Genomic DNA, 56,796 nt, shown 5'->3' on the forward strand with positions numbered 1-56,796 from the left:
TGCTCGCTGGAGCCGGACGCGGTCGTACCTGGTCAGCCCCCGCTGGGCGGGGCCCAGTGCCTTCCTCATCGGCACACCGTAGGCCCCGCCGCGCTATTGTGTCAGGAACTTTTGCCTACCTACTTAGTACTCCGGAAGGCTCACGGGTGCAGGTGCATCCGGAGCTCCGGACGAGGCCGCTGGAGGTGTTCGGCGCTCTGGCGCGGACTCAGCGGCCCCGAGGAGATGGCCGCACGGGTCACCGAGTCCGGCAGGTGAGATTCGAGCCGGGGCTCCGCATAGAGCTCACGACGGGTGAGAATCATTCCCTCCTGGAGTGGCGGGCAGCGCAGTTGTCGCCCTCCTCGAGCAGCTCGGGCGGGCCTTTCTCGCCCAGGTCGACCTTCTTCCCGGCCCAGGGGCCATGAGGCTGGGTCAGGTGGGTGAGAAAAGACGAAGGGCCTGGAATCTTCGAGGTTTCCCTCTCGATTCCAGGCCCTTCTATTGGCGAGGAGTACGGGACTTGAACCGGTGGGCAGGGCGATAGCAAACCCCAAGCAGGACGCGCTGTTACCCGCTATCGCCCTGATTCTCCTCGGGTTCTTTCTCCCGCCCCGTCCCGCGTTGTTCCCCAGTGTGCCGCCTCGAACCACGCTGGAGGGGCACACTGGCGGCACATGCGGCCCAACAGGGTAAAGCCGCTCACGGACGCGAGCGGCCCGAGTTCCCCGGTCTCGCAGGGCTCACGAGGAGCCCCTGGGAGGCTGACGGTAGCGTGTGCCCTGGCGAGGTGTGGCTGGGGAGGGACAGGTGGGAGAGCGCGGGTGGGAGTACCGGCGGAGGCAGCCGGAGAGGACGGTGCTTGTACGAGGCGGTGAGGGACCACTTGGCCACGCTGCTGGCGGAGGCGAGCGAAGTGGGGCGCGGCCTGCCCCGGTATGTGGAGCGGGACTTCGCCCGGTATCTGGAGTGCGGAGTGCTGGCGCACGGCTTCGCGCGGGTGCGCTGCGGGAGTTGCTGTTGCCGCGCACCTTTGTTGACGGCCGGGTGAGCCGACTGGATGATGGACGCCGGGAAGCCGAGTCGGTTCAAGGCCCTACGACCGTCTGGCGGCGGTGCCCTTCGGGCAGCCTTGAGCCTCCTCAGGTCCCGGCTATGAGGCAACTGTCGATTCTCCGAGGGGAATCTGGTGAGCAGAAGCTCATCATCAGCGGTGACACCTGGCCGAGCACGGTCGTGATGCTTTCCAGTGGTTCCGCGGGCTTCCTGAAGGCGCCCATCAACGAGCTGGTCCGTGGAACGCCGTGGAACCATCAAAGATCGTGCTCGGCAACACTGGAGGACCTGGCTCATGCCTTCCGGAGAAAGGTGGACGACTTCATCGCGCGGTTGCGGGGCTACAAGGCCAGGAGGCTGAACCGATACGAGGCCACCATCCGCAAGGTGCACGCCGAGTCCATTTCGAAGGCGACCACCTTCCTAGCGAAGCTGGATGCGGCCCTCCTCAACAACGAGATGAGCCTTGCCGAGCTTGAGCGCCGACCCTGAGATGCTCGAAGGGCCACTGGTCCTCGTCGGTCACAGCCTTGGTGGTGTGATTATCAAGTCGGCCTTGAATAAAGGCATCCAGCACAGCAATGCATCGCATCACGGGCTCCTGTCCGCCGACACGAAACGCCACGTGCTGGCGTGTGCGCACTCGAAGCACTGCAATGCCAGATCGACTAATCGCCTGCGGTGCTCGTGGAGCTCGAACTCGCTGTCGCGTCATCGCCGCGGGCTATTCGCTCACACGTGTCGCTTCGAACAACTGCCATATGCGCCGCTCCGATTCGTCGAGCAATCTCTCGGTCAGGTTCGCGCTTGCGACGTCGCCATGCTCTTCGCACACGTCATGCGTCTCGCGAAGGTAGGCAGCCAATTGCTGATTGTCATTTCTCAGCTCGGTCAGCATGGCCGAAGGCGTCACGTAGTCCGCGTCGTTGTCGAGCAGCCGCTGCCGCCTCGAGATGTCGCCGATGGAATGCAGCGTACTGGCCCCGATGGCCCTGACGCGCTCGGCGATGCTGGCAGTGGAGGCATGGAGTTGCAGGGCGTGGTCCTGCAACATTGCCTGGTAGTCGCGGAAGTGCGGCCCCGACATGTGCCACCGGAAGTTCATAATCTTGATATGCAGCGCATACACGTCGGCCAGCAGCGCATTCATCGCTGCGGAGATGTCCCGAGTAGCGTCAGCTCCCAGATCGGTAGGCGTATTGAGCGCGGGGCTGTTTCTCATGCCCTGATCTTTGTCAACGTGGTGCGCGCCGTATATCTCGATCAGGCCTCATTTTGTCGAAACAGGACACGACTTCACTGGGCCCGACTCGCGTTCGAGGCGCGCGGTCTACTATGCTTTTGCTCCACAGGAGACAGTGCGATGGCTTCGCGACCTGAATACGACCATGCGCTGGCGACAGCGTTTCGCCTTCCTGATGCACCCCGGTTGGTGACCCGGTCGCTTCACAAGTCAACCATGGCGCTCGCAGAACTGCAGGGTGCGCCTAACCATGGCATGACCTCGGCGGTAATGTATGATGAAGCGGTCCTTGTTCAACTGCGATTGCGAGACTGCCTGCGGTGCGATTACTTCTCCGAAGGACGGCATCTCGAAGGCGTGGATCGGCGAGCCGGTGTGATCCAGATTCATGACCTGCGACGCGATCCTCGCGTCGACTTGCGGGATCCCTTCCACATCATCCATCTGCATCTGCCGTTCAAGGTCCTCAATGGGGTGGCCGAGGAGTTCGGGGCGTCCCCCGTGGACGACCTTCTTGTACAACCCGGCGAATGCTTGCGAGACCCCACCCTGGAACACCTGTTCCAGGCGATCCGCCCCTCGCTCGCAAGGCCGGAAGAGGCAAGTGCGGTTTATGTCGACCATGTCGCTCTCGCGATCAGTGCCCACGTGGTGCAGGCCTACGGCGGTGTGTGCACCGTTAGACGCCCCCCTCGGGGCGGCTTGGCGCCGTGGCAAGAACGGCTCAGCAAAGAGTTGCTCGATGCCAACCTGAACGGAAACATACCCCTGAGCTTTCTGGCGCTGCAATGCGGCCTATCGGTGCGGCATTTCACCCGTGCATTCCGACAGTCCACCGGGGTGCCGCCCCATCGCTATCTGCTCAAGCGTCGCGTGGAACGCGCGCAGCAACTGCTCAAGGATCCCGATCTGTCATTGTCCGATATTGCGCTCGCATGCGGGTTCGCCGATCAGAGCCACTTCACGCGCGTCTTCAGTGCGTCCGTGTCGATGAGCCCCGGGGCGTGGCGCCGAACCTACGTGTCGAAGGCGACAGCGTAAGAGTGCCGTCGGGCGAGACCGAGCACGACCGACGGCATAGCTCGAGTCTACTTCGCTGCGTTCCCTGCCGCTTCCTTGGCGGCGCGTTCGATCAGGGCTGCCACCTCCTTCGGCTTGGACACGTAGATGGCGTGGCTTCCCGATGCCTCGACGACGGTTGAGCCCGCACGTTTGGACATGGCGCGCTGAGCCGGCACTGGAATCATCTTGTCGTCCGTGGCCACCAGGTACCAGCTCGGCTTCACCTTCCATGCAGGAGCGGTGATCGTGCCGTTGAGTGCATCAACACCCCACGGCACCTGCGAGTCGGCCATGAACGCGGCCTTCGCCTTGCCCACATCGGCTGCGAACGAAGCGGCGAACTTGGCCTTGTCCAGCGCCAGATAGCCGTCCTGCGGAGGCAGGATCGGCGGCACTGGAGCGCCGGGTGCCGGGTTCGCGATCAGCGAGTTGACGGACTCGCCCTTGTCTGGCGCGAAAGCCGCGATGTAGACCAGCCCTGCGACGTTGGGATGCGTGCCGGCCTCAGTGATAACGACGCCACCATACGAGTGTCCCACGAGGATGACCGGGCTCTTCTGCGCGTCGAGTACACGCTTGGTGAACGCGACGTCCTCGGCGAGCGATTTGGTTGGGTTCTGCACGACAGTGACCGAATAGCCGTCCTTCGTGAGGAACTGGTGAACTCCTTCCCAGCCGGATCCGTCAACAAACCCCCCGTGGACGAGAACGATCGAAAACAAGGCTCCTGAGATGCCTGCCATTTCAGACTCCTAGTTGGATGGTGATGCGTAGCGCGGCGTCGGTCAGAAGCTCTTGGCGCTCTTCTGAAATGCACGCTCTACAGAGAGAAATACTCGGCGAGCGCGCAGAGCACGTCATGAAAGCTGCGGCCATGAATTGAACGATCGAGCCACTGATTACGCCCACGGGGCCGCTCTCGGCCGCCACCATGCCTACAGCAGACGCTCCTGCACCGTGTGGATGTCTGATAGCGGATTTCAGTTGAATGTGAGCCTGCCCCGGTTTTGTGGACACACCTCATAAGTCGGCTACACGGGAGGTAGTGTTCATGGAGCGAAGGAAGAGGCGGAGTTTCACCCCGGAGTTCAGGGCCGATGCGGTCCGGCTGGTGCGTGAGGGCGGCAAGAGCTTGCCCCAGGTGGCCAAGGACCTGGACCTGACCGAGTCGGCCCTGCGCAACTGGGTACGCGAGACCGACGGCGACAAGGGCAAGGAGCTGGCAGGCGCGCTCTCCACGGCCGAGCGGGAGGAGCTGGTCAGGCTGCGCAAGGAAGTGCGCCATCTGGAGATGGAGCGTGACTTCTTAAAAAAAGCGGCGGCCTTCTTCGCGAAGGAGACCTCGAAGTGAAATTCGAGTTCATCGAGGCGGAGAAGGCTCATTTTCCCGTGGATTTCATGTGCCAGCAGTTGGGCGTCTCGCGCTCGGGCTACTATGCCTGGAAGGAGCGCCCGGAGTCCGAGCGGCACAAGGAGGACCGGGCCCTGGCCGAGGTAGTGACGGAGGAGCATAAGGAGAGCCGCGGCACGTACGGTAGCCCCCGCGTGCATGCCGAGCTGCGTGCCCGTGGGCAGCGCGTGAGCCGCAAGCGCGTGGCCCGCCTCATGCGCCAGCAAGAGCTGGCGGCTCGGGCTTGGCCCCGGGTGATGGAGTGGGTTTGGTTCCGAGGTTGGCTGAGCCACACCCGGCGAGGAGCACCATCAGTACGGCCGTCCAGCCCAGCTTCATGGGAATTCCCCGTGGCGATGGCCACCCCCCTGATAGGAAACCGAATCGGGGGAATACCCAATGGGGCTGACAACTCCAGGTGCTCGCATGCTCGCCGCTCTCAGCGGTGAAAGACGCGGCCATCGGCCTGCTCGACGCGGCGGGCGCCCCGCTTTCTGGAGACATCCTGGAGACGGGCTCCGCGACGAAGGGAAAGGCAGGTGGGGAGAAAGACGAAGGGCCCGGAACCTTGCGATTCCAGGCCCTTCTATTGGCGAGGAGTACGGGACTTGAACCCGTGGCCTCCGGCGTGACAGGCCGGCGTTCTAACCAACTGAACTAACTCCCCACGACACTGCTCTTGCCACTACCACGACTGCTGCTTGGGCGGAACAGGGATTGAACCTGTGACCCTCGCCTTGTAAGGGCGACGCTCTACCGCTGAGCTATCCGCCCCTCGCTTGCGTCACCGCGTTGCGACGGGGCGGCCTTGTATCGGCCACCATCGTCACTGTCAAGCATACGTTTTCGAGGGACGGATCATTCCGCCAGCTCCTGACTGGAACGTTGACCCTGGCGACTGCACCTGACAACACCCTCTCACCGCCCGCTCCCCGAGGGAGAGGGGGCAGACATGGAGCCCACCCCTTGAACGACCGCCTCCTCCGCGCCGCTCGCCGCCAGCCCACGGACACCACGCCCGTATGGCTCATGCGCCAGGCCGGCCGCTACCTCCCCGAGTACCGCGCGGTGCGCGGCACCATCGGCTTCCTGGACCTCTGCAAGAACCCGGACCTCGCCGCGGAGGTGACGGTCCAGCCCATCACACGGCTGGGGGTGGATGCCGCCATCATCTTCTCGGACATCCTCATCCCCGTGGAGGCCATGGGCATCGAGCTGGAGCTCGGGGACAAGGGGCCGCACTTCCCCAACCCCGTCCGCACCGCCGCGGACATCGAGCGGCTCGGCGTTCCCGATCCCGTCCAGGGCACTGGCTTCGTCGCCGAGGCCATCCGCCGCACCCGGCGTGCGCTCAACGACTCGGTGCCCGTCATCGGCTTCTCCGGAGCGCCCTTCACGCTCGCCGCGTACATGGTCGAGGGCGGCGGCTCCAAGAGCTACATCCTCATCAAGCGGCTGCTCTTCGAGCAGCCGAAGCTGGCGCACACGCTCTTCCAGAAGCTGACCGACACGCTCATCCCGTACCTGCAGATGCAGGTGGAGGCGGGCGCGAGCATCGTGCAGATCTTCGACTCGTGGGGTGGTGAGCTCTCTCCCTGGGACTACGAGCGCTTCTGTATTCCGTACCTCACACGCATGGTGAAGGAGGTGCAGGCCAAGGGGGTGCCCGTCATCGTCTTCGGCACGGGCATGTCCAACCACCTGCCGCTGCTCAAGCGCACGGGCGCGGACGTGATCGGGCAGGACTGGCGCACCCCGATCGACGAGGCCCGGCGCGTGCTCGGGCCGGACGTGGCCGTGCAGGGCAACCTGGATCCGTTGCACCTCTTCCTGCCGCGCGAGGAGCTGGAGCAGCGCGTGGTGGACATCCTCCGGCGCGCGGGGCCCGTGGGGCACATCTTCAACCTGGGCCACGGCATCCTCCCGCCCACGGATCCGGACGCCGCGAAGTTCCTGGTGGACGCCGTGCACAAGCACGGCGCCGCACTCCGCCAGGGCACCTGATGGCATGACCCCGTGAGTCAACCGGGGATGTCAGGGTCCTCCGGTAGGGTGGCGTGAGAGGGGTTGGGGAAGGGGACGGGGCCGTGACGGACGAGGGCAGGAGCGGCGAGTACCAGCGCAGGGTGCTCGCGCTCGATCATTCAGGGTTGCTGGCGTTGTGGGGGCATCTTCGGGCGGGCGTCTCGCCTCCCGATTGGCCCGGCGGTGTGCTGCTGGAGTTCCTCATCCTCCGGGCCTTCCAGTTGGAAGGAGCCGAGGTGACCTGGCCGTACCGGGTCTACCAGGCGGGGGTCCTCCTGGAGCAGATCGATGGAATCATCTATTTCGATGGGGTGTCCTGTCTGGTAGAGTCAAAGGACGTGACCAGACCGGTAGATGCCATTGCCATCGTCAAACTGAAGTCGCAGCTTCTGCGCCGCCCACGAACGACCATGGGGGCGGTGTTCAACACGGGCAGGTTCTCGGCGACGGCGCTGTCGTTGGCTCGGATGCTGCCGCCGCCGGATGTGTTCCTGTGGGAGGGCGCGGAGATCGATTTTGCCCTCCAGGGTCAACGGCTCCTCGAGGGGATGAGGAGAAAGCTGCGGCACGCGGTGGAAACGGGGTTCGCGGATTTGAATCTGGTGGAAGGGAGGAACGCCCGATGAGTGCGGTCATCGTGACCACGGGGGCTGTGGCTGGGGGACTTTTCGAACGCATGGTGGCCTGTCATCCCCGTTTGCGTGATCGAGGAGTCCGGGTTCGGACGGTCATGGGGGGTGGGGGCGCTCTCTCTTCGGCGCGGACCATCCTCGTGCTCCGGCGCGAGCCAGTGGCCGTGGTGTGCGATGCGGACACGCTCGCGCCAGACGTGATGGCGGAGCAGCGCGGCTTGATGGAATACATGCTGGGGGAGGCAGGGCCTCTGAGTGAATGGCGGGTCCTGCTGATCGCTCCCGAGGTCGCGATGCTCCTCTTCCGGGACGAGCAACTGCTGCGTTCCCTGGTGCCGGTGAGTCCCTCGTTCGAGCAGCTCATCCGAGGCCGCTACGAGCCCAACCGGGTGCTCGCCGAGCTCTTCGCGCAAGCGGGCGAGCAGCCCTTTCCCGACGTCCTCGTGCGCCGCCTCGAGCAGGCAGACTTGTCCTCGCTGTGGGCCGCCCCGGAGCTCCGGCCCTTGGAGGCATTCCTGCTCGAAAAGTCGGCTGCTCAACACCCGGGCGCCGCGCCCTGAGCCTGCTCTCCGAGGAGGCGAGGGACATCGGTTCCGCTCCATTGACTCTAGAGTCAATCTCCCGTTGACGCGATGCGCCACGGGCCATTAGATGCGCCTCACCACGCAGGGAAGGTGAGGAGCACATGGCACGCGAGAAGCAGCGCAACGGTCACCGGCGAGTGGCCATCGTCCGCGGATTGCGGACGCCGTTCGTGAAGGCGGGAAGCGAGTTCGCGAAGCTCACCGCGCTGGACCTGGGCCGTATGGTGGTCCAAGAGCTGGTGCAGCGCGCGGAGATCGATCCCAACGACATCGACCAGGTGGTGTTCGGCCAGGTCATCCCCACGCTGACCGCGCCGTCCATCGCGCGCGAGGTGGTGCTGGCCGCGGGGCTGCCGCGCAAGATTGAAGCATTCACCGTGGCGCGCGCCTGTGCCACGTCCATCCAGGCGATGACAACCGCGGCCAACGCCATCGCGGTGGGCGAGGCGGACGTGGTCATCGCTGGCGGCACCGAGTCCATGTCGGATGCGCCCATCTTCACCAGCCGTCCGCTGGCCCAGGCGCTCGTGGCGGCCTCCAAGGCGCGCAGCCTCGCGGAGAAGCTCAAGGCCTTCCAGACGCTCAAGCCGCGCGACCTGGTGCCGGTGCCCCCGGCCATCGCCGAGTACTCCACCGGCCTCACCATGGGCGAGAGCGCGGAGAAGATGGCCAAGGAGAACGGCATCTCCCGCGAGGAGCAGGATCGCATCGCGCTCGCCTCGCACCACAACGCCGCGCGCGCCTGGAAGGAGGGCTTCTTCGACGCCCAGGTGATGCACGTGGTGGTGCCGCCGAAGTACGAGAAGGTGTCGCAGAAGGACAACATCGTCCGCGAGGACACGAGCCTGGAGGCGCTCTCCCAGCTCAAGCCCGTGTTCGACCGCAAGTACGGTTCCATCACCGCGGGCAACTCCTCTCCGCTCACCGACGGCGCCGGTGCGCTGCTGCTGATGAGCGAGGAGCGGGCGCGGGCGCTCGGCCTGGAGCCGCTCGGCTACCTGCGCGCCCATGCCTATGCCGCCACGGATCCGGGAGGTCAGCTTCTCCAGGGGCCGGCGTACGCGGCCCCCATCGCGCTGCAGCGCGCGGGCATGAAGCTCTCCGACATCGACCTGGTGGAGATGCACGAGGCGTTCGCCGCCCAGGTGGCCAGCAACATCCAGGCGCTGGCCTCCAAGGACTTCGCCCAGAAGGCCGGCTGGAGCGCGCCGGTGGGCGAGGTGGATCGCACGCGGCTCAACCTGTCGGGTGGCTCCATCTCCATCGGCCATCCCTTTGGGGCCACGGGGGCGCGCATCGTCACCCAGGCCCTGCATGAGCTGAAGCGTCAGAACAAGAACACGGTGCTGTGCACCGTCTGCGCCGCCGGTGGCCTTGGGGCCGCGGTGGTCCTGGAGCGTGCGTGATGGCTGCGATGATTGCTCAGGAGCTCGAGGCGAAGCAGGGCTTCACCTACCACGTCGAGGATGGTGTCGCGCTCGTCGTGATCGATCAGCCGGGCGAGCCGGTGAATACGCTCTCCCCCGAGACGGGTGAGGTGTTCGCGTCGCTGCTCAACCGCGCGGAGAAGGATCCGGCGGTGAAGGCGGTCGTCTTCACCTCCGGCAAGAAGGACAACTTCGTGGCCGGAGCGAAGATCGACTTCCTCCAGACCATCAAGTCGGCCGCCGAGGCCACTGCCGTCTCGCGCCAGGGACAGCAGGGCTTCGATCGGCTGGATGCGTTCCCCAAGCCGGTGGTGGCGGCCATCCACGGCGCGTGCCTGGGCGGAGGCCTGGAGTGGGCGCTCGCCTGTGACTACCGCATCGCGACCGACAGTCCGAAGACGACGCTCGGGTTGCCCGAGACGCAGCTCGGTCTCATTCCCGGCGCGGGTGGCACCCAGCGGCTGTCGGCCCTCATCGGCGTGCAGGCCGCGTTGGATCTCATCCTCACCGGCAAGAACGTGAAGCCGTCCAAGGCGAAGAAGCTGGGCCTGGTGGATGAGGTGGTACCCGCGCCCATCCTCCGCGCCGTGGCCGTGCGCCGGGCCCGCGAGCTGGCCGAGGGCATGCTGAAGGTGGAGCGTTCTCGGGGCCAGGGCCTCAAGGCCGTGGCGCAGCAGGGCAAGAAGGGCCTGGGCGGTCTGCTGTTGGGGCTGACCAACAAGGAGATGTGGACCGAGGTCGCGCTCGAGGACAACCCGGTGGGCCGGAAGATCCTCTTCGACCAGGCGCGCAAGCAGCTGCGCAAGAAGACGCGCGGCAAGTACCCGGCGCCGGAGAAGGCGCTCGAGGCCATCCGCATCGGCGTGGAGTCCGGCCGCGCGGCGGGTCTGGAGGCCGAGGCGAAGTTCTTCGGCGAGCTGGTGGTGTCCGATGTCTCCAAGCAGTTGGTGGAGATCTTCTTCGCCACCACGGCGCTCAAGAAGGAGAACGGCACGGCCAACGCGGACGTGAAGCCGCGCGAGGTGAAGAAGGTGGGCGTGCTCGGCGGCGGGCTGATGGGCGGAGGCATCGCCTATGTCAGCTCGGCGTTGCAGGGCGTGCCGGTGCGCGTGAAGGACAAGGACGATGCCGGCGTGGGCCGCGCCCTCAAGCAGGTGCAGAGCATCTACGACGAGCGGGTGAAGAAGCGCTCGCTCACGTGGCGCGAGGCGGCCGCGAAGATGGCGCTCGTCACCGGCGGCACCGGCTACGAGGGCTTCAAGAACGTGGACGTGGTCATCGAGGCCGTCTTCGAGGACCTGGCCCTCAAGCACCGCATCATCGGCGAGGTGGAGGCCGTCACCCGCGAGGACTGCATCTTCGCCTCCAACACCTCCAGCATCCCCATCACCGAGCTGGCCAAGGGCTCCAAGCGGCCCGCGCAGGTGATTGGCATGCATTACTTCAGCCCGGTGAACAAGATGCCGCTGCTGGAGATCATCACCCACAAGGGCACCGCCGATTGGGTGACGGCCACCTGCGTGGAGGTGGGCAAGAAGCAGGGCAAGACGGTCATCGTCGTCAATGACGGGCCGGGCTTCTACACCTCGCGCATCCTCGCGCCGTACATGAACGAGGCCGCGCACCTGCTGGCAGATGGTGCCGACATCGCCGAGCTGGACAAGGCGCTCGTCGAGTTCGGCTTCCCCGTGGGCCCCATCACCCTGCTGGACGAGGTGGGCATCGACGTGGCGCAGAAGGTGGGCCCCATCATGGAGGCCGCCTTCGGCAAGCGCATGTCCGCGCCCAGGGCCCTGGAGAAGGTGGTGGCCGATGGCCGCCTGGGCCGCAAGAACAAGAAGGGTTTCTATACCTACGACGGCAAGAAGAAGAAGGAGGTGGATGCCTCCGTCTACGAACTGCTGCCGCACGGGAAGAACCGCAAGAACATCGACGCGCGCGAGATGGCCGAGCGGTGCGCCCTGCAGATGGTGAATGAGGCCGTGCGCTGCCTGGGCGAGGGGATTCTGCGCAGCGCGCGCGACGGCGACGTGGGGGCCATCTTCGGCCTCGGCTTCCCGCCGTTCCTCGGAGGCCCCTTCCGCTACGCGGACAGCATTGGCCCCGCGGAGCTGCTGCGGCGCCTGGAGCACTACCAGGACAAGTACGGCGAGCGCTTCACCCCCGCGCCGTCCCTGGTGGAGATGGTGAAGGCGGGCAAGACGTTCTACCCGCGCTAGTCGCTCGCGCCGGGAGGGCAGGGGGCCGTGCGACCCCTCCTTCCGGTTTTGGTACGGCGGGAGGCTCCGCGCCAGGGGAGCCTCCCGCTTCTGCTTCGCGTCAGTCGTCGAGCGCAGGCAGCACGCTCACCTTGAGCGAGCTCGGGTGCGCCGCCGAGCGGTACACGCGGTGGAAGGCGCGCACGAAGTCCTCGTCCTTCGCCTCGAAGATGTTGGGCACGAACGTCTGCGGGTTCCGGTCGATGAAGGGGAACCAACTCGACTGCACCTGGATCATCACCCGGTGCCCGCGCTTGAAGGTGTGGAAGACGTCGTTGATGGTGAAGCGCACCTTCGTCACCTCGCCCGGCTTGAAGGGCTTGGGCTCGCTGTAGCTGTCGCGGAAGCGGCCGCGGAACGGCTCGCCGCGCACCAGCGTCTGCTGGTGGCCCCGGTCTCGCTTGCCTTCGTCGTCATCACCCCTCGAGCCGCCCGGCATCTTGCCGGGGTTCTCGTCGATGAGCTTCACCACCCAGTCCGCGTCGGTGCCGGTGGTGGAGACCCACAGCTCCGCTTCCAGCGGGCCCGCCAGCGTGAGGTCCTTCGTCAGCGGCTCCGTCTGGTAGACGAGCACGTCCGGGCGGCGCGCCGCGAAGCGCTGGTCCTCGGTCATGTAGCCCTTGGCCCAACCCGTCGTGAGCTCCATCGTGTAGGGCACCGGCTTGTTCGGATCGCTCACGTACTCGTCGAAGGACTCCTCGGCGGCCGTGGGCTCCTTGAAGGCGAGGGCGCCCTTCGGCTGGAAGTAGAGCCGTTGCTCGCGCACCTGCTTGGGCGGCCACGTGTCGAAGCGCCGCCAGCGGTTGGCGCCCGTCTCGAACACCAGGGCCTCGGGCAGGTCGGGTTTGTCGCCTCCCTTGAGGTGGTGCTTGAAGAAGGAGAACTCCAACTCCTGGTAGACAGCGTTCGTCTGGAAGCCGAACTCGGCGTCGCCCAGCGCGGTGCCGTCCGTGCGGTTCCAGCCGCCATGCGGCCAGGGTCCCATGACGAGCGTGTTGGAGATGCCCGGGTTCTGCTTCTCGATGGCGCCGTAGGTCCGCAGGGGGCCGTAGAGGTCCTCGGTGTCGTACCAGCCGCCCACCACCATCACCGCCGCCTTGATGTTCTTGAGGTGCGGCAGGAGATTGCGCGACTGCCAGAAGGCGTCGTAGTTGGGGTGCGCGGACAGGTCCTTCCAGAACGAGACGTCCCCCTTGAAGTAGCGCGAGTCCGCGTTGCCCAGCGGGCCCAGGTCCAGGAAGAACTGGTAGCCGTCCGGCGTGCCGTGATCGAAGCGCCTCCAGTCCTCGCTGTCGGTCGGCTGCGGCCGGGGCCTGCCGAAGCCCGCGAAGAAGTCGAACGCGAGCACTAGGTTGAAGGCGCCGTGCCGGTGCATGTCGTCCCAGAACCAATCAGCGATGGGCGCCTGCGGCGACACCGCCTTGAGCGCCGGGTGCGAGTCGATGGCGCCCGCCGACGTGTAGTAGCCGGGATAGGAGATGCCCCACTGGCCCACGCGGCCGTTGTTGCCCGGCACGTTCTTCACCAGCCAGTCGATGGTGTCGTAGGTGTCGGTGCTCTCGTCGATGTCCTTGGGCCCGCTCTTCTTGGCGACGTGCGGGCGCATGTTGACGAACTCGCCCTCGGACATGTGCTGGCCGCGCACGTCCTGGAAGGCGAAGATGAAGCCGTCCTTCTCGTACTGCGCGTTGGGCCCGAGCTTGCGCGCGTACCGGTCCAGCCCGTAGGGCGCCACGGTGTAGGGCGTGCGCGTGAGCAGGACGGGGTACGTCTTCCCAGGACGCGCGTCGTTGGGGACGTAGACGGCCGTGAACAGCCGCGTGCCGTCGCGCATGGGAATCCGGTACTCGAACTTCGTGTAGTGCGAGCGGATGTAGTCGGCGCGCTCTTGAGTGTCGCCGTAGGGCTGCTGGGGCTTTGCTGCCTGGGCTCTCGCGGGGCCTGCGAGCACGGCAAGCACGAGCACCATGAGGCTGCGGAACGTGGAGTGCATGCACTCTCCTGGTGGGGGAGGCCGGCATTGTCGGCGAACGGTGGCGGTGCGGAAAGCATCACGTGACGCAGCAGGGCAAGGAGCCATGCGTCCGCACTCCGGGTCCGAGGTCCTTCTTCCTCGGGTCTTGACCCTGGCGCGGTTCTGGACGAAGCCTGCGCCGCATGCCCCTCTCCGCCTCACGTACCCTGGCCGTCGTCATCCTGGCCGCCGTCATCGCTTGTGCGGCGGCGGCCGGCGCCGGGGCCTGGCGTTTCCATCACAAGAACCCGAAGGCCCCCGTGGTGCGGCTCGACGAGTACGTGGTGATGGGCTGGGTGGGCTGGGACTCCAGTTGGTACATGCGCATCGCCCAGGATGGGTACGAGTACACGCCCGGCCAGCAGAGCTCGGTGGCCTTCTTCCCGCTCTACCCGCTGGCCATCCGCGCCATGGAGCAGCTCGGCCCGGACGTGTACCAGGCGGGAGTGCTCGTCACCCTGCTCTGTGGCCCGCTCGCGCTCCTGCTCTTCGCGCGATGGGCCCGGATGCGGGTGGAGGATGAGACCACCGCGCTCCATGCCGGGTTGCTGCTCGCCCTGTACCCCTTCACCTTCTTCCTCTACGGCGTGATGTACTCCGACGCGCTCTTCCTCCTGCTGGTGGTGGGCGCCTTCCTCCTGCTGGAGAAGGGCCACCTGGTGCCGGCGGTCCTGCTCGGCGCGGTGGCGACGGCGGCACGGCCGGTGGCGCCCGCGGTGGTGCTGGGTCTGCTCGCCCGCCGGCTCGAGTGGAAGCGCGAGCGGGGAGAGCGCTGGAGCGCCATCGACCTGTTGCCCGTCCTGTCCGCGCTCGGCTTCGGCCTCTACATGCTCTACCTCGGGGAGCGGTTCGGCGCGCCGTTCGCCTTCGCCGATGTCCAGGTGGGGTGGGGACAGGCTCCGGGTTGGGAGTCGTGGCTGAAGCTGCACTGGTTCCACACCGTCTTCTCTCATGAGACCAACGCCGAGACCCGCATCCGGCTCTGCGTCCACGCGCTGTTGACGGTGGGGGCGCTCGCGCTGGTGTGGCCCACGTTCCGGCGGCTGGGGTGGGGCTATGGCGTGTTCTGCGCCGTCCTCGTCGGCATCCCCACCGTGGCGACCAAGGACTTCATGGGCATGGGGCGCTACCTCATCTCCGCCTTCCCCCTCTTCCTCACCCTCGCGCTGTTGCTGCGCGACCACCCGCGTGTGCGGCACGCTCTGCTCGCCGCGGGCGCCGTGTCGCTCGTCGTCCTGTCCGCCGCCTTCGGCCTGGACCACTACATCTCATGAACGCTCCCCTCGCTCCGGCACTCGCACTGTTTTCCCACCTCCCGCCGGGCGAGCGCTTCCACGTCCACGCCCGCGCCTTCTCCGCACCGCTAGAGGCCGTCGCCGCCCGTGTACCTCCAGGTGGTGCCGTGGCCGACATGGGCTGTGGCCACGGGCTGCTCTCCGCGCTCCTCGCCCTGGGGGACTCCCGCCGCATCGTGCATGGGGTCGATCCCGACCCACGCAAAATCGAGTGGGCCCGCCAGGGTCCCGGCCGCCTGCCCAACGTGAGGACCGAGGTGGGCACCGTGGAGTCGCTCGCCGAGCGTCTCCCCGGCCACTTCGACGCGGTGGTGGTGTGCGATGTCCTCTACCTGCTCGCCGTGGAGCGTTGGCCCGGCTTCCTCCGCGAGGTCCGGCGGTTGCTGCGTCCGGGAGGGCGGCTCCTGTTGAAGGAGGCCGAGGGAGACCGCTCCTGGAAGCACTTCAAGTGCCTCGCGCAGGAGGTGGTGATGGTGAAGCTGCTCGGCCGGACGAAGGCGGGGGGAGCGCTCGGGCTCCAGCCCCGCGATGCGGTGGAGGCGATGCTTCGCCAGGCCCACCTCACCCCACTGGAGACGGTGGTGCTGGGCGAGGGCTACTCCACGCCCCACATCCTCTACGTGGCCGAGGCCCGGGACGTGGGAGCGGCCAGCGCGCCGTAGGTGGCCAGCTCCACGCCGAGCCGCTCGATGCACGCTCGCACCCGGGGGCTGGTGAGCGCATCCAGCTCGGACTGCCAGCCGTAGGTCCAGCCCGGGTCCTCCGGCACGTGCGGGCGGCCCTCGCCCGGGTGGCAGCCCAGCTCGAAGTCTCCCGAGGGCAGCGACTCCAGCAAGGCGAGCAGGGCGGACTCGGTGAGTTGGCCCGCCTCGAAGACACCGCCCGCGCTCACGCGCCGCACTCCGGGCATCGGCCCTGGTGCGGCACGGGCCAGCAGCGTCAGCAACGACGTCTTCACCGCGGGCCCGGGAGCCCGCAGCCACGACACCCGGGGAAGCCGGTCGGGCCAGCGCAGGGGCAGGTCCTCGCGCCGGGCCAGGGCCTCCACCAGCGGACGCACGCCCGGGAGCAGGTGCAGATGCTGGTGGGCGTCCAGGTGGTCCACCTCCACGCCGAGCGTCCGAGCGCGCATCACCTGTGCAGCCAGCTCCAGCTCCAACTCCTCACGGCGTACCTGTCCGGTGAGCCAGGCCCGGGCGAAGTCCGCCCAGCTCGCACGCAGGTGCCCACCCGGGGCGACCGTGGGAACGTGCGAAGCGGGAGCCGCCGGGGGCAGCCGGGTGGAGAGGGCCAGGTGCACGCCCAGGGCGAGTCCCTGTGCCCGGGCCCGGGCCACCGCTTCGGGCGCGCCGGGGCCCATCACCAGCACGGTCGCGCTGGTGACGATGCCCTCGCGATGCGCCCGGAGGATGCCCGCGTCCAGGGCCGGGTGCAGCCCGAGGTCGTCCGCGTTGACGACGAGCCGCGTGCGAGCCACCGCTCTATCCGTGGCCGCGCGCCCGCTCGCGCGTCGTGCTGTGCAGCTCAGCCACCGAGGGCGGCAGCCGCACCGGGCGCTTCGTCTCCTGGGGCCGGCGCGTCTCCGGGTACAGCTTCACCAGCTCCCGGACCATCTTCACGATGACGGCGGGCGAGGACAGCGTCGACACGCCGCGCGTGCGCGGGAAGTAGTCCACGCCCATCTGGAACACCCGGAAGCCCTGATGGATGGCCTTCACCACCAGCTCCGCGTCGATGAAGGAGCCCTGGCTGTTGAGCTCCACCGCCTCGAGCACCCGCCGGTGCATCACCTTGAAGCTGAAGTTGATGTCCTTCACGTGGACACCGAACAGCGTGCGGATGAGCAGGTTGTAGGCGAACGAGTAGAGGATGCGCTTGGGCCCCTCGCTGGTGCGGTCGAACCGGAAGGCGCAGATCATGTCCGCCTCCAGGTACTTCATCAGATGCAGCGCCCGCTCCAGTTCCTCCAGGTCGAACGGCAGGTCGATGTCCGAGTACACCACCACGTCCTTGGTGGACGCGGACAGGCCGGTGCGCATGGCCCCGCCCAGCTTCAGGTTGACCGGGTGGGTGATGACCCGAAGCTGGGGGATGCGCGCGGCCAGTTGCTCGCAGATCTCCTGCGTGCGATCCGTGGAGGCGTCGTTGACGACGATGATTTCGAAGTCATCCGTCAGGCGGGGGAGCACCTCCATGGCGCGCGACACCGACCGCTCGACGTAGTCCTCCTCGTTCCAGGCGGGGAAGAAGAGGCTGATGCTGGGGGATTTGCCCACGATGAAACCTCGGCGGTGCGCCGCGTGACAAATGAGGCGCAGCGATGGCGGCTGGCTATCAAACATCCCAGGCCGTGCGCAATCCAACGGTCGCGAGGTCTTGCTCGGCCATGGTAGCGTCGAGGCTTGGGTTCGGTTTCGGGGAGCAATGTGGGAGACAGGCGCCTCATTCTGTTGGTGGACGAACTGCCTGAGCGACAGGCCGACCTGTCGAGCACGCTGGAGCAGGAGGGGTTCTCCGTCCGTTTGGTCTCACCCGGTTGGGAGGCTCAGCGCCTCATCGACGAGGCCCATCTGGTGCTGCTCATGCTGGGCCCCGCCGGTGGGCCCTCGCGGGCGCTGCTGCAGCACCTGATGGCCCGGGACGATGATGGCAGTGCGCTGCCCGTCATCGCGCTCGTGCCCGCGGAGGAGCGAGCGGCGGTGCTGGCCGCGCTGCGGCTGGGCGCCGAGGTGGTGCGCGCTCCCGTGGACTCCGAGGAGTTGGTGGCCCGCATGGCCCGCTGCATCCAGGAGCGCGAGCGCATCAACGCGCTCATCACCCGCGTGGCCTCCCTGGAGCGCCTGTCCATCACCGACGGGCTCACCGGCGTCCACAACCACCGCTACTTCCAGGACCGGCTGCGCGAGGAGTTCCGGCGCGCCCAGCGCTACGACGATCCGCTCTCGCTCATCCTCATCGACCTGGACCACTTCAAGGCCTTCAACGACGAGCATGGCCACCAGGTGGGCGACATCGTGCTGTGCGACGTGGCGGCCTCCCTGCAGCGCAGTGTGCGCGAAACGGACCTGCTCGCCCGCTATGGAGGCGAAGAGTTCGCCATCCTCCTGCCTCGCACCCCCCTGGCCGGCGCCCTCACCGTGGCCGAGCGCGTCTGGCGCGAGCTGGGCTCCCTCCACACCGGCCCCCAGCGCTCCCTGCGCGTCACCGCTTCGCTGGGCGTCTCCGTCTTCCCCCACCACGCCGTCAACAGCGCCGACCAGCTGGTGCGCTCCGCCGACCAGGCCCTCTACCTCGCCAAGAGCGAGGGCCGGAACCGCATCTGCATCTACACCTCCCCCATGCCCTTCGCCGGCTCCGCCTCTCGTTAGCTTGCCCACATACTCTCCGTGGGTCATCATTGACCCGATTCTCAGGTCGGGGTATTGAGGGACCCAGGGTGGAGGCGAGCCCCGGGTGTGGAAGCACCCGGTATTCGGGGCTTTGCGAGGCGGTGGACGTTGGCAGCGTCATTGCAAACGCTTCGGGTCTCGGACCCAGGACGAGGTTTCCACTGGAACTGGCGCAGACACAAGGAGCGGTGCCACGCGGACGGCTGCTGCTGGTGGACGACGAGGAGTACATCCTGAAGTCCATCCGGCGGGTGCTCCGTCGCGGCGATTGGCAGATTGAGACGGCCTCCGATGCGGAGGAGGGCCTCAAGGCCCTCGAGCGCTTCACGCCGGAGGTGGTCATCTCCGATTTCCGAATGCCGGGAATGAACGGCGTGGAGTTCCTCAGCCGGGTGAAGGCGCAGGTGCCGCGAGCCCAGCGCATCATGCTCACCGGCCAGGCCGATCAGCAGGCGATCGAAGAGGCCATCAACCGGTCGGAGATCTTCCGGTTCATCTCCAAGCCGTGGAACGACAGCCACCTGGTGCTCACGGTCAAGAGCGCCTTCGAGCAGTACGCGCTCCAGGCGGAGAACGAGCGGCTGCTCCGGGTGACGCAGCAGCAGAACGAGGAGCTGCGGCGGCTCAACGCGGAGCTGGAGACGCGCGTGGCGCTGCGCACGCACCTGCTGAGCCAGGCCAAGCGCGAGTGGGAGCTGTCGTTCGACTCCATGGAGACGCCGCTGGCGGTGGTGCGCCGGGACTACGGGGTGCGCCGCGCCAACCGGGCCTACGTGGACCTGGCCGGAGACAGGCTCCAGGGTCCGCTGTCCGAGGAGGGCAGCGACCAGCTGTGCCACAAGCTGCTGTTCGATCGGGACACGCCCTGCCCGGGCTGTCCGCTGCCCGAGGCCCTCCAGAGCGGCAAGGGGGCTCGCGCGGAGATCTCCCAGCGCGGCCGCGCCTACGCCATGGCCGCCTACCCGCTCACGGGCGAGGGGCGCGCCGTGTGCTCCTACCGGGACATCAGCGACGAGCGCGAGATGACGCGCCGGCTCATCGAGACGGAGAAGATGGCGGCGGTGGGCCAGCTCGCCGGCGGCGTGGCGCATGAGATCAACAACCCGCTGGGCGGCATCCTCGCCTTCGCGCAGTTGATGAAGCGCGACGAGGGCCGCAGCGCCTCGGATCTCGAGTCGTTGGATCTCATCGAGGAGAGCGCGCTGCGCTGCAAGCGGATCGTCGAGAGCCTGCTGAAGTTCAGCCGCCACAGCCGGACGGAGGATCGCCGCACCTTCCAGCTCAACAAGTGCGCGGAGGACTCGGCGGTGCTCTTCGGGGCGCAGCTCAAGGCCTACTCCAAGGTGCGGCTGGAGCTGCGCCTGGCGCCGGATCTGCCGGATCTGTTCGGAGACCCGAGCCAGCTCTCGCAGGTGATGCTCAACCTGCTGCAGAACGGACTGCACGCGCTGCCTCCTGGCGGTGGCGTGCTGATCCTGGAGACCGGCAAGGACGGCGACCGCTGCTTCTTCCGGGTCTCCGACACAGGCACTGGCATCGAGGAGCGCCATGTGGCGCGCATCTTCGAGCCGTCGTTCACGACGAAGCCGCCGGGGCAGGGCACCGGCCTGGGACTGGCGATCGCCTACCGCATCGTCGAGGACCACGGCGGCATCATCAAGGTGGACACCCAGATGGGTGAGGGTTCCCGCTTCACCGTCTACATCCCCATTCCCCTGCAGCTTGAGAGGTTGCCGTGAACCCGTCGCCGTCCACCACCACCAAGCGCGCCAAGATCCTGGTCGTGGATGACGATCCGATCGTGCTCAAGGCGGTCACGTCCATCCTCGCCCGGGAGGGCTACCAGGTCGTCTCCATCGACGACGCGGTGGAAGGACTGACCGCGGCGAAGGATCCGTCCATCGACGTGGCCGTGCTGGACATCAAGATGCCCAACCTGTCCGGGATGGATCTGCTGCGCGGCATCAAGGCGGCGCGGCCGGAGGTGGAGGTCATCATGATGACCGCCTTCGCCACCGTGGAGACGGCGGTGGAGGCGGTGAAGGCCGGCGCGTACGACTACCTCACCAAGCCCTTCGAGAACATCGACGAAGTGAGCATGACGGTGGCCAAGGCCGCCGAGCGCAAGGCGCTGCGAGACCGGGCCCGGGCGCTGGAAGAGGCACTCACCGCGCGCAACCAGTTCGAGGAGCTGATCGGCCAGTCGTCGCGGATGCGCGGCGTCTTCAAGCTGGTGGAGACGGTGAGCCACTCCACGGCCACGGTGCTCATCCAGGGCGAGAGCGGCACGGGCAAGGAGCTGGTGGCGCGGGCCATCCACTACCGCAGCGCGCGCAAGGACAAGCCCTTCGTGGCCGTCAACTGCTCGGCGCTGACGGACACGCTGCTGGAGAGCGAGCTCTTCGGCCACGTGAAGGGCAGCTTCACTGGGGCCACCTCCAACAAGAAGGGCCTCTTCGAGGCAGCCGACGGCGGCACCATCTTCCTCGACGAGATTGGTGATGTGCCTCCCGCCACCCAGGTGCGCCTGTTGCGCGTGCTGCAGGAGGGCGAGGTCAAGCGCGTGGGCGCCAACGAGCCGGTGAAGGTGGACGTGCGCGTCATTGCCGCCACGCACGTGGACCTCAGCCGGGCCAAGGAGCAGGGCAAGTTCCGCGAGGACCTCTTCTACCGGCTCAACGTCATCACCATCGACCTGCCGCCGCTGCGCGAGCGCCCCGAGGACGTGCCGCTCCTGGCGCACCACTTCCTCAAGCTGTACGCGGCGAGGATGGGCAAGCGGGTGACGGGCTTCACGCCGCGCGCCATGGAGGCGCTCACCTGCAACCGGTGGACGGGCAACGTGCGCGAGCTGGAGAACGTCATCGAGCGCGCGGCGGTGCTCACCTCCAAGGAAGTGCTGGACGTCGATGATCTGCCGCCGGGCTTCCAGGACGCGCCGCAGGCTGGGGCACAGGTGGAGGTGTTCAGCCTCGCGCACCTGCCCTATGCCCAGGCGAAGCGGCTGGCCATGCGCGCCTTCGAGCGGCGTTACCTCACCGCGCTGCTCGAGAAGCACAACCACAACGTCTCCAGTGCCGCTCGCGCCGCGGGAGTGGACCGCTCCAACTTCCGCCGCCTGCTCAAGCAGTACGAGGTGGCCGGCCGCTCCATGAAGCGCGGCAAGGACGGAGACGACGACGCGCTCGAGGCCGCCTCCTAGCCTTCCTCGCCCGGCTCGCGGGTCCGGCCCTCGAGCTGGCGTTGGATGTCCTCGTAGCGCTCGGCCAGCTCGTGCTCGAAGCCGTTGTGCGTGGGCGCGTAGAAGCGCCGGCCGCGCAGGGCCTCGGGCAGGTAGTCCTCGGGGACGTAGTTGCCCTCGAAGTTGTGCGGGTACTTGTAGCCCGCGCCGTACCCGAGCGACTTCATCAGCTTCGTGGGCGCGTTGCGCAGGTGCATGGGCACGGGCAGCGGCCCGCCCTCGGTGACGGCCTCTCGTGCCGCGGAGTAGGCGGTGATCACCGCGTTCGACTTGGGCGCCAGCGCCAGGTACGTCACCGCCTGGGTGAGTGGCAAGGTGCCCTCGGGCAGGCCCACCAGCTCGAAGGCCCGCAGTGCGTCCACCGCCACCCCCAGCGCCCGTGGGTCCGCGTTGCCGATGTCCTCCGAGGCGAAGATGACCATGCGCCGGAAGATGAAGACGGGGTCCTCTCCCGCCTCCAGCATGCGCGTCATCCAGTAGAGCGCGGCATCCACGTCCGAGCCGCGCATGGATTTGATGAAGGCGCTGATGACGTTGTAGTGCTCCTCGCCGCCTTTGTCGTAGAGCAGCGCCTTGTGCTGCATCGCCTCCTCGGCGATGGCCTTGTCCACCCGGGTGCCTCCGTGCGCGGCCGCCGCCTCCAGCGCGGTGAGCGCCCTGCGCGCGTCTCCTCCAGAGGACTGGACGATGAAGCCGAGCGCCTCGTCGTCCACCTGTACCCTGTCCGCGAGGCCCTTGGGGTCCACCACGGCCCGGCGCAGCAGCGCCACGAGCTCCTCTTCCTCCAACCCTCGCAGGGTGACGACGCGCGCTCGGGACAGGAGTGCCGCGTTCACCTCGAAGGAGGGGTTCTCCGTGGTGGCTCCGATGAGGGTGACCGTGCCCTTCTCCACGTGCGGCAGCAGCGCGTCCTGCTGCGCCTTGTTGAAGCGGTGGATCTCATCCACGAAGAGGATGGTGCGCTGACGGTTCAGCCTCCAGCGCTCCTGCGCCCGGCTCACTGTCTCGCGGATGTCCTTCACGCCGGAGAGCACCGCGGAGAGTGACTCGAAGGAGGCGCCGGTGGAGCGGGCAATGACGTGGGCGAGCGTCGTCTTGCCCGTCCCCGGGGGGCCCCAGAGGATGAGCGAGGGCACCTGGTCCTGCTGGATGGCCCGGCGCAGGAACCGTCCCTCGCCCGTCAGGTGCTCCTGCCCGACGAACTCCTCCAGGCGGGCGGGGCGCATCCGCTCCGCCAGGGGCGCCAGGGTGGCTTCATCCTTCCGGCTGGCATGCTCGAAGAGGTCCATGGGGGAATCCTGCTGCCCGGGCAGCACCTGTCACAGGGTCATCGAAGGGGTCATTTCATCCAGCGCTCTCCTGGCCGCCTGGATTAGAAACCGTACTTATCGTGAAGACCCTGGTGATCGTTGCGAAGAAGGATAAGCCCGAGGCGGCGGAGCTCGCCGCGCGCATCCGCGAGCGCTACCCCTCGCTGGACGTGCTGGGTGACCGCTTCCTGGCCCATGCGCTCGGCTGGCCGCGGATGGAGGACCGGGAGCTGGCCGCCCGGGCGGATCTGGTGGTCGTGCTGGGCGGGGATGGCACCCTCATCCACGCGGCCCGGCTGCTCGACGGGCGTCCCACGCCGATCCTCGGAGTCAACCTGGGCAGCCTGGGCTTCATGACCGAAATCCCCGTGGAGGAGCTCTTCACCGCGCTGGACGAGGTGCTCGCCGGCCGCTTCAAGGTGGACTCCCGGATGAAGCTCGCGTGCCGGCTGGTGCGCGAGGACCGGGTGATCGTCCAGGACGAGGTCCTCAACGACGTGGTCATCAACAAGGGCGCGCTGGCGCGCATCGCGGACCACGAGGTGTCCATCGAGGACGTGCCCATCGCCACGTACAAGGCGGACGGCGTCATCCTGTCCACGCCCACCGGCTCCACCGCGTACTCGCTGTCCGCGGGCGGGCCCATCGTCCACCCCTCGGTGGACTGCACGGTGCTCACGCCCATCTGCTCGCACGCGCTCACGCACCGCTCCATCATCGTGCCCGCGGACCGCACCATCCGCGTCGCCCTGCGCAGCGAGACGGCGGACACCTTCCTCACCCTGGACGGACAGACAGGCCACAGCCTGCAGTGCGAGGACATCATCGAGGTGGTGCGCTCGCCCAACCGGGTGAACCTGGTGCGCAACACCCGCGTGGGTTACTTCACCATCCTCCGGCAGAAGCTCCACTGGGGCGAGCGGTAGCGCGGCGTGTTCGTCTTCCTCTCGAAGCTGTTGGATCTGCTCCTCGCCCCGCTCTCGTGGGGGCTGCTGCTGGGCGGCGCGGGCCTGCTGCTGCGGCGAAGGCGGGCGAGGCTCGCGGCGTGGTTGCAGGGGCTCGGGCTGGCGGTGCTGTACGTCTTCTCCACCGAGCCCGTGGCCAATGGGCTGCAGTGCTGGGTGGAGGCGGGCGCGGTGTCCACGTACCGGCCGGACGTGGTCTACGACGCCGTCATCGTATTGGGCGGAGCGGTGGACGCGGATGCCACCGAGCGCTCCGGCCTCCCCGAGTTCACCCATCCCGTGGAGCGCATCCTCCGGGGCTTCGAGCTGCTGCGGGATGGGCATGCGCGCCAGGTGCTGCTCTCGGCGGGCACGCTGGACACGCGGCCCGGGGCGCTGGTGGAGGCGGACGTGCTGGCTCGGCAGCTCCGGCTGTGGGGGATTGAACCCGAGCGCATCGTCACCGAGGGCCGCAGCCGCAACACGCGGGAGAACGCGGTGGAGTCCGAGCGCATCATCCGGGAGAAGGGCTGGAAGCGGCTGGTGCTGGTGACGAGCGCGGCGCACATGCCTCGGGCGCTGGGCACCTTCGAGGCGGTGGGGCTGAAGCCGGACACGCTCGTGGTGGACGTGCGCGCGCACGACTGGCATGTGCGCGGCGCCTGGTGGCAGCCTCGGGCGTCCAACCTGGCGGCCGGGACGGACGTGCTGCGCGAGCTCGTGGGGCGGCTCGTCTACCGGCTGTGGGGCTGGGCCTGAGCCACACCTACTGCGCCGCCGCGTGCGCCGGGCAGGCTGGCACGTCCTTGTCGTCCTTCTTCGCCGTGTCACGCACGCCACCGCGCAGCCGCTCGATGCGGCCGGACGTCACGGGGGCGATGGACTCGGCGGAGGCGAAGGCGTCGCGCAGCACGTCCTGCGTGGTCTTCCCCTTCTCGGGCGAGACGCGGTACTTCGCGCCCTTGAACATGGTGTACCCGTCTCCGCCGCCCGACATGTACGAGTTGGTGGCGAGTGTGTACGTCCGCTTCGGATCCAACGGCTCGCCATTCACGGTGGCGCGCACGATGCGGTCTCCCACGGGCCGGCACACGTCGAAGGCGTACTGGATGCCGGACACCTGCGGGAAGCGTCCCGGGCCCGCCTCCTCGGCGCTGCGGCTGACGCCGTGCTCGAGCGCCTGGCGCAGCGCCTCACCCGTCACCTCGATGCTCACCACCGAGCCCGGGTAGGGGTGGATGGCCAGCACGTCGCGCCGCGTGAGCGGGCCCGGTCTCAGCACCGAGTCCGAGCGGATGGAGCCTCCGTTGATGAGCGCCACCTCGGCGCCGGTGGCCTTGCGGTAGGCGTCCGCGACGAACGAGGCCAGATTCGTCTCGTGGGTGCGGTTGGACTCTTCGATCGCGTCCAGGGCCACGGCGGTGCGGCCCACGGGCTGGGAGAGATCGGCCATCATCGCGTCATACTCGTGCATGGCCGTGGCGAAGGCCGGGTCCTCCGGCACCTCGGGCGTCACCGGCAGCACGTCGAAGTCCATGCTCTTCAGCTTGTGACTCTGGGTGCCCACGTGCAGCGTGACGCGCCCCAGCTCCCGCGCCTCGGACGACATCTTGATGATGGGCGTGCCGTTGGACACCGCCTGCATCATCACGTGCTCGTGGCCTCCGATGATGAGATCGATGGGCGCGCAGCGGGCGAGCACCTTGTCCTCGGCCACGAACAGGTGCGTGAGCGCGACGACGACCTGGGCACCCTGCTTGCGCATCTGCGGCACCAGCTCGCGCGCCCTGGCGCACGTGTCCGTGAAGTACACGTCCGGCCCCGGCTTGGAGCTGTACTTCGTCTTGCCCAGCAGCACGCCGAAGATGCCCACCTTCACGCCGCCCACGTCGCGGATGATGAAGGGCGGGGTGTCCCCGAAGGTATGGCCCGTCTGCTTGTCCATCACGTTGGCGCCCAGCCACGTGAAGTGGGACTCCTTCATCCGCTGGCGCATCACGTCGGGGCCGAAGTCGAACTCGTGGTTGCCCAGCACCGCCACGTCCAGACCGAGCGCGTTCCACGCGTCGATCATCTGCTTGCCCTTGTGGAAGGTGGACTCCACGGACGGGCCCAGCGTGTCACCGGCCAGCAGGAACAGGGTGTTCGGGGACTCGGCAAGCACCCGCTTGCGCAGCGTGGACAGCCGCGCCAGTCCACCCCGCGCCCCGAAGTCCACCGGGGAGAACTGATACACGTCATTCACGTGCAGCAGCGTGAGGGTGACAGAGGGCTCGTCGTCCTGCGTGGAGTCGGAGGCCGCGTTCGCGGCGGGTGGGGACTCCGGAGCGGATGCGCTCCCCGGCAGCGTGGCACAACCGGCGAGGAGCAGCGCAGCCAGGGACGAGGCGAGGGGGCTCAGCAGGCGGGACGGATGGGACATGGGATGGTGTCGGGGGCGGCGAATCTCCCATGTCCGGCGCGGTTGTGCACCCTTTCACGTGACACCCCCGTGACGCGGTGTGCCGAGGTGCGCTCACCCCCTCGCCCTGGGGGCGGCGGACGGGCCACGAGGCTCCCCGCTCGAGGTGCGGGCGGGACGGGTTCACACCGTGTAGCGGCGCCCCTGCACGAGCGGCTCGATGTTGCTCGCCTCGAGGTCGAAGTCGTCCGGGTAGTGGATGAGCCGCATCTTCGCGCGCAGCGGCGCGGGCAGCGCGGCCAGCTTCTCGTAGGGCGTGTGCACGCCGTAGTTCGTCTCGTGCACCACGAGGTCCGCCTCGGCGAGCCAGGCGATGAGGCCCTCGTCATAGGCGGTGTCCGCGCTGTAGCCCAGGCAGCGGCCTCCCGCGCGGATGCGCAGGGCCGTGGTGGGGACGTGGTGGTACGTCATCCGGCTCTCGATGGAGAAGGGCCCGAAGCGCACGGGCGCGTCGGTGGAGAGCGGGAGGGGGGGCTCGAAGTAGTCGTCGAAGCCGTGGTGTTGCGGCTCGCCTCCGGGCTTGCGGATGAGGTCCTCCATGCCCGCGGCGAGGTGGCCGTCCCAGAGCCTGTGCGTCACGTCCGGGTGGGCGAGCAGCTGCATCTTCCGCTTCAGCACGAAGAAGGAGAAGTAGCCGAGCCCCTCCACACCCGAGCTGTGGTCCGCATGCAGGTGGGTGAGGATGAGGCCCGAGACGCGATCCACGTCCAGCGCCACGCCCGAGGACAGGCTGGCCTCGCGCATCATCTTGCGGATGGGGTGCGGACAGTCGAGGAGGAGCACCTGGCCCTCGGCTTCGAGCGCCAGACAGGAGGAGTAGCGCAGCGCGGAGAAGGCATCGCCGACGCCGAGGGTGACGAAGGACAGGCTCATCGTGGGCTCCAATGGGAGGTGGGGCTCATCCGCTGCCGCAGCTTCGCCGCGACGGCGGGTGGGCAGAAGTCCGAAACGTCCTCGCCGCGCTCCAGCTTCTCCTTGAGCGCGCTGCTGCTCACCGCGGCGAGGTGGGCTTCGGCGGGGAGGAAGAGGGTGGACAGGTCCGGTGCGAGTGCACGGTTGGCCTGGGCCAGCGTCGTCTCGAACTGGGCATCCGTGGCGCCGCGTACTCCGCGCAGCAGCACGCTGGCGCCGATGGCCCGCGCGTAGTCCACGATGATCCCCTCGGTGCTGGCCACGGTGACGTTGGGGTGGAGCGCCACCACCTCGCGCAGCAACTCCACGCGCTCGGCCACGGTGAGCAGGGTGCGCTTCTCGGGGTTGATGGCCACCACCACCACCACGTGGCCGAAGAGACGCGCGGCCTGGCGGACGACGGAGAGGTGGCCGGCGGTCACCGGATCGAAGCTGCCGGCATAGACGGCGATGGTCATCACGACACCTCCGGTTGACCCCCGGATACGAGCGTCCGGGGCGGATGGAAGGTCAGCGCCACCCAGGCCACGGCCGCGGCGCAGAGGGCCGCCGCGAGCGTGAAGTGCCACGCATAGCCGAGCGCCTGGGCACTGAAGCCACTCACGGCCGCGGCCGTGCCGGTGGCCATCACCACGAGCGAGGCCTGCACCGTGTAGTCGGACGCGGCGTGCTCCGGGCGGCAGAGCTCCATCATCACCGTGAAGAGGGCCGCGGTGGCCATGCCGCTCGTCAGGTGCTCGACGCCGCAGATGAGCGTGAGCAGGGGGAGGGAGGAGGCCCCGCGCGCGGCCATCGCGTAGAGGAGCACCGCTCCCGCCTGAAGGGTGCCGAAGACGAGCAACGCGCGCCGCTGCCCCAGCCGGTTGACGAGCGCCCCGCCCACGAGCGCGCCGAGCAGCCCCGTGGTGAAGCCCACGAACCCGAGCATCCAGCCCACCTGCGACAGGCCCAGCCCCACGTCGACGAGGAAGGTGCGCAGCATCCCCGTCGCCAGGTTCTCGCCCGCCTTGAAGAGGATGAGCAGCGTGAACCACGTGCCCGCGCCCGGGCGGCGCACCCAGTAGAGCAGGGCCTCGCGGAGCCAGCGCCACGTGCTCACGGGCTCGCTCCTGGGAGTGGGGGAGGCGGGCTCGTGGAAGCGCGCTATCGGCACCGTGGCCACGAGCAGCAGCACGCCCAGGCTCACCAGGGTGGGGCGCCAGCCCAGCTCGTCGAAGATGATGAGCATCAATCCGCCACCGAGGATCATCCCCACCCGATAGCCCGCCACCTGGATGCCGTTGCCCCAGCCGAGCTCCCGGGGCTCGAGCAGGTCCACCGCGAGCCCGTCCGTGGCCACGTCCTGCGTGGCCGCCAGCAGGTTGACGAGCAGCACCGTCACCAGGAGCCCCGTCACGCTCACGGTTCCCTCGGGAAGGGCGAGCCCCAGCAGCAGCGCCGCCGAGAGGAACTGCAGCGGCAGGATGTAGCCGCGCCGCCGTCCCAGCTTCTCCGAGCCGTACCGGTCCATCAGCGGAGCCCAGAGGAACTTGAGCGCCCAGGGCAGCGCGAGCAGGTTCGTGAGCCCGATGGCCGGGAGCGATAGGCCCTGCTTGCGCAGCAGCACTGGGAGCGCCTGGGTGAAGAAGCCGAAGGGCAGGCCCTGCGAGAGGTAGAGGCTCGTGAGCAGTCCGAGCTTCGTCGAGGTCTTCAGCGCGGTCTTCATGTGCCCTCCGAGGCTTCCGCCGTGTCGAGCAGACCCGCGGCCATGCGTTTCACCGTGCTCGCGGCGGAGCCCGGGGGAATGAGGTCCGGGGCCGCAGCGGCCAGGACGAAGTAGCCCTGCACCGACGCGAAGAGGCCCGCCGCCACCGCGCGAGAGCGTCTGCGGCCGATGACCGCGGCAACCAGTTCCTCCAGGTGCGCCAGGTCGGCGCGCACCACCTTCTCGTACGCCGCTCGCACCTCGGGCTGCCTCACCGCCTCCGCGCTGATGGTCACCCACGCCGCCACCGAGGCAGGATCCGCGTCGTCCCCCGTGGCCAGGAATGCATCGAGGAATGCGTCCACCTGCGCCCGGGCTCCGCCCCTCACCCGCTCCACCCTCAGCTTCACCCGTTCGCGCACGCGCCCCGCGAGCTGCTCCACCAGCGTCAGGAGGATCTCCTGCTTCTCCGTGAAGTGGTAGTGCACCAGCCCCTGGCTCAGTCCCGCCGCCTTCGCGATCTCCGAGATGGAAGCGCGCTCGTAGCCGCGCTCCGCCATGACGCGCAGCAACCCCTCGACGATCTGCTGCCGACGTTCCTCCGTGTTCGATGGGCGGGCCATCCGCGGCTCCATTTCTAGGTTGGTTGACCAATTTATAAGCTCACGGACGGGCGGCGTCAACCGGGGCTCTCGGCGTTGGATCCCAAGGGGCATCCACTTGCGGACACCCGGCTGTCCTCTACCGGACGCGATTCGGGGCCGTGTGGCCCAAATCCTCCGTCACGGGCGTATTCTCAAGGGGAGCGATTTTCTGCCTTCCAGGGGGGAGGCATGAGGGATTGGGCGAGCGCTGACCCTCATCGAGGAGGACTGCCTTGAAGGACGTGACCATCGCGGGAAACAAGCTCGAGTACTTCCACATCGCCGCGCTCTTCCGGTCTCGTGAGGAGGAGTACGAGGTGCTCCGCTCCTATATCCAGGAAGGGATCGCGTCCGGCGAGAAGGCCGTCCATATCTGTGATCCCAATCTGAGACATGATCACCTCCATCGCCTGGAGACGATGGGCGTCCCCACCCACGACTGCACGAGGACGGGGCAGCTCGAGGTGCTGGGGTGGAACGAGGCCTACCTCAAGGATGGCCGGTTCGACAGCGAGACGATGATGGCGCTGCTCGAGGAGGTGGTGAAGACGAGCCAGGCCGAGGGCTTCCCGCGCGTTCGCATGATGGGCCACATGGAGTGGGTGTTCGAGGAGCGGCCAGGAGTGGAGCACTTCATCGAGTACGAATCGCGCGTCAACCACCTGCTCAACCGGCTGAAGCAGCCCGCGATCTGCGTCTACGATCTCAATCGCTTCAGCGGCCCGACCGTCATGGCCGTGCTGCGGACCCACCCGTACGCCCTCGTCGATGGCGTGGTCCGGGAGAACCCGTTCTATGTCCCGCCCGAGGAGCTTCGTGGCTCCTCCACGAAGAACGAGCGGGGCTGAGCGAGGAAGGCCGTCCACTTGACCAGGGAGCGGACAGTCTTCCGGCTGTCGGATCTCGCCGATCTGGGGGCGCTCGCGCTTCGCCGGCAGGTCAATGACCTGTTCGCGCTCCTCGAGCTGACGTCGGTCTGGCAGGGCAGGGAACCGGGGGAGATCGCCGAGAGCTGTCTCGAGGTCCTCGTGTCCCTGCTGCGTCTGGACGTGGCCCTCCTGCGGTTCGATGGAGTGGACGGGCTCCTCGAACGACGCTTCCCCGCGGAGGTGGACCGCGAGGCGCTCCTGTCCGTGGGACGCGGTGCGAGTCCGGATGCGCCGGCGCTCTTCGAGCTGCCACGGCCGAACACCGTCGGACGGAACTCCATCCGGGTGGTCGCGGTCCCACCCCTGGGTGAGACGGGCACGGTCATCGTCGGCTCGTGGCGTGAGAACTTCCCCACCGCGCATGAGCGCCACCTGCTCCAGACGATCGCCAACCAGGTCGCGCTCGCGATGCAGTCGAGCCGTGAGGAGCGCGCACGGCGCGAGCTCGCCGAGGAGCGGGCCCGCCTCTCGCGTGTGAACTCCGTGCTCGCGATGCTCCATGCCCTCTCGGATGGCCTCTCCCGGACGAACACCTTCGCCCAGGTCGCGGAGGTGCTCCTCTCCCGGGGGTTGGCCGCCATGGGGGCTCACGCGGGGTGCCTGTTCCTGACCGATGAGTCCGGGCTCGGGCTGAGCCTGCTCCGGGCCGTGGGCTACCCCGAGGCGCTCATGCGTGGCTTCCAGCACATCCCGGCGAACGCCGACCTGCCGCTCGCGGAGGCCTTTCGCCGGAAGCGAGGCGTCTTCCGCAGTGACAGCTCCCTTCTCGTGGAGGAGCCCGAGCTGCCCCGGTTTCCCTCCAGGGTGTTCGCCGCCGTTCCATTGCTGGTCGACGCGCATTGCCTCGGGGTGCTCGGCGTCGGCTTCTCCGAGCCACGGCCGTTCGTGGACGATGAGCGCGCGTTCATCCTGGCGATCGCCCAGCAGGCGGCTCAGGCGTGTGATCGCGCCCGGTTGCTCGAGGCCGAGCGGTGCGCCCGGCGCATGGCGGAGGCCAGGCAGTCCCGGGCGGATCTCCTGGCGGAAGCGAGCGCGATCCTCGGCTCGTCGTTGGATCTGGGTGCATCCCTCACCCGGGTTGCCCATCTGGTGGTGCCGCGGTTCGCCGACTGGGCCGTGATGCAGGTGACGGAGCGCTCACCGTCCGGCACCGACGAGACGAAGACGGTGGTGGTCCACCAGGACCCGAGGCGGGTCGACATGGCGCGCGAGCTGGCCCTCTCGTTGCTCTCGACGGGGAGTGCGCCGCGCTCATGCGTCACGAACAACTCGGTCATCGCTCCCATCTCCGCGCGCGGCCGGGTCCTCGGCTCCATCGTCCTGGGGTCCGAGGAGCCGGGCCGGTACGACACCGAGGCCCTGGAGCTCGTCGAGGAGCTGGGCCTGCGAGCGGGAGTGGCGCTCGACAATGCCCGCCTCTATCAGGAGGCGCGCGAGGCGGATCGCCGCAAGGACGAGTTCCTCGCGATGCTCGGCCATGAGCTGCGCAATCCGCTCGCGCCGATGGTCACGGCGCTCCAGTTGATGCGCATGAAGGAGGAGGGGTCCTGCGAGCGCGAGCGGACGATCATCTGCCGGCAGGTCGAACACCTCATCCGGTTGGTGGATGATCTGCTCGACGTCTCACGCATCACGCGCGGGAAGATCCAGCTCAAGCGCGGGTGCATCGACCTCATGGCCGTGCTGGCCAAGGCCGTCGAGATGGCGAGCCCCCTGCTGGAGCAGCGGTCGCACCACCTGGAATTGCCCCCGGCGGGCGAGCCGCTCTTTGTCGACGGAGATTCGGCGCGGATCGCCCAGGTCCTGTCCAATCTCCTCAACAACGCCGCGAAATACACCGACCCCGGAGGGAGGATCTCCGTCACCGTGGTGCGTGAAGGGGAGCAGGCCGTGCTGCGGATCCGGGACAACGGGGCGGGCATCGCACCCGACGTTCTTCCGAGGATCTTCGACATGTTCGTCCAGGAGGGCCGGTCGATCGATCGTTCTCAAGGGGGACTCGGCCTGGGCCTGGCGATCGTTCGCAGCATCGTCGAGCTCCATGGAGGTACCGTCTCGGCGCGGAGCGAGGGGTTGGGCCGGGGGAGCGAGTTCGTCGTCCGCCTGCCGCTCGCCACACCGCGCGGCCCGGAAGCGGACGAGCACCGGAGCCATCTACCCGAAGCGTCTTCCCAGGGCGCGGTGGACTCCGTGCGGCTGCTCGTCGTGGACGACAACCGCGATGCGGCCGAGCTGCTCACCGAGCTCCTGGACTCGAAGGGCTATGTCACGCGGATGGCCTTCGACGGTCCCTCCGGGCTCACGGAGGCCAGCGCGTTCCGGCCGCACATCGCGCTGTTGGATGTGGGCCTGCCGGTGATGGACGGTTACGAGCTCGCATCGAAGATCCGTCAGGACCCCGCCCTGGCGGGCATCAAGCTGGTGGCCGTCACCGGCTATGGGCAGGACTCCGACTGCCGCCGTGCGCGGACGGCGGGGTTCGATGTGCACATGGTCAAGCCCATCGACCCCGGCCAGTTGCTGGGCGTCATCCGGGAGCTGGTGGGCAACCGGGAGGATGGACCGCGTGTGGCCGCCGGGAGCGGGCAGGGACGGTCTCAGTAGGAGAGGAGCGAGCAGACCTTCTCGCGGCCCAGCCGCTCGCGACCGGGCAGGAAGTCCAGCGAGATGAGGAAGCTGAAGCCCACCACCTCTCCGCCCAACTTCGTCACCAGCCTCGCCGTTGCCTCGGCGGTGCCACCGGTGGCCAGCAGGTCATCCACGATGAGCACCCGGTCTCCGCGGCCCACCGCGTCCTCGTGGAGTTGCAGCCCGTCGTTTCCGTACTCCAGGGAGTAGCGCTCCGTCACTGACTTGTAGGGCAGCTTTCCCGGCTTGCGCGCCGGCGCGAAGCCCGAGTGCAGTGCCAGGGCGATGGGCGCGCCCAGAAGGAAGCCGCGCGCCTCCACGCCCACCACCCGCGTGATGTGCCGGCCACGGAAGGGCGCCGCCATCGCGTTCACCACCCGCCCGAAGAGGTGCGGATCCGCCAGCACCGGCGTCACATCCTTGAAGGAGATTCCCGGCTTCGGGAAGTCCGGCACGTCGCGGATGCGCGCCTTCACGTCGTCGAGAAGGGTGGAGTCGTGGCCGGGAATGAACAGGGATGGGTTGTTGCTCATGTGAAGAGCTCCGGGTTGACGCAGTGAGGTGGCTTCCGCCCTTCCAGCGCGGCGAGGACATTATCTACTGCCATGGCCGCCATTCGACCACGTGTTACATGGCTCGCGCTCGCGATGTGCGGGGCGAGGAGGACTTGGGGGAGCTTCATCAGGGGGCTGTCCGGCGGCAGGGGTTCCGGATCCGTCACGTCCAGCGCGGCACCCCCGAGGTGTCCGCTCGTCAGCGCCTCCACGAGGGCGGCCTGGTCCACCACCGTCCCTCGCGCCGTGTTCACCAGCAGCGCCCCCGGCTTCATGGCCGCGAATTCCGCCCGCCCCAGCCAGTGCCGGGTCTCGGTGTTCAGCGGCACATGGAGCGAGACGAAGTCCGACTCGGCCAGCAGCGTGGCCTTGTCCACGCGCGTGAGCCCCAGCTCCGCCTCCAGGTCCGGTCGGGCCCGGCGGTTGACGTACAGAATCCGCATCCCGAATCCCCGCGCCCGCCGCGCCACCGCCGCGCCAATGGCGCCCAGCCCCACCAGGCCCAGCGTCGCCCCGTACACGTCCGTTCCCAGCAGCAGGCCGGGCTCCCACGTCTTCCACTTGCCCGCCCGCACATACGCGTCCGCCTCCGCCACCCGCCGCGCCAGCCCCAGCAACAGGGCGAAGGCGAAGTCCGCCGTCGTCTCGGTGAGCACCCCGGGCGTGTTGCCCACGGGGATGCGCCGCGTGGTACAGGCCGCCACGTCGATGTTGTCGTACCCCACCGCCACATTGCTGACGGCCCGCAAGCGGTGCGCTCCGGCGAGCAGGGGCTCGTCTACCCGGTCGGTCAGCAGAGTGATGAGCCCATCTACTTCGCGGGCCTCGGCGAGTAATACCTCCCGTGGGGGAGGCAACTGCTCTTCCCACACTCGGAGTGAGACCTGGGCGGCCAGCCGGGCGAGGGCGACGCCTGGAAGTTGGCGTGTGACGAAGACTCGGGGGCGGGTGGGGCGTTCCATGTCGACCGCCGATGCTCGCACAGCCGCGGGCCGTGCGGTGGATGACCGAGCGACCATCGCCCGACCATCCACCTTCATTTTTCCCACGACGGAGGCTGCCCCGTCTGTGGTACTCGAATGGATTCCCCTCGCACCGGGGGGGAAGGGACTTGCAAGAACGTGCCCTCCACCGCCGACACACGAGAAGCCCCTTTCCCGCTTGATGGCCAGTGGCTGCGCGCCCTCAAGGCGGAGGTTCAGCCCACCACCTTCAAGAAGGGCCGCGAAGTCGCGGAGACGCGCCGCGTCTTCGGCCTCCAACGGGAGGGTAACCGCATCCGCGCCCAGGTGGCCGGCTCCGCCTCTCCCGAGGAGCGCTATGAGGTCGCCCTCGAGGTGGGTGATGGCAAGGCCACCTCCAAGTGCACCTGCCCGTCCTGGAACGTCTACGGGCCGCACTGCAAGCATGTGGTCGCCGCGGCGCTCGTCTTCGCCGCTCGCCTGCGTGCCTCGATGATCGCCTCGAGCGCCTCCGCCGCCGCTGCGGCCGCCGCACCGGCCGCCGCACCGGCCGCCGACTCTTCCGAGGAGCCCTCGCCCGACGGCGAGGTGGACGCTGAAATGGATGCACCCGTTCCCACGGCGGAGGGCTCGCCCCTGGTGGATGCGGTGAGCCTGCCCGCGCTCGCCAAGGTGGAGAGCTGGCTGGGCCTCTCCGCCCTGCCGGACTACGAGTTCCTCTACCGGCTGACTCCCTCCAATACCGGCCCTGGAGGCCGCCATTGGCTGGTGGATGTTCGCCGCCAGGATGCCCAGATGAAGGGGCCCGTGCACGTCAAGCGCATGCTCCAGGCGGGCACCCGCATCTCCCCGGCCGATGAGCGCGTCTTCATCCTGCTCGCCAAGCACGAGCACCGGTACGACTCGCGCGTCGTCCTCTCCGACGAGGATCTGTGCGAGCTGCTCGAGTTCCTGCGTCAGCGCCGCGTCATCTACCGCGGCACCGCGCTCCACTTCGAGCAGGAGCCGGTGCGGCCGCAGATCCACCTCGAGTCCCGTTCGGACGGAGCCACCGCTCGCATCGAGCTGCTCATGCCGGACAACACGAGCCTGGCCCTCAAGGACGCCATCCTGCTGGCGGGCATGCGCACGTGGATCATCTCCGGGCAGATGCTCTACCCGGTGGAGCCGGACCTGCCGCCGCGCCTGGTGCGCAAGTGGCTGCTGGAGCCCACCATGGCCTTCCCGGTGGGGCAGCTGGACCGGGTGCTCACGTTCTTCGCCGCCCACCTGCCGCGCTTCCACATGGCGCTCAAGGCGGACGACATCGACGTGGACGAGTCCGTGGAGCCCCGCTTCCTGCTCACGCTCGAGGGCACTCCCGAGCGCGTGAAGGTGCAGCTCGCCGCGCGCTACGGGCAGACGACCGTGCCCGTGTCCCCCAACGCCGCGCACCTGGGCTACGCCAGTGGCGTGGGTACGGATGGCCGCAAGCTGTACCGGCGCCGCGAGGAGCTCGAGCGCGCCGCGGGCAAGCGCCTGCAGGAGCTGGGGCTGCGCTATGACGGTCACACCCACGCCTACGATGCCAGTGGGGACGGGGCCATCGAGTTCTGGGCGCGCGGCCTCGCGTCGCTGCCCGAGGACTGGGAGCGCTACGGCGTGCAGGCCCCCAAGGTGCGCCTGCGGCCCAAGTTGCGTCCGCGCATCCGCGTGGGAATGAGCGGGGTGAGCTGGTTCGAGCTGGACGCCGAGTTCATCACGGATGACCAGGCGGTGGACCTGGGCGCGGTGCGCATGTGGCTCGACTCGGGCCGGCGCTTCGTGCCCCTGAAGGACGGCACGTATGCCGAGGCGGATGTCGCGGAGATCAAGCGCGCCGCGGACCTCCTGGAGGAGGCGGGTGCCATGCCCGGCCGCACCCGTACGCGCCTGCCGTTGCACCAGGCCGTCGCGCTGGATCTGCTGGTCGAGCTCGGCGAGTTCACCGAGGTGGAGACCAAGGCGCGCAAGGCGATGACGGAGCTGCGCGACACCAACGGCGTGCCCAAGGTGGCCCTGCCCGAGGGGCTCAACGCCACGCTGCGCCACTACCAGGAGGCGGGTCTCTCCTGGCTGTGGTTCCTGCACCGGCACGGCCTGTCCGGCATCCTCGCGGACGACATGGGTCTCGGAAAGACGATCCAGTCGCTGAGCCTGCTGCAGAAGGTGAGCAACGAGGAGGGCCGCAAGCCGTCGCTCGTGGTGGCCCCCACCAGCGTGCTCGCCAACTGGGAGCGCGAGGCCGAGCGCTTCACGCCGAACCTCAAGACCGTGGTCTGGCACGGCCAGGACCGCAAGGAGCGCGTGGAGGACCTCAAGGGCGCGGATCTCGTGCTCACCTCCTATGCGCTGGTGCGGCGCGACCTGGAGGCTCTCAGCCAGGTGGGCTTCCGCTACGTCATCCTCGACGAGGCGCAGAACATCAAGAACGCGGACAGCGCCACGGCGCAGGCCTGCAAGTCGCTGCCGAGCGACACGCGGCTGGCGCTCACGGGTACGCCGCTGGAGAACCGGCTCAGCGAGCTGTGGAGCCTCTTCGACTTCCTCATGCCGGGCTTCCTCGGCAGCGCGGAGGGCTTCAGCGATCGTTTCGAGCAGCCCATCCAGGTGGCCAACGACAGCTCCGTGAGAGACCGGCTGCGCCGCCGCATCCAGCCCTTCATCATGCGCCGTCTGAAGACGGAGGTGGCCAAGGATCTGCCGCCCAAGACGGAGAGCGTGGCGTGGTGCGAGATGGAGCCCGGCCAGGCCGCGCTCTACCGCGAGGTGCTCGAGGAGAGCCGCCGCAAGGTGAACGAGTCCATCGAGAAGGTGGGCTTCAAGCGCAGCCGCGTCTCCATCCTCGCGGCGCTCATGCGCCTGCGTCAGGTGTGCTGCGATCCGCGCCTGCTCAAGATGCCTCCCGGCACACTGCTGCCCGGCAGCGCGAAGCTGGAGCGCTTCGGCCAGCTCGTGGACGACCTGGTCGCCGAGGGCCACCGGGCGCTCGTCTTCAGCCAGTTCACCGAGATGCTGGAGCTGCTCAAGGGCGAGGCGGACAGGCGGGGCCTGAGCTACCTCTACCTGGACGGCCGGACGAAGGACCGCATGGGCAAGGTGGACGAGTTCAACCGTCCGGACGGGCCGCCGCTCTTCTTCATCAGCCTGAAGGCGGGTGGCACGGGCCTCAACCTGACCGCGGCCGACTACGTCATCCACTATGACCCCTGGTGGAACCCGGCCGTGGAGGACCAGGCCACGGACCGTACCCACCGCATCGGCCAGACGCGCGCGGTCATCAGCTACAAGCTGATTACCCGCGGCACCGTCGAGGAGAAGATCCTCAGCCTCCAGAAGCGCAAGAAGGACCTGGCCGCGGGCGTGCTCAGCGCGGATGCCGACTTCGGCAAGCTCCTCACCGAGCAGGACCTCGTCGACCTCTTCCAGGGAGAGTGACCCCAGAGGGCTACACGGGAGTCCGACCGCTCACATCACCCTCCGTGCATGCAGGCTGCCGCACGAGCCACGGGACGGAACGCTTGTGCAGTGTCAGAGGCCACTGCTAGGTTGTTCAGGTACGGGCCGAATGGCGGAAGGAGGGCACCGTGCTACTGGGCTTGCGCATTTCGAATGTGGCGGTGATCGAGGAGGTGGAGGTGACGTTCGGAGCCGGCCTGACCGTGCTCACGGGCGAGACGGGCGCGGGCAAGTCCATCCTGGTGGATGCGCTCGGGCTGCTGCTGGGCGGGCGGGCGGATGCGGACGCCATCCGCGCGGGCTGCGAGGAGGCCTCGGTGGAGGGCGTCTTCGAGCGCACGCCGGCGCTGGCCGCGCGCATGGATGAGCTGGGGGTGCCGGACCTCGGGGATGAGGTGCTGGTGCGCCGGGTGGTGGGCCGCAATGGCCGGGCCAAGGCCTATATCAATGGTTCCCTGGTGACGGTGGGCGTGCTGGCGCGCTTCATGCGCGGCGTGGTGGACATCGCCGGCCAGCACGAGCACGTGAGCCTCTTCGACGCCGGGCTGCACCGGGTGCTGCTGGACCGCTACGGTCGGCTGGAGGAGCAGCTGGCCTCCTATGGGCGGGACTACGCGGCGGTGGCGGAGGTGGTGGCGCGCATGGAGGCGCTGGGCGGGGACGAGTCCCGGCTGCGCGAGCGCGCCGAGTTCCTCCGTTTCCAATTGGACGAGATTACGCGCCTGGACCCGGAGCCGGGCGAGGACGTGCGGCTGGACGCCGAGCGGCGCCGGTTGGCGGGCTCGGAGAAGCTCAAGCGGCAGGGCGCCGAGGCGGAGCTTCTGCTCGCGGGCGAGGAGTCGAGCGCGGTGGAGACGGTGGGCCGCGCGCTGGGGCTGGTGAGCGAGGCGGCGAAGTGCGACGCCACGCTGGCCCCGGTGGCGGAGTCGCTGGGCGCGGCCCTGTCGGAGCTGGAGGAGGCGCAGCGCCGGCTCAACCGGTACGTGGAGGGACTGGAGTCCGACCCGGCCCGGCTGGGCGAGGTGGAGGATCGCCTGGACGCCCTCAAGCGGCTGTGCCGCAAGCATGCCGCCACCCTGGAGGGCGTGCTGCAGAAGCGGGACGCGCTGGAGACGGAGCTGTCCACGCTGGACAACCGGCAAGAGGTGCTGGAGCAGCTCGCCCGGGAGCGCAAGGCCGCCGAGGAGCGGGCCCGCCGCAGTGGCGAGGCGCTCTCGCGGGCGCGGGCCGCGTGCGCCGGCACCTTTGGAGTCCAGGTGCGCGAGGGCCTGGGGCAGCTGGCGCTGGGCAAGGCGGCCTTCGAGGTGCGGGTGACGCCCGGCACCCAGCTCAAGGCCGAGGGCCTGGACGAGGTGGAGTTCTTCTTCAGCGCCAACCCGGGCGAGCCTCCCCGGTCGCTGGCCAAGGTGGCGTCGGGCGGCGAGGCCTCGCGCCTCCTGCTGGCCCTCAAGCGTGCGTTGGCGGACAGTGATGGCTGCGGCTGCTACATCCTGGACGAGGCGGATTCGGGCGTGAGCGGCGCCATCGCCGACGTGGTAGGTCGGATGATCAAGGATGTCAGCGGCCACCGCCAGGTGCTGTGCATCACCCACCTGCCGCAGGTGGCGGCCTATGCGGATGCCCACCTGCTCATCCGCAAGGGGCTCAAGGGCGAGCGCACCGTTTCGGAGGTGGTTCCCCTGGAGGCGGGCTCCGAGCGCACCCAGGAATTGGCGCGGATGATGTCCGGAGTCGAGGTGACGCGAGAGGCGCTGGGAGCAGCCGAGGCCCTGGTCCGCTCGGCCCACCGGGCGTCCGGACCCCCCCGGGCCCGGCGTGAACCGACCCCGGATGGCGGGTCCCGGAGCAGGCTGCGGCGCACCGCGTAGCAAGTACGTGCAACGCCTCCTTGCTCCGATAAGGTCCCTCACATAGCATCCACGCCGTGTCTAGAACCGCAGGGCAGACCGCGGCTCCCCGCATGAAGGTCGTCTCGGCCGGCCTCACGGACGTGGGGCGTAAGCGCAACCACAACGAAGACAGCTTCCTCATCGATGACGAGCTCCAGCTCTACGTCGTCGCGGATGGCATGGGCGGCCATGCTGGGGGCGGTACCGCCTCCCGCATCGCCGTCGAGACCATCGACAAGGAACTGAGACGGGCCCGGGAGAGCCGGGACAACCCGTTCGTCACCAGCCCCAACCTGCAGGACGCGCTCCTGCCGGATGCCTTACGCACGGCGGTGGAGAAGGCCTGTCTGGCCATCTTCACCACCGCGCAGGAGGATCCGCGCCTGTCCGGCATGGGGACGACGGTCATCTCGCTCGTCGTGCGTGACAACCACGCGTTCTTCGCCCACGTGGGCGACAGCCGCGCCTACCTCGTCCGGGGCCCCCTCATCCAGCAGATCTCCGAGGACCACTCGTTGGTCAACGAGCAGATCAAAGCCGGGATGATCACCCCCGAGGAGGCCAAGCACTCCCGCTACAAGAACATCATCACGCGCTCCGTGGGCTTCGAAGAGGAAGTCCAGGTGGACGTGATGGGTGTGGTGGCGGAGCCAGGAGACGTCTTCCTGCTGTGCTCGGATGGTCTCGCCAACATGGTGGAGGACCGGGAACTGCACGAAGTGGTGCAGGCCTCCTCCAACCTCGCGGACGTTCCCAAGCGTCTCATCGACCTGGCGAACGAGCGCGGCGGCGACGACAACATCACGGTCATCGTGGTGCAGATGTCCTCCTGAATTCGGTCGCTCCGAGTGAGCGGCTGGAATTGTTCCACGCAACTGGACGTGGAATGTCGGGTGTCGTGCGTCCTTGCTTGACACCCTGAGAAGTCGGGTGGTAGCTGCCCAAACAATTCCCGTGTCACGAGAGGCACGGTGGTGGACGGAGTGGATGGGCGGCAGGGCGTGGGGGAGATGAAACGCGCTCGGGGACGACCTAGCTTCTCGCCCCGGGTTCGCACGCCGAAGCGCTGAGGCGCACTAAGGGAGCTGGCATTGGCGAAGGCGAAAAAGACCTACACCCTGATGTTGATCGCGGACCACAACTCCCCGGTCAGGCGGTTCAACGTCTCGAAATCGCTCATCCTGCAGGTGGGGGGCGGGGTGTTGTTGCTGGCGGGTCTGGCCCTGGGGGCCACCCTCCATTACTTCCAGGTGGCGCGGGACGCGGCGGAGAACCGGATCCTCCGAGAGGAGAACCTGACGCTGCGCGGCCAGTTGAAGACGGTGCGTGAGCGCATCGAGCACATCGGTTCGACGCTGGACCGGGTGGAGCGTTTCGACCAGAAGCTGCGCTCCATCACGCTGCTGTCGGATCCGCAGCGCAACCTAGCCATGGGCCCGGTGGAGCAGTCGCCGGGAGTGGGCGCGCCCGCCGCGGAGACGCAGTTCACCGAGCTGACCAGCATGGAGTCGCCCAAGGCGCTGGTGGGCAAGTTGGACCGGCTGAGCGCCGAGGCCACCCGCCAGGAGCAGAGCCTCCAGGAGCTGCAGGCCTACTTCCAGGACCAGAAGTCGCTGCTGGCCTCCACCCCGTCCATCTGGCCGACGCGCGGCTGGGTGACGAGCGACTTCGGCCAGCGGTTGGATCCGTACACGGCGGAGCGTGTGACGCACGCGGGCATGGACATCGCGGCCCCGCACGGCAAGGAAGTCAGCGCGCCGTCGGATGGCACGGTGGTGTTCGCGGGGCTCGAGGGCGGTTACGGCAACGTCATCGTCATCGACCACGGCTACGGCATCAAGACGCGCTTCGGCCACCTGTCGAAGATTCTGGTGAAGGCGGGAGACCACGTGAAGCGCGGCTCGCCCATCGCCAACGTGGGCAACACCGGCCGCTCCACCGGTCCGCACCTGCACTACGAGGTGCGCGTCAACGGCATCCCGCAGAACCCGCGCAAGTTCATCCTCGAGGAGTAGCCTGCCGGGTCGTGCCTCTCTCTCGAGGGAGGAGACAAGGGGGTGAGGGCCGGGTGCCCTCGCCCCTTTCGCGTTTTCAGGGCTCGGTGCGGCCGGGGACGAAGCCGCCGAGCTGCAGCCGCCGGTGTTGGAGGCCCCCGGCGTTGCCCATCCGCTCCAGGGTGTAGGCGCGCTCGAGCTCGCCCCACACGAGGGGTCCCAGCACCTGCCAGTGGGTGGGTTGCTCGATGGTGAGCTCCAGCAGCGCGAGCGTGAAGTCCGGGGCCTCGGTCCCCTCGGGCAACGCGGCGCGTGCGTCCGCCACGAGCCGGGAGCGGGCGGACTCGCGCAGGGCTTCCGTCACCGAGAGCCCCGAGGTGGGCACCAGCAGCACGGCGAAGTTGTCCCCCTGCAGCCGCACCACCTTGGCTCCGGGGAACTGGGCCCGCAGGGACTCCACCACGGCCCGCAGCATCGCGTCGCCCGTGGGGAAGCCGTGGCGCGCGTTGATGTGGATCATCCCCTTCACGTCCGCGATGAGCGCGCCCACCGTCCAGCCCGTGTGGTGCGCGTGCGTGGAGAGATCGAACTCCTCCTTGAGCAGCGTCCCCTGGGTGAGGGCGAGCGGATTGAGCGCGCCCGTCGCGTCTGGCACGCCTCGGCGCGCGTGCTCCTCATCGAGCAGGCGCTGGAGCGCGACCTTCACGGGCTCGGGCGAGCGTTGCACGAGCCGCGGGTAGAGGGTCACCAGCGCGGTGGCCAGGGTTTCGTCGATGGCGTAGGGCATGGCCGCTCTTTAGCGCGGGCGGAGCGGCGGCGCAGGGGCCTCATGGGGGCACGGGAGAGGGCGGGCGGATGGACCCTCCCCCTGGCCTGCCCCAAGGTGGAGCTGCCCCAAGGTGGAGCTTCAGATGCCGCGATGCGCGGTGACCGTGACCTCGTCCCGGTCGTGGTACAGCTGACGCATCGTCAGCCCCTGCCAGCCCCCCTCCTGCGTGAGGATGTGGCGCACCCGCACGAGGATGGGGTTCTTGTCCTTCATCGGCAGCTTGATGTTGGCCACCAGGTGGGTGGCCCAGCCTCGCCGGCCCCACTTGGCCAAAAGCTGCGCCACCTCGAGCGGCCGCCAGGCCATGTCGCAGAAGAGCCAGTCCGCGGGCTCCTCCGGGGTATAGGCGAAGGCGCTCTCCTGCACGTGCTCCACGCGTGGCTGCCGGGCGAGCTCCGGCATCAGCTTGGCCGGGTCCACGGCAATCACCCGCGCCCCGCGCGCCACCAGCCGCTGCGTCCATCCGCCCGGCGCGGCGCCGAGGTCCACGCACACCTCGCCCCGGCCCGGCTCGAAGGGCAGGTTGACGAGCGCCTCTTCCAGCTTCATCGCCGCACGAGAGGGAGAGTCGCCCGAGCGCCGCATCCGCTGGCGTCCGCCCGGCGAGAGCGACAGCGCCTCCTTCGCGGGCACTGAGCCCACCGTCACCACCCCGGGCGCCACGCACAGCTCCACGAGCGTTGCCCCGGCCTCGCGGGCCCGCCACGTTTCCTCCAGCAGCCGGCTGGCGGGCAGACGTGTCCTCACCGCTTCCAGCAGGGCATCCGCCTCGTCCGCCAGCCGGTTTCCGGCCGGGCTGTCCGGGGTGAAGGCCTGGAGCACGAGCGAGCCCGTGGGCACTGCCTCGACCGTCCGGGCCGCGAGCACCTCAGCCAGCTGCTCGGGCGTCTGCCCGGGTGTCTGCCCGGTCGGGAGCGAGGCCAGCACACGGATGCCGGTGCGGGCGAAGGCAGGCGGCTCCACCGGGCGCTTCTCGCTCTCCACGAGCACCTCGCCGAGCATGCGGGGGGAGGCTCCCGCCCACGCGAGCTCTTCGAACAAGTGGGGCTCGAAGCCGGCGCGGCAGGTCCACAGCCACCGCCCGGGTTGTGAAGGGAGGGTGACCGCTGGTATGGGCGGGGGTTTTACCCGAGGTGGAATGGAGGGCAGTGGGGTGGGGGATGGCTTCGTCCCCCGAGTGGACGCAGTGCCCTTCTGAGGACGGGGAGCAGGGCGTCTTGCTGGAGGACGGGCTTCTTTTCGACGAGAGGGCATTGCGTGGCCTCGGTTCCGCTTTACTCTGTCCTGCCGCACGCGCGGCGGCCAACCAAGTGGAATGACTCGGGGGAAACGCGTGGTTTCCTTCCTACATCCCACCTACAATCCAGGGATTTCCCTTCACTCGCCGCGTCCCTTCGAGGATTCTCCGGCGAGAGAGTCAGAATCGCATGATCGAATGGACGCTGAAGAAGATCATCGGGACGAAGAATGAGCGAGAGCTCAAGAAGGCGCTCCCGAAGGTAGCCCGCATCAGTGAGCTGGAAAGCAAGATGCGGGCGCTCAAGGATGAGGACTTCCCCGCCGCCACCGCTCGGATGAAGCAGGAGGTGCAGAACGGCCGCCCGCTGGACGAGCTGCTGTTCGACTCGTTCGCGCTGGTCCGTGAGGCTGCTCGCCGGGTGATCGGCCAGCGCCACTACGACGTGCAGATGATCGGCGGCATGTTCCTCCACCAGGGGTGCATCGCGGAGATGCGCACCGGTGAAGGCAAGACGCTCACCGCCACGCTGCCCTCGTACCTCAACGCCCTGTCCGGCCGCGGTGTGCACGTGGTGACGGTGAACGACTACCTCGCCCGGCGCGACGCCGAGTGGATGGGCCGCGTGCACCGGTTCCTGGGCATGTCCACCGGCTGTATCCTCCATGAGCTGAACGACCGGCAGCGGCAAGAGGCCTACCGGGCGGACATCACCTACGGGCAGAACAACGAGTTCGGCTTCGACTACCTGCGCGACAACATGAAGTTCCGTCTGCAGGACTACGTCCAGCGCGAGCTGAACTACGCCATCGTCGACGAGGTGGACTCCATCCTCATCGATGAGGCCCGTACCCCGCTCATCATCTCCGGCCCCACCGAGGACACCACCGACAAGTACTACAATGTCGACAAGGTGATTCCGGGGCTCGTCCCGGACCAGGACTACATCCTGGACGAGAAGCACAAGTCGGTGTCCCTCACCGACTCCGGCATCGAGAAGATCCAGCAGCGCCTGAAGATCGGCAACCTCTACGATCCGGGGGAGATCGAGACGCTCCACCACGTGGAGCAGGCCCTGCGCGCCCACACGCTCTACAAGCGTGACCGCGACTACGTGGTGCGCGATGGCGAGGTGATGATCGTCGACGAGCACACCGGCCGCCTCATGCCCGGCCGCCGCTGGTCCGACGGTCTGCACCAGGCCGTCGAGGCCAAGGAGGGCGTGAAGATCGAGAACGAGAACCAGACGCTGGCCACGGTCTCGTTCCAGAACTACTTCCGCATGTACTCCAAGCTCTCGGGCATGACCGGCACCGCCGACACCGAGGCCGAGGAGTTCGCGAAGATCTACAACCTCGAGGTCCGGGTGGTGCCCACCAACCGGCCGATGGTCCGCAAGGACCTGGAGGATGTGGTCTACAAGACGGAGCGCGAGAAGTTCGAGGCGGCGTGCAAGGAGATCGAGGAGCTGCACAAGAAGGGGCAGCCGGTGCTGGTGGGCACGGTGTCCATCGCCAAGAGCGAGGTGGTGTCCACTTTCCTCAAGAAGCGGGGCATCCCCCACAACGTGCTCAACGCCAAGCAGCACGAGCGTGAGGCGGACATCGTCGCCCAGGCGGGCCGCAAGGGCGCCATCACCATCTCCACCAACATGGCCGGCCGCGGCACGGACATCCTCCTGGGCGGCAACCCCGAGGTGATGGCCAACGCCGAGGTGGGTCCCGAGCCCCAGCCGCCCACGGCCTCGCCGGACGGCCAGCCGGTGGACCTGACCGGCTACCAGCAGGCGCTCGCCGAGCACAAGCAGCGCCGCGAGGAGGTGCTGGCCAAGTACAAGGAGCAGACGCAGAAGGAGCGCGAGGAGGTGCTCTCGGTGGGCGGTCTGTTCATCCTCGGCACCGAGCGCCACGAGTCGCGCCGCATCGACAACCAGCTGCGTGGCCGCGCCGGCCGCCAGGGTGACCCGGGTACCAGCCGCTTCTACCTGTCGCTCGAGGACGACCTGATGCGCATCTTCGGGTCCGAGCGCATCTCGGGCCTGATGGAGCGCCTGGGCATGGAGGAGGGCGAGGTCATCGAGCACGTGTGGCTCAGCCGCGCCATCGAGAGCGCCCAGCGGCGCGTCGAGGGTCACAACTTCGACATCCGCAAGAACCTGCTCGAGTACGACGACGTGATGAACCAGCAGCGGCGCACCATCTACAAGCTGCGCCGCCAGGTGCTGGCCGCCGGCGCCGGCATCCCGCTGGTCGAGTACGAGGAGGACAAGAAGACGCGCGTCAAGCTGCGCAGCGAGCAGACCATCTCCTGGGCGGACTACAAGGAGATGATCCTCGACGCGCTCGAGGACGTCATCGTGTCGCTCACCGACACCTACTGCCCGTCCCGCAACCCCGCGTCGTGGGACCTGGAGGCGCTCGGCCGCGGCGTGAAGGAGACGCTCAACCTGGAGCTGTCCTTCCTCAAGGCCGGCTCGCGCGAGGAGATCCAGGAGGACATCTACAAGGCGGCGGAGAAGGTCGTCCAGGCTCGCGAGGAGGAGTTCGGCGAGGAGTTCCTGCGCTTCCTCCAGGTGCGCTACCTGGTCACCATCGACACGCTGTGGAAGGACCACCTGCTGGCGATGGACCACCTGCGCCAGGGCATCGGCCTGCGCGGCTACGGCCAGAAGGATCCGAAGCAGGAGTACAAAAAGGAGGGCTACACGGGCTTCATCCAGATGCTCGGCGCCATCAGCTCGCAGTTCGCCAGCCAGATGATGAGGGTGCAGGCGAAGGCGGCCTCCGCCGCCGCCGAGGAGGCAGCCCGGTTGGCCCGGCAGATGGCCCAGCGGCAGCGGCAGATGCAGGAGGGCCGCGCGGATGCCGAGGGGAAGCTGGCCGAGCCCGCTCCTCGTCCGGCCGCCACCCGCCAGGCCGCCGCCGCCGCCGCTGCTCCGGCCGGGGGTCCCAAGGTGGGCCGCAACGACCCGTGCCCCTGCGGCAGTGGCAAGAAGTACAAGAAGTGCCACGGTGCGGCCGAGGCCAGCGCCTAGGCCTTGACAGTGGACCGGGCTCCGGCTTCCCCGGAAGCCCGGCTCCCGTCCACCACCCACCTTCCGGCGTTGCGAAGCTTGCGCCGTCGGCATGGGTTTTGTTAGAGAAGCCCGCCCGTTGCCGGCCCAGGTCGGTAACGGGCTCGTTGTTTCAGTCAACCCACTACACACACGCACGTGCCGGCACTCGGTGCTCCTGTCCGGGAGCCAACGGCCGGAATCACCGCGGGCGTGGAGGAAGAACCGAGATGGATACGCAAGAGACTCAGCAGCAGGCAATGGCCGCCGCCGGCGGCATCACGATGCGGCAGCTCCTGGAGGCCGGTGTTCACTTCGGCCACCAGACGAAGCGCTGGAACCCGAAGATGAAGCCCTACATCTTCGGCGCCCGCAACGGCATCTACATCATCGACCTGCAGAAGACGGTCAACATGGCCCGCGCGGCCTTCCGCTTCGTGGCCGACATCACCGGCCGCGGCGGCTCCGTGCTGTTCGTGGGCACCAAGAAGCAGGCCCAGGACGTCATCCAGGAGGAGGCGCGCCGCGCCGGTCAGTTCTTCGTCACCAGCCGCTGGCTCGGTGGCACGCTGACCAACTTCAAGACCATCAAGCAGGGCATCGACCGCCTCAAGACCCTGGAGAAGATGGCCGAGGACGGCACCTTCGAGCGCCTCCCCAAGAAGGAGGTCGCGGCCCTCGAGCGTGAGCGCGAGAAGCTGGAGAAGAACCTGGGCGGCGTGAAGGAGATGAGCAAGCTGCCCAAGTGCATCTTCGTCATCGACCCGAAGAAGGAGCACATCGCCGTGCACGAGGCCAACCGCCTCGGCATCCCGGTCATCGGCGTGGTGGACACCAACTGCGATCCGGACGGCATCGACTTCGTCATCCCGGGCAACGACGACGCCATCCGCTCCATCAAGCTCTTCACCTCGAAGATCGCCGAGTCGTGCATCGAGGGCGGGGCCCGCTACCGCGCCAGCGGGGCGGCCGACCGTGACGAGGAGGAGGGTCGCGAGGAGCGTGGCGAGCGCCGTGACCGCGATGACCGTGGCGACCGCCGCGGGCCGCGCCGCGGGGACCGGGGTGACCGCCGGGGTGGCGACCGCGGTGGCGACCGCCGCGGGCCTCTCGTGGAGATGAAGGGCAGTGCTGCTCCGGCTGCCGCCGCGGGCGAGGGCACCGAGGGTGGCGAGGGCGGAGAGACCGCCGCCGAGTAGCGCCGCCGCGCCTCGTCCTCGGGGCGCGAGAAGTCCAGCCGGACGGCGCCTGGTTCGCCGCCCGGCTTTTCCTTTTCAACCGCCGCAGTACCTTTCAAACCTGAACGCCCCTCCTGGCGCTTGGCGCTCGGGGCGGGCCCCCTGGAGACGAACATGGCCGAGGTCAGCGCCACGATGGTGAAAGAGCTCCGCGAGAAGACCGGCGCGGGCATGATGGATTGCAAGAAGGCCCTCGCGGAGTCCGGTGGCGACTTCGTCAAGGCCGAGGAGTGGCTGCGCAAGAAGGGCATCGCCAAGGCTGGCAGCAAGGAAGGCCGCGTGGCGGCCGAGGGCCTCATCGGCACCTACGTCCACGGTGGCCGCATCGGCGTCATCGTGGAGGTCAACTGCGAGACGGACTTCGTCGCCCGCAACACCGACTTCCAGGACCTGGTGAAGGACGTGGCCATGCAGGTCGCCGCGGCCAGCCCCAAGTACGTCCGCCGCGAGGAAGTGCCCACCGAGCAGCTGGAGAAGGAGAAGGAGATCCAGCGCGCGCTGCTCAAGCAGCAGGGCAAGCCCGAGGCCATGTGGGACAAGATCCTCGTGGGCAAGGTGGAGAAGTACTACGAGCAGGTGTGCCTCGTGGACCAGCTCTGGGTGAAGGACGACAAGAAGAAGGTCGGTGAGATGATCACCGAGCGCGCGGCGAAGATCGGCGAGAAGGTCGCCGTGCGCCGCTTCGTCCGCTACGAGGTGGGCGAGGGCATCGAGAAGAAGAAGGATGACCTGGCCGCCGAGGTGGCCAAGACGCTGGGCCAGGCCTAGCCATCCCGCGTCCCAGGACGCACCCGAGGGCCGCCCGTCCCGGACTATTCCGGAGCGGTGCGGCCTTCGTCCTTGCGGGGGCCGGGTGCCCGGAGAGGGGCCACTGGAGGACGGCGGCGGCACTCCGGCGTTGATCGCCGCCGGAGCGAGGGATACAAGCGGAAGCAATGTCCGCTCCAGCCACACCCCGTCGTTACAAGCGCATTCTCCTCAAGCTGTCGGGCGAGGCCCTGATGGGTGAGGGGAAGTACGGAATCCATCCCCCCACGCTGTCGCGAATCGCCTCGGAGTTGAAGGAGGTGGCGGAGGCGGGCGTGGAGCTGGCCGTGGTCATCGGCGGCGGCAACATCTTCCGCGGCGTGGCGGGCTCCACCGAGGGCATGGACCGTGCGAGCGCCGACTACATGGGCATGCTCGCCACCTGCATCAACTCCATGGCGATGCAGGACGCGCTCGAGAAGCAGGGCTGCCACACCCGGGTGCTCTCCGCCATCAAGATGGAGCAGATCGCCGAGCCCTACATCCGCCGGCGCGCGGTGCGCCACCTGGAGAAGGGCCGCATCGTCATCTTCGCCGCGGGCACCGGCAACCCGTACTTCACCACGGACACCGCCGCGTCCCTGCGTGCCATGGAGATCAACGCCGAGGTCATCCTCAAGGCCACCAAGGTGGACGGCATCTACAGCGCCGATCCGAAGAAGGATCCGACAGCGCGCCGCTACCGGTCGCTGACGTACATGGATGTGCTCAAGCAGAACCTGAACGTGATGGACTCCACGGCCATCTCGCTCTGCATGGACAACAAACTGCCGATCATCGTCTTCGATCTCACCCAGCGCGGTAACATCCACAAGGCCGTCCTGGGCGATGCGGGAGAGATCGGAACGGTGGTGGGCGTGGGCGAGACGGCCTGGGCCTGAGAGAAGCACGGACGCGCTTCATAAGGAGACCTGCACATGGCAGACGTCGTGACCGAACTGAAGGGCCGTATCACCAAGACGCTCGACGATCTCGGCAAGGAGCTCACGAAGGTGCGGACTGGCCGGGCCAGCCCCAACCTCCTGGACGGCATCCGGGTGGACTACTACGGCACCCCCACGCCGCTGAGCGGGGTGGCCAACATCACCTCGCCCGAGCCCCGGCTCATCGTCATCAAGCCGTGGGAGCGCACCGTCCTCAAGGACATCGAGAAGGCCATCCGCGAGGCCAACCTCGGCATCAACCCGATGAATGACGGAGAGGTCATCCGCCTGCCGTTTCCCCCGCTCACCGAGGAGCGGCGCAAGGAGATCGCCAAGCAGGTGAAGACCAAGGGCGAGGACCACAAGGTCGCCATCCGCAACATCCGCCGCGATGCCAACGAAGCCATCAAGGCGCAGCTCAAGGACAAGAAGATCACCGAGGACGACTCCAAGCGCCTGACGGAAAAGGTGCAGGTGGAGACGGACGCTGGCGTGAAGAAGGTGGATGAGATCATCTCCAAGAAGGAGAAGGAAGTGATGGAGATCTGAGAGATGGCCTTCATCCTCATCGCGGAGCCATCCGCCTCGATCGCCGGGGCGTTGCGCCGGTTCCTGGAGGGCGCGAGCCACGAAGTGACGGTGGCGACCGACGTCCAGGAGGCCATGGCACGGGTACGTGAGTTGGCGCCCGCGATGGTGCTGGCTTCCGTTACGGAAACCTTCGATGGAGAGGGCCTCTGCCGGCAGGTGAAGGAGGAGGCTCCGGGGACTCCGGTGCTCCTGCTGTACCTGCCGGAGGAGGAGCAGCCGGAATCGCGCTCGTCCACCGCGGGGGCCGAGGCGTGCCTGGTGGGGCCCCTGAAGCGCGCCACCGTGGTGTCCTGCGTGAGCCTGATGATGCAACTCGCGAAGGCCCGGGAGACGGTGTCGGTGGTGCGCACCGAGATGCAGCTCATGCAGCATCAGGGGCCGCGCCGTGAGCCGTCCTCGTCCGGAGCGGACCTGGAGTTCCTCAAGCGGTTGCTCTTCATGGAAGTGAAGCGCAGCCGCCGCTACCGCTACCCCATCTCCTACCTGTTGCTGGAGCCGGACGGGTACGCGCAGCGCATCGCGACGCTGCCGGCCGCCCAGCGCACGTCTGCGTTGGCCGAGGTGCTCCGGCGGCTCACCGAGTCGCTGCGGGACATCGACGTGGCGGTGCCGTTCGCCGAGGGGCGCTTCATCGTCTTCCTGCCGTACACGCCCTATGAGGGGGCCATCGTGGTGGCCGAGCGGCTGCGGCAGCGGGTGAAGGAAGTGGAGTCGGTGTCGGGGCTGACGGCGTCGATGGGCCTGGCGGTGTTCGAGCCGTCGGCGGTGAAGGGGCAGGCCCAGGTGAGCTTCGGCAGCCTCATGAAGGAGGCCGGGGAGTCGCTGCGGCGGGCCCAGGCCGCGGGCGGAGATCGCATCGAGGGCGGCCGCTCGGTGTCCACGGAGCCTGTTCCAGAGGCTTGAATCTACCCTCTCCCGCCGTGGGAGAGGGCTTCCCCGGTCACCCCCGGACCGGGGTCACGCCGGGTATGCGAGCTCTTCGCCGGAGATGTCGCGGACCACGTCCGCCACGAAGCGGAACAGCTCGAGCCCCTTGCCCTTGTCGTCCTTCCAGGCACCGCTGGCGGGGTCGTAGGAGAAGTGGATGCCCTGCCCGCGGCCGGCGACCCAGATCTGCCGCACGGCGCGCTGCGTGTTGACGATGCACTTCTCGCGCGAGGCCGTGGTGAGGGTGACCATGTCACCGGTGCTCTCGGCCTCGAGCACGTCCGGATCGAGCCCGTCCGCGGCGGCGACGATGCGCTTGAACGCCGCGGAGACGAGCTGGTTGTAGGTGGTCTCGTCCATCATCACGGCTGGATGACGTCGAGCACCTGCTGGCCGGGAGCCGCGAAGAAGAGCAGCTTCGCCGGAGCAGGGGCCGTACCGGGCTCGGTGGCGTCCGGCCGCTCGATGGCGATGATGGTGCCCGGGTTGACCTGCTTGGGGAAGGACTGCATGCCCAGCAGGTGGGCGGCCAGCGCTCCCATGGAAGGCTGGTGGCCCACGAGCACGATGTTCTCACCCGTGTGCTCGTCGATGACGGGCGTCACGGCTCCTACCGGCATGTCCGGCAGGAGGCAGCGGTGGGCGCGCAGGGTGCCCTCGTGCTTGAGGATGGTGGAGAGCAGCTGTGCCGTCTGTACCGTGCGCACCAGCGGGCTCGTCAGCACGAGCGAGACCGAACCGATGCGCTCCGTCAGCGACGCGAAGTGCGCGGCCGTGCTGGCTCGGGCCTTGGCAGTGAGCGCGCGTGCCTCGTCACCGAGTCCCTCGGGGGCCTCCGCGTCCGCCTCGCCGTGCCTTACCAGGAAGATCCTCAAGGTGCCTCCACCTCTCTGAACGAACCGCGGTTCGTACACGACCGCGCCCGGGTTGGTCAAAGGTAATACGGCGAATGTTGGCTGGTGGTGGCCTCGTCCTCCGGTGGGCAGGCAGCCGGGGGCCATTCCGCTCGGGGCGGATGCACTCCCTGCCTGGAGGGCCGTGTGCGGACGTATACTCCGCCCCCTTGTCTCGACCGGGGAGAGCCCCTGGAGGAGTGGGGATGCGCAAGCTGCTGTGGGTGCTGTTCGCCGCGGGGGTGTTGTCGGGTTGCAAGAAGGAGGAGGCCCCCGCGCCTGCCCGTGAGGACACCGGGATGGCGGCCAGCAAGGGCGAGCAGGGGGCCTCGGGCGAGGCCGTCGAGGACTTCGACGACAGCAAGCCCTACGTCCTCACCCAGGCGAAGCTGGACGCCTTCGTGGGCTACCAGCGCAAGGTGCTGGACGCCTACGCCGCCATGGCGAAGGAGCTCCAGGCCGCGAAGGCGCGGCTGCTGGCGGGCTCGGAGACACCAGGCAAGGGGCCGAGCCTGAGCGAGTCCATGAAGGCCATCGAGAGCAAGGCCGAGGCCGAGGCCCGGGCGCGCCGCGAGGCCGGGCTCACCGAGGAGGACGTCAACCGCATTGGCGCGCTGGTGACGGACGTCATCACCCAGCGGCACATGGCGGCCATGCTGGACCTCGCCGGTGAGCTCAAGAAGCTCGAGGAGATGCAGGCGAAGCTCAAGCCCGAGCAGGCGAAGGAGCTCGCCCCCCAGATCGAGCTCATGCGCCAGCGCGTCCAGGAGACGGAGAAGCTCGTATCCGTCCGCAAGCTTCACGGTGACGCCAACGTGGACCTCGTCCTCACCCGCGAGAAGGACTTGATGACCAACTACCAGGACATGCTCCGTTCCTTTGGAGCGAAGGCTCAGTAGGAAGCAGGGCTCCGGAAATGAAAAGGGCCGGGGAGGCTTTCGAGCCCACCCCAGCCCTGTGTCCCTCCCGGTGGGAGAGGGGTTGCGTTACACGCGGCGCAGACCCGGCACCTTCTTGAGCAACTGCGCCAGGTACAGGTCCGCCACCTTCTCCAGCACCGTGTTGGCCCGCAGACGCTGGTTCAGGTTCACGAAGTCCACCTGATCCAGCCGCTGGTCCTGGTTGTAGCAGGAGAACACCCACGTCTCCTTGCCCGTCCGCGGATCCACGTGCCGCTGCAGGCACTGCGCGCAGATCTCCTTCATCATGCACTGCATCGGCGAGTTGATGGAGCCGATCGCCTCGTGCTCGGGGTTCAGGTACGGCTGCAGCACCCCGTGCCGGGCCTCCTGCACCGCGCGCATCATCCGGTCCGAGCCGATGGCGATGATGCGGTTCACGTCCTTCAGCGAGGCGATCGGCGCCACCCCGAGCTCACCCTTGGCGTAGGCCAGCATCGCCTGCACCACGTTGCCCCGGAACGCCGAGTCCTGCGGACGCCGCGTCTCGATGACGTCTCCCGCGTCCACCGACCACACCACCTGGTCCGTGTCCGCCTCGATCTCCTCGCGCTTGAAGACGTCCGCGCGCTGACGGAAGCCGGCGAAGTACACCACCTTGCACCCGGCCGCCTTCAGCGAGCGCGCAATCGAGAAGAGCACCGCGTTGCCCAAGCCACCGCCCACCAGCAGCACCGTCTCGTTGCGGCCGATCTCCGTGGGCGCGCCCGTGGGACCCATCAGCACCACCGGCTCGCCCGGCTTGAGCGCGGCGCACAGCCGGGACGACGAGCCCATCTCCAACACGATGGTGCCCATCAGCCCCTTCTCCTTGTCCACCCACGCGCCCGTGAGGGCCAGGCCCTCCATCGTCAGGCGCACGCCGTCCACCACCGGCGCGCTCCGCTCGAAGTTCTGCAGCCGGTAGAACTGGCCGGGCTCGAAGTGCTGCGCCGCGAACGGCGCCTTCACTACCACCTCCACGATGGTGGGCGTGAGCCGGTTCACCGTCACCACCCGGGCCAGCAGCGCCTCGTCCAGCTTCCCGAAGTGCGCCGCCAGCTTCTCGTCACGCCGCGCCTGCGCCAGCTCGTCGTGGAAGTCCATGGCCTCCACTTCCTTCGCGTACAGACGCGCCACCTCGGGGTAGCCGTCCTTCGCGCTCGCCATGGCCTTCACCACGTTACCCGCGTACGTGGGGTGGTTGTCGCCGAAGTACGAGATGAAGTGCCCGTCCTTCCGGTACGAGGTGAAGAAGCCCACCTTCGCCCCGATGTCCTCCACCGGCGGCACCGGCGCCAGGCCGAAGCCCTCCGCCTGATCCGCCAGCTCGAAGCTCTTGAAGTACTCGCCGTTCTCGTCCAGCTCGAACGTGCCCGGGTACTCCTTCTCGTAGGTGACGTTGGGCGCCGTACCCGCCGCCACGCACACCGTGCGCGCCGGCAGCTCGAAGAACTCGCCGCTGCCGCGCAGCTTGCCGTCCTTCGTCACCATGCGCTCGAAGCGGATGGCCTTCACCGCTCCCTTCTCGTCCGGCATCGCCTCCACCGGGCTCATGCGCTCGATGAAGCGGATGCCCTCCTCGAGCGCCTTCGCCACTTCCTCATGGTTGAGGCGGTAGGCCGGCGACTCCGTCAGGCCGCGCCGGTACACCAGGCTCACGCCGCCCCAGCCGCGCACCAGCCGGATGAAGTCCGGCGCACGGCCCTCGGCCTGCGCGCTCTCGCGCTCGGCTCGCACCGCCCGGCCATGCTCCAGGAAGCTCAGGTAGGTGGCCTTCTCGTCCGCGTCCATGCGCGCGAGCACCGCCTCCTCGCCCAGCTCGGCCACCAGCTTCTCGTGGCGCTCGAGCGTCTTCTCCACCTGCACCGGGTAGTAGGCCAGCAGCTCCGTGGCCGTGTCGATGCCCGTCAGGCCTCCGCCGATGACGATCGCCGGCAGCTGCACCTGCAGGTTGGCCAGCGAGTCCCTCTTGAAGGCGCCCGTGAGCTGCAGCGACATGAGGAAGTCGCTCGCCTTGCGGATGCCCCGGATGAGGTTGTTCTTCATCCCGATGATGGTGGGCTTGCCCGCTCCCGCCGCGATGGCGATGTGATCGAAGCCCATCTCCCACGCGTCCTCGATCGTCAGCGTGCCACCGAAGCGGATGCCGCCGTAGATGCGCAGGTTCTGCCGTCGCTCCAGCGTCAGGTGCATCAGCGTGAGGAAGTTCTTGTCCCAGCGCACCGTGATTCCGTACTCGGACACGCCGCCGAAGCCTTCCAGGATGCGCTCGTCCAACTCGCGGGTGAGCGCCTTCCAGTCCCGGATGGGCCTCATCGCCTTGCCGTTGCGCCCCACCAGGTCGTCGTCGAAGGGCTCGATCTTCAGGCCGTCGATGCCGGTGACGCCGAAGCCCTCGTTGAGCAGGTAGTGCGAGAGCGTGTAGCCGGCCGGGCCCAGGCCCACCACCAGCACGTTGCGGCCCACGTACGGCAGCGCGTACGGGCGGCGCACGTTCAGTGGGTTCCAGCGCGTGAGCAGGCCGTAGATCTCAAAGCCCCAGGGCAGGCCCAGCACGTCCGTCAGCGCCGCCGTCTCCACCATGGGGATGTTGACCGGCTCCTGCTTCTGGAAGATGCAGGCCTTCATGCAGTCGTTGCAGATGCGGTGGCCGGTTCCCGGGCACATCGGGTTGTCCAGCATCACCACCGCCAGCGCCGCCAGCGGGTTGCCCTCGCGCTTGAGCACATGCGCCTCGGAGATGCGCTCGTCCAGCGGGCAGCCCGTGAGCGGAATCCCCAGCGGGTTCTTCTTGTAGGTGTGGCCCTCGGCCGCCGCGTCCTTCGCCTTGAAGCCCGAGGAGCACGAGTCCTTCTCGCGCTCGTGGCAGATGACGCAGTAGTCCACCTCGCCCATCACCTCGCGCTGCGTGCCGCGCGGGTCCGTCAGCTTGAAGCCGTCCCGGTAGCGCAGGTGGTGATCCGAGCCCTGCGTGGCCTCGGGCAGGTTCGCGTCCGGCCGCTCCAGATGCACCAGCTGGTCGAACACCAGCGGCTTGGGCACCCGGTGCGTGGACCACTTGTGGAACAGCTCCTTCATCTCCGGGTGCAGCGCCCGCGCGTACGTCCAGCGGTCCGCCAGCGACAGCAGGTTGCGCACCGACTGCAGCTCCGCCGCGTCGTCCCCGTGCGTCACCAGGCTCGAGCCGAAGGCCTCCTTGCCCTCGGGCGATGACAGCAGCGCGGCCCGGATTCCCGTCCACTTCGCGCGCAGCGTCTCGCCCTGCTCCGGCGTCAGCGGCGGCAGGTTTCCAGAGGTGCCCGAGAAGAGCCGTTCCAGGTCCATCAGCGTGAGGATGGACTCGGCCAGGGCTCGCTCCACGTCGTCACTGGCGAT

General features: G+C 68.2%; 46 protein-coding genes, 2 tRNA genes and 1 pseudogene (1 of these 49 only partly in view). 28 read left to right on the forward strand and 21 right to left on the reverse strand.

The genetic code is table 11. The annotated features are described in order from the left end of the window. Nucleotides 1-140: 140 nt before the first annotated feature. The gene (locus DAT35_RS59645; protein ID WP_158502361.1) at nt 141-305 is read right to left on the reverse strand and encodes a hypothetical protein; all 165 of its coding nucleotides are present in this window, start codon (nt 303-305) and stop codon (nt 141-143) included. Between the two features lie 829 nt (nt 306-1,134). On the opposite strand from DAT35_RS59645, the gene DAT35_RS55100 reads away from it, so the two are divergent. Further along, nucleotides 1,135-1,527, forward strand: a complete 393-nt coding sequence (locus tag DAT35_RS55100; RefSeq protein WP_108077521.1) for a hypothetical protein — start codon at nt 1,135-1,137, stop codon at nt 1,525-1,527. 232 nt (nt 1,528-1,759) lie between these two features. Here DAT35_RS55100 and DAT35_RS55105 read toward each other — a convergent pair whose 3' ends face one another. Further along, entirely contained in the window at nt 1,760-2,257 is a 498-nt protein-coding gene (locus DAT35_RS55105) for a Dps family protein (protein ID WP_108077522.1), read from the reverse strand. Nucleotides 2,258-2,398: 141 nt separating this feature from the next. On the opposite strand from DAT35_RS55105, the gene DAT35_RS55110 reads away from it, so the two are divergent. Next, entirely contained in the window at nt 2,399-3,319 is a 921-nt protein-coding gene (locus tag DAT35_RS55110; protein ID WP_158502363.1) for an AraC family transcriptional regulator, read from the forward strand. 47 nt (nt 3,320-3,366) lie between these two features. Here the strand turns inward: DAT35_RS55110 and DAT35_RS55115 are convergent, their stop codons facing one another. Beyond that, complete coding sequence (locus tag DAT35_RS55115; RefSeq protein WP_108077523.1) at nt 3,367-4,083, reverse strand: alpha/beta fold hydrolase; 717 nt, start codon at nt 4,081-4,083, stop codon at nt 3,367-3,369. A gap of 308 nt (nt 4,084-4,391) precedes the next feature. Here DAT35_RS55115 and DAT35_RS61655 point away from each other — a divergent pair. Beyond that, nucleotides 4,392-4,972, forward strand: a pseudogene (locus DAT35_RS61655) (IS3 family transposase); the annotation flags it as partial. Between the two features lie 348 nt (nt 4,973-5,320). Here DAT35_RS61655 and DAT35_RS55135 read toward each other — a convergent pair. Both DAT35_RS55135 and DAT35_RS55140 read right to left on the reverse strand, forming a co-directional pair. Further along, nucleotides 5,321-5,397 (reverse strand) — tRNA-Asp (locus DAT35_RS55135). A 35-nt stretch (nt 5,398-5,432) separates the two neighbouring features. Further along, nucleotides 5,433-5,504: transfer RNA gene (locus tag DAT35_RS55140), tRNA-Val, on the reverse strand. 192 nt (nt 5,505-5,696) lie between these two features. Here DAT35_RS55140 and hemE point away from each other — a divergent pair. The 5 genes from hemE (at nt 5,697) to fadJ (ending at nt 11,617) form a co-directional block, all read left to right on the forward strand. Continuing rightward, nucleotides 5,697-6,734, forward strand: a complete 1,038-nt coding sequence (gene hemE / locus DAT35_RS55145; RefSeq protein WP_108077527.1) for a uroporphyrinogen decarboxylase — start codon at nt 5,697-5,699, stop codon at nt 6,732-6,734. 83 nt (nt 6,735-6,817) lie between these two features. After that, a complete protein-coding gene (locus DAT35_RS55150) occupies nt 6,818-7,381 on the forward strand; it encodes a hypothetical protein (RefSeq protein ID WP_108077528.1) in 564 nt (187 codons plus the stop codon). Between the two features lie 146 nt (nt 7,382-7,527). Next, nucleotides 7,528-7,947 (forward strand): hypothetical protein, encoded by a 420-nt coding sequence (locus DAT35_RS55155; protein WP_146210291.1) that lies wholly within the window; start codon nt 7,528-7,530, stop codon nt 7,945-7,947. A 125-nt stretch (nt 7,948-8,072) separates the two neighbouring features. After that, entirely contained in the window at nt 8,073-9,377 is a 1,305-nt protein-coding gene (fadI, locus tag DAT35_RS55160) for an acetyl-CoA C-acyltransferase FadI (protein ID WP_108077530.1), read from the forward strand. Beyond that, a complete protein-coding gene (gene fadJ, locus DAT35_RS55165; protein ID WP_108077531.1) occupies nt 9,377-11,617 on the forward strand; it encodes a fatty acid oxidation complex subunit alpha FadJ in 2,241 nt (746 codons plus the stop codon). The genes fadI and fadJ overlap by 1 nt, the downstream gene beginning before the upstream one ends. Nucleotides 11,618-11,717: 100 nt before the next feature. Here the strand turns inward: fadJ and DAT35_RS55170 are convergent, their stop codons facing one another. Continuing rightward, entirely contained in the window at nt 11,718-13,649 is a 1,932-nt protein-coding gene (locus DAT35_RS55170; RefSeq protein ID WP_108077532.1) for a CocE/NonD family hydrolase, read from the reverse strand. A 164-nt stretch (nt 13,650-13,813) separates the two neighbouring features. Here DAT35_RS55170 and DAT35_RS55175 point away from each other — a divergent pair, with 164 nt between their 5' ends. Both DAT35_RS55175 and DAT35_RS55180 read left to right on the forward strand, forming a co-directional pair. Next, entirely contained in the window at nt 13,814-14,944 is a 1,131-nt protein-coding gene (locus DAT35_RS55175; RefSeq protein ID WP_108077533.1) for a mannosyltransferase family protein, read from the forward strand. Next, a complete protein-coding gene (locus DAT35_RS55180; protein ID WP_108077534.1) occupies nt 14,941-15,627 on the forward strand; it encodes a trans-aconitate 2-methyltransferase in 687 nt (228 codons plus the stop codon). The genes DAT35_RS55175 and DAT35_RS55180 overlap by 4 nt, the downstream gene beginning before the upstream one ends. Here DAT35_RS55180 and DAT35_RS55185 read toward each other — a convergent pair. Beyond that, nucleotides 15,582-16,442 (reverse strand): carbohydrate deacetylase, encoded by an 861-nt coding sequence (locus tag DAT35_RS55185; protein WP_108077535.1) that lies wholly within the window; start codon nt 16,440-16,442, stop codon nt 15,582-15,584. The genes DAT35_RS55180 and DAT35_RS55185 overlap by 46 nt on opposite strands. A 4-nt stretch (nt 16,443-16,446) precedes the next feature. Further along, complete coding sequence (locus tag DAT35_RS55190) at nt 16,447-17,241, reverse strand: glycosyltransferase family 2 protein (protein WP_108077536.1); 795 nt, start codon at nt 17,239-17,241, stop codon at nt 16,447-16,449. A 177-nt stretch (nt 17,242-17,418) separates the two neighbouring features. Here DAT35_RS55190 and DAT35_RS55195 point away from each other — a divergent pair, with 177 nt between their 5' ends. From DAT35_RS55195 to DAT35_RS55205, 3 genes are all read left to right on the forward strand, one after another. After that, entirely contained in the window at nt 17,419-18,333 is a 915-nt protein-coding gene (locus DAT35_RS55195) for a GGDEF domain-containing protein (RefSeq protein WP_233262274.1), read from the forward strand. A gap of 209 nt (nt 18,334-18,542) precedes the next feature. Continuing rightward, entirely contained in the window at nt 18,543-20,093 is a 1,551-nt protein-coding gene (locus DAT35_RS55200; RefSeq protein WP_199243299.1) for an ATP-binding protein, read from the forward strand. Continuing rightward, nucleotides 20,090-21,556: a sigma-54 dependent transcriptional regulator gene (locus DAT35_RS55205; RefSeq protein WP_108077537.1), complete on the forward strand. Its 1,467-nt coding sequence runs from the start codon at nt 20,090-20,092 to the stop codon at nt 21,554-21,556. Before DAT35_RS55200 ends, DAT35_RS55205 begins: the two co-directional genes overlap by 4 nt. Here the strand turns inward: DAT35_RS55205 and DAT35_RS55210 are convergent. Beyond that, on the reverse strand, nt 21,553-22,884 hold the full coding sequence (locus DAT35_RS55210; RefSeq protein WP_108077581.1) for a replication-associated recombination protein A: 1,332 nt from the start codon (nt 22,882-22,884) through the stop codon (nt 21,553-21,555). The genes DAT35_RS55205 and DAT35_RS55210 overlap by 4 nt on opposite strands. A gap of 101 nt (nt 22,885-22,985) precedes the next feature. On the opposite strand from DAT35_RS55210, the gene DAT35_RS55215 reads away from it, so the two are divergent. Both DAT35_RS55215 and DAT35_RS55220 read left to right on the forward strand, forming a co-directional pair. Further along, nucleotides 22,986-23,831, forward strand: coding sequence for an NAD(+)/NADH kinase (locus DAT35_RS55215; RefSeq protein WP_108077538.1), 846 nt, complete (start codon nt 22,986-22,988; stop codon nt 23,829-23,831). 6 nt (nt 23,832-23,837) lie between these two features. Further along, nucleotides 23,838-24,608, forward strand: coding sequence for a YdcF family protein (locus DAT35_RS55220; protein WP_108077539.1), 771 nt, complete (start codon nt 23,838-23,840; stop codon nt 24,606-24,608). Between the two features lie 7 nt (nt 24,609-24,615). Here DAT35_RS55220 and DAT35_RS55225 read toward each other — a convergent pair whose 3' ends face one another. From DAT35_RS55225 to DAT35_RS55245, 5 genes are all read right to left on the reverse strand, one after another. Continuing rightward, on the reverse strand, nt 24,616-26,271 hold the full coding sequence (locus DAT35_RS55225) for a bifunctional UDP-sugar hydrolase/5'-nucleotidase (RefSeq protein WP_108077540.1): 1,656 nt from the start codon (nt 26,269-26,271) through the stop codon (nt 24,616-24,618). A gap of 162 nt (nt 26,272-26,433) precedes the next feature. After that, on the reverse strand, nt 26,434-27,183 hold the full coding sequence (locus tag DAT35_RS55230) for an MBL fold metallo-hydrolase (protein WP_108077541.1): 750 nt from the start codon (nt 27,181-27,183) through the stop codon (nt 26,434-26,436). Further along, nucleotides 27,180-27,680 carry a pantetheine-phosphate adenylyltransferase gene (gene coaD, locus DAT35_RS55235; RefSeq protein ID WP_108077542.1) on the reverse strand — a complete coding sequence of 167 codons (501 nt, stop codon included), beginning with the start codon at nt 27,678-27,680 and terminating at the stop codon, nt 27,180-27,182. The genes DAT35_RS55230 and coaD overlap by 4 nt, the downstream gene beginning before the upstream one ends. After that, on the reverse strand, nt 27,680-28,927 hold the full coding sequence (locus DAT35_RS55240; RefSeq protein ID WP_233262275.1) for an MFS transporter: 1,248 nt from the start codon (nt 28,925-28,927) through the stop codon (nt 27,680-27,682). The genes coaD and DAT35_RS55240 overlap by 1 nt, the downstream gene beginning before the upstream one ends. Then, nucleotides 28,924-29,529, reverse strand: a complete 606-nt coding sequence (locus DAT35_RS55245) for a TetR/AcrR family transcriptional regulator (RefSeq protein ID WP_108077543.1) — start codon at nt 29,527-29,529, stop codon at nt 28,924-28,926. Before DAT35_RS55245 ends, DAT35_RS55240 begins: the two co-directional genes overlap by 4 nt. Nucleotides 29,530-29,792: 263 nt before the next feature. Between DAT35_RS55245 and DAT35_RS55250 the strand changes: the two genes are divergently transcribed. Then, the gene (locus DAT35_RS55250; RefSeq protein WP_233262279.1) at nt 29,793-30,398 is read left to right on the forward strand and encodes an MEDS domain-containing protein; all 606 of its coding nucleotides are present in this window, start codon (nt 29,793-29,795) and stop codon (nt 30,396-30,398) included. Nucleotides 30,399-30,416: 18 nt separating this feature from the next. Beyond that, complete coding sequence (locus DAT35_RS55255; protein WP_108077545.1) at nt 30,417-33,083, forward strand: ATP-binding protein; 2,667 nt, start codon at nt 30,417-30,419, stop codon at nt 33,081-33,083. Here DAT35_RS55255 and DAT35_RS55260 read toward each other — a convergent pair. Together DAT35_RS55260 and DAT35_RS55265 are read right to left on the reverse strand one after the other, a co-directional pair. Further along, the gene (locus tag DAT35_RS55260; protein WP_108077546.1) at nt 33,077-33,640 is read right to left on the reverse strand and encodes an adenine phosphoribosyltransferase; all 564 of its coding nucleotides are present in this window, start codon (nt 33,638-33,640) and stop codon (nt 33,077-33,079) included. The genes DAT35_RS55255 and DAT35_RS55260 overlap by 7 nt on opposite strands. Beyond that, the gene (locus tag DAT35_RS55265; protein WP_108077547.1) at nt 33,637-34,623 is read right to left on the reverse strand and encodes a D-glycerate dehydrogenase; all 987 of its coding nucleotides are present in this window, start codon (nt 34,621-34,623) and stop codon (nt 33,637-33,639) included. Before DAT35_RS55265 ends, DAT35_RS55260 begins: the two co-directional genes overlap by 4 nt. A 159-nt stretch (nt 34,624-34,782) precedes the next feature. Between DAT35_RS55265 and DAT35_RS55270 the strand changes: the two genes are divergently transcribed. From DAT35_RS55270 to DAT35_RS55285, 4 genes are all read left to right on the forward strand, one after another. After that, nucleotides 34,783-38,079 (forward strand): DEAD/DEAH box helicase, encoded by a 3,297-nt coding sequence (locus DAT35_RS55270; RefSeq protein ID WP_108077583.1) that lies wholly within the window; start codon nt 34,783-34,785, stop codon nt 38,077-38,079. A gap of 149 nt (nt 38,080-38,228) precedes the next feature. Then, nucleotides 38,229-39,968, forward strand: a complete 1,740-nt coding sequence (gene recN / locus DAT35_RS55275) for a DNA repair protein RecN (protein ID WP_108077548.1) — start codon at nt 38,229-38,231, stop codon at nt 39,966-39,968. Between the two features lie 92 nt (nt 39,969-40,060). Beyond that, nucleotides 40,061-40,822 (forward strand): Stp1/IreP family PP2C-type Ser/Thr phosphatase, encoded by a 762-nt coding sequence (locus DAT35_RS55280; RefSeq protein ID WP_199243300.1) that lies wholly within the window; start codon nt 40,061-40,063, stop codon nt 40,820-40,822. 288 nt (nt 40,823-41,110) lie between these two features. Continuing rightward, the gene (locus tag DAT35_RS55285; protein ID WP_108077584.1) at nt 41,111-42,004 is read left to right on the forward strand and encodes a M23 family metallopeptidase; all 894 of its coding nucleotides are present in this window, start codon (nt 41,111-41,113) and stop codon (nt 42,002-42,004) included. Nucleotides 42,005-42,080: 76 nt separating this feature from the next. Here the strand turns inward: DAT35_RS55285 and DAT35_RS55290 are convergent, their stop codons facing one another. Together DAT35_RS55290 and rlmM are read right to left on the reverse strand one after the other, a co-directional pair. Continuing rightward, nucleotides 42,081-42,770, reverse strand: a complete 690-nt coding sequence (locus DAT35_RS55290; RefSeq protein ID WP_108077550.1) for a diguanylate cyclase domain-containing protein — start codon at nt 42,768-42,770, stop codon at nt 42,081-42,083. A gap of 120 nt (nt 42,771-42,890) precedes the next feature. Continuing rightward, nucleotides 42,891-43,925 carry a 23S rRNA (cytidine(2498)-2'-O)-methyltransferase RlmM gene (gene rlmM, locus DAT35_RS55295; RefSeq protein ID WP_108077585.1) on the reverse strand — a complete coding sequence of 345 codons (1,035 nt, stop codon included), beginning with the start codon at nt 43,923-43,925 and terminating at the stop codon, nt 42,891-42,893. A 314-nt stretch (nt 43,926-44,239) separates the two neighbouring features. Here rlmM and secA point away from each other — a divergent pair, with 314 nt between their 5' ends. The 6 genes from secA to DAT35_RS55325 all read left to right on the forward strand — a co-directional run bounded on the left by secA (nt 44,240) and on the right by DAT35_RS55325 (nt 51,563). Further along, nucleotides 44,240-47,083: a preprotein translocase subunit SecA gene (secA, locus tag DAT35_RS55300; RefSeq protein ID WP_108077551.1), complete on the forward strand. Its 2,844-nt coding sequence runs from the start codon at nt 44,240-44,242 to the stop codon at nt 47,081-47,083. 248 nt (nt 47,084-47,331) lie between these two features. Next, nucleotides 47,332-48,300 carry a 30S ribosomal protein S2 gene (rpsB, locus tag DAT35_RS55305; RefSeq protein WP_108077552.1) on the forward strand — a complete coding sequence of 323 codons (969 nt, stop codon included), beginning with the start codon at nt 47,332-47,334 and terminating at the stop codon, nt 48,298-48,300. A 153-nt stretch (nt 48,301-48,453) separates the two neighbouring features. Continuing rightward, nucleotides 48,454-49,107 carry a translation elongation factor Ts gene (gene tsf / locus DAT35_RS55310; RefSeq protein WP_108077553.1) on the forward strand — a complete coding sequence of 218 codons (654 nt, stop codon included), beginning with the start codon at nt 48,454-48,456 and terminating at the stop codon, nt 49,105-49,107. A 167-nt stretch (nt 49,108-49,274) separates the two neighbouring features. Further along, nucleotides 49,275-50,027 carry a UMP kinase gene (gene pyrH / locus DAT35_RS55315; RefSeq protein WP_108077554.1) on the forward strand — a complete coding sequence of 251 codons (753 nt, stop codon included), beginning with the start codon at nt 49,275-49,277 and terminating at the stop codon, nt 50,025-50,027. A gap of 36 nt (nt 50,028-50,063) precedes the next feature. Continuing rightward, nucleotides 50,064-50,618, forward strand: a complete 555-nt coding sequence (frr, locus tag DAT35_RS55320; RefSeq protein WP_108077555.1) for a ribosome recycling factor — start codon at nt 50,064-50,066, stop codon at nt 50,616-50,618. 3 nt (nt 50,619-50,621) lie between these two features. Further along, nucleotides 50,622-51,563 carry a diguanylate cyclase gene (locus tag DAT35_RS55325; protein WP_108077556.1) on the forward strand — a complete coding sequence of 314 codons (942 nt, stop codon included), beginning with the start codon at nt 50,622-50,624 and terminating at the stop codon, nt 51,561-51,563. 54 nt (nt 51,564-51,617) lie between these two features. Here DAT35_RS55325 and cyaY read toward each other — a convergent pair whose 3' ends face one another. Both cyaY and DAT35_RS55335 read right to left on the reverse strand, forming a co-directional pair. Continuing rightward, nucleotides 51,618-51,950 (reverse strand): iron donor protein CyaY, encoded by a 333-nt coding sequence (gene cyaY / locus DAT35_RS55330; RefSeq protein WP_108077557.1) that lies wholly within the window; start codon nt 51,948-51,950, stop codon nt 51,618-51,620. After that, a complete protein-coding gene (locus DAT35_RS55335) occupies nt 51,950-52,462 on the reverse strand; it encodes a histidine phosphatase family protein (protein WP_199243301.1) in 513 nt (170 codons plus the stop codon). The genes cyaY and DAT35_RS55335 overlap by 1 nt, the downstream gene beginning before the upstream one ends. A 224-nt stretch (nt 52,463-52,686) precedes the next feature. Here DAT35_RS55335 and DAT35_RS55340 point away from each other — a divergent pair, with 224 nt between their 5' ends. After that, the gene (locus DAT35_RS55340) at nt 52,687-53,379 is read left to right on the forward strand and encodes a hypothetical protein (protein ID WP_108077559.1); all 693 of its coding nucleotides are present in this window, start codon (nt 52,687-52,689) and stop codon (nt 53,377-53,379) included. Between the two features lie 87 nt (nt 53,380-53,466). Here DAT35_RS55340 and DAT35_RS55345 read toward each other — a convergent pair whose 3' ends face one another. Continuing rightward, on the reverse strand, nt 53,467-56,796 hold the 3' portion of the coding sequence (locus DAT35_RS55345) for an FAD-dependent oxidoreductase (RefSeq protein WP_108077560.1). It continues 459 nt past the right edge of the window; only the last 3,330 of its 3,789 coding nucleotides appear in the window; its start codon lies beyond the right edge, outside the window — the gene reads right to left on this strand; its stop codon occupies nt 53,467-53,469.

The organism is Vitiosangium sp. GDMCC 1.1324 (assembly GCF_003044305.1).
Lineage (GTDB): Bacteria > Myxococcota > Myxococcia > Myxococcales > Myxococcaceae > Archangium.

What these genes read in the sequence shown, in the direction of transcription:
- tsf (WP_108077553.1), top strand. Translation starts at nt 48,454, where the DNA reads ATGGCCGAGGTCAGCGCCACGATGGTGAAAGAGCTCCGCGAGAAGACC.
- DAT35_RS55285 (WP_108077584.1), top strand. Translation starts at nt 41,111, where the DNA reads ATGTTGATCGCGGACCACAACTCCCCGGTCAGGCGGTTCAACGTCTCG.
- DAT35_RS55260 (WP_108077546.1), bottom strand. Translation starts at nt 33,640, where the DNA reads ATGAGCAACAACCCATCCCTGTTCATTCCCGGCCACGACTCCACCCTT.
- DAT35_RS55180 (WP_108077534.1), top strand. Translation starts at nt 14,941, where the DNA reads ATGAACGCTCCCCTCGCTCCGGCACTCGCACTGTTTTCCCACCTCCCG.
- DAT35_RS55290 (WP_108077550.1), bottom strand. Translation starts at nt 42,770, where the DNA reads ATGCCCTACGCCATCGACGAAACCCTGGCCACCGCGCTGGTGACCCTC.
- frr (WP_108077555.1), top strand. Translation starts at nt 50,064, where the DNA reads ATGGCAGACGTCGTGACCGAACTGAAGGGCCGTATCACCAAGACGCTC.
- DAT35_RS55210 (WP_108077581.1), bottom strand. Translation starts at nt 22,884, where the DNA reads ATGGACCTCTTCGAGCATGCCAGCCGGAAGGATGAAGCCACCCTGGCG.
- DAT35_RS55240 (WP_233262275.1), bottom strand. Translation starts at nt 28,927, where the DNA reads ATGAAGACCGCGCTGAAGACCTCGACGAAGCTCGGACTGCTCACGAGC.
- DAT35_RS59645 (WP_158502361.1), bottom strand. Translation starts at nt 305, where the DNA reads ATGATTCTCACCCGTCGTGAGCTCTATGCGGAGCCCCGGCTCGAATCT.
- pyrH (WP_108077554.1), top strand. Translation starts at nt 49,275, where the DNA reads ATGTCCGCTCCAGCCACACCCCGTCGTTACAAGCGCATTCTCCTCAAG.
- DAT35_RS55105 (WP_108077522.1), bottom strand. Translation starts at nt 2,257, where the DNA reads ATGAGAAACAGCCCCGCGCTCAATACGCCTACCGATCTGGGAGCTGAC.
- secA (WP_108077551.1), top strand. Translation starts at nt 44,240, where the DNA reads ATGATCGAATGGACGCTGAAGAAGATCATCGGGACGAAGAATGAGCGA.
- DAT35_RS55110 (WP_158502363.1), top strand. Translation starts at nt 2,399, where the DNA reads ATGGCTTCGCGACCTGAATACGACCATGCGCTGGCGACAGCGTTTCGC.
- rpsB (WP_108077552.1), top strand. Translation starts at nt 47,332, where the DNA reads ATGGATACGCAAGAGACTCAGCAGCAGGCAATGGCCGCCGCCGGCGGC.
- DAT35_RS55100 (WP_108077521.1), top strand. Translation starts at nt 1,135, where the DNA reads ATGAGGCAACTGTCGATTCTCCGAGGGGAATCTGGTGAGCAGAAGCTC.
- cyaY (WP_108077557.1), bottom strand. Translation starts at nt 51,950, where the DNA reads ATGATGGACGAGACCACCTACAACCAGCTCGTCTCCGCGGCGTTCAAG.
- DAT35_RS55175 (WP_108077533.1), top strand. Translation starts at nt 13,814, where the DNA reads ATGCCCCTCTCCGCCTCACGTACCCTGGCCGTCGTCATCCTGGCCGCC.
- DAT35_RS55230 (WP_108077541.1), bottom strand. Translation starts at nt 27,183, where the DNA reads ATGAGCCTGTCCTTCGTCACCCTCGGCGTCGGCGATGCCTTCTCCGCG.
- fadJ (WP_108077531.1), top strand. Translation starts at nt 9,377, where the DNA reads ATGGCTGCGATGATTGCTCAGGAGCTCGAGGCGAAGCAGGGCTTCACC.
- DAT35_RS55325 (WP_108077556.1), top strand. Translation starts at nt 50,622, where the DNA reads ATGGCCTTCATCCTCATCGCGGAGCCATCCGCCTCGATCGCCGGGGCG.
- coaD (WP_108077542.1), bottom strand. Translation starts at nt 27,680, where the DNA reads ATGACCATCGCCGTCTATGCCGGCAGCTTCGATCCGGTGACCGCCGGC.
- DAT35_RS55340 (WP_108077559.1), top strand. Translation starts at nt 52,687, where the DNA reads ATGCGCAAGCTGCTGTGGGTGCTGTTCGCCGCGGGGGTGTTGTCGGGT.
- DAT35_RS55115 (WP_108077523.1), bottom strand. Translation starts at nt 4,083, where the DNA reads ATGGCAGGCATCTCAGGAGCCTTGTTTTCGATCGTTCTCGTCCACGGG.
- DAT35_RS55170 (WP_108077532.1), bottom strand. Translation starts at nt 13,649, where the DNA reads ATGCACTCCACGTTCCGCAGCCTCATGGTGCTCGTGCTTGCCGTGCTC.
- DAT35_RS55265 (WP_108077547.1), bottom strand. Translation starts at nt 34,623, where the DNA reads ATGGAACGCCCCACCCGCCCCCGAGTCTTCGTCACACGCCAACTTCCA.
- DAT35_RS55245 (WP_108077543.1), bottom strand. Translation starts at nt 29,529, where the DNA reads ATGGCCCGCCCATCGAACACGGAGGAACGTCGGCAGCAGATCGTCGAG.
- DAT35_RS55225 (WP_108077540.1), bottom strand. Translation starts at nt 26,271, where the DNA reads ATGTCCCATCCGTCCCGCCTGCTGAGCCCCCTCGCCTCGTCCCTGGCT.
- DAT35_RS55280 (WP_199243300.1), top strand. Translation starts at nt 40,061, where the DNA reads ATGAAGGTCGTCTCGGCCGGCCTCACGGACGTGGGGCGTAAGCGCAAC.
- fadI (WP_108077530.1), top strand. Translation starts at nt 8,073, where the DNA reads ATGGCACGCGAGAAGCAGCGCAACGGTCACCGGCGAGTGGCCATCGTC.